Origin of the sequence: Thermosynechococcus sp. GLH187, assembly GCF_031583395.1 — a bacterium.
In the GTDB taxonomy this organism is placed as follows: domain Bacteria; phylum Cyanobacteriota; class Cyanobacteriia; order Thermosynechococcales; family Thermosynechococcaceae; genus Thermosynechococcus.
Genome location: NZ_CP134175.1, coordinates 2,288,442 through 2,344,814 on the forward strand (window position 1 = coordinate 2,288,442; position 56,373 = coordinate 2,344,814).

Sequence of the window (56,373 nt, forward strand, 5' to 3'; positions counted from 1 at the left end):
GTGTCCGCTGCGCTGAGGAGGCCGCCAGTGCTGCCACCATAGAGCGGGGGTTGCCCAGTGAGTGTTGTCATGCGTTCGATCCTCAATCTCTCACGTTTTCATTCTTAAGATCGGCCAGATACAACCCTTTTCTTGGATATGGGAACCATAAAGGGGATGCAATCCTCTCCCATAGGGGCTTTCGCAGTTTTGAGCGTTTGCCCTCCTTGCGAAAAGGGCTGTAGCCAGATTCAACGGCATCGTAGCATTGAAATCGCGGTGTTGATGCGAGTTGTGAGAAACTGTAACAGTTCCTTCAAAATAAGGAATTGTTGTTGAGCTGTTTGATCAGCATTCTGAATTATTTTCAATGATCACCCTTGAACAACCTATGGCTAAAGGGCTAATTTGTTAAGATTATTGACAAAGTGCGACAAAAATATGTCCGCTCCTCACAAGGGATTATTGAGCAATGCAATATCTCTACCTCCATGGATTTGCCTCGTCGCCGCGCTCAAGTAAAGCTCAGTATTTTCGCGATCGCTTTGCGGAACTCGGTCAACCGCTACTCATTCCTGATCTCAATCAGGGGGATTTTTTTCATTTGACCTTAAGTCGTCAAATTGACCAGGTAGAAGCGCTGCTCGCCCCAGAGGAACCCGTCACATTGATTGGCTCCAGTTTTGGTGGCCTGACGGCTGCTTGGCTAGCGCAAAAGCATTCCCAAGTGGTGCAACTGTTTCTGCTGGCACCTGCCTTTGAGTTTGCGATCCATTGGCTGCCGCGCTTGGGCGATCAATACCGCCGCTGGCAAGAAACGGGTGTGCTGGAGGTGTATCACTACACCAAAGAACGCCTGCTCCCCCTTAGCTATGGTTTTGCCAAGGATTTACTAGAGTACGACGATCGCCAGCTGCAGCGGCCTGTGCCTACCCTCATTTTCCATGGTCTTCAGGATGAGGTGATTCCCATCGAAGCCAGTCGTCGCTACTGTGAAGGCCGCCCTTGGGTGAGTCGGGTGGAATTGGACAGTGATCACGCTCTCAAGGATGTACAGCCGGCCATTTGGGGCATGATGTATCCAATCATCTATCAGCAGTTAACTTGAGAGGCTGGGTCAAGGGAGACCGCAGGAACTTCTGCTCGCACGGCGCGAAACATGCCAAAGCGGCACAGTCCCATGCCAAAGGCAAGCCGCATCAACAGAAAGGTGGGTACTTCCCGCAAAGATTTTACTAGCCCCGGTAGGCCAAAGCGAATCAGCCCCTCTGGTCGCACAATTCCCTGCCAAATTGAATCTAGCCACGAGGGGAGCGTTTCCTGTGTCCAGTCAGCAGTGATCACCTCTCCAGCCACTAAACCCGTTGCGGCAAGGGCTTCGGCAAAGCCTTCAATACTGGCAAAGGCGGGGTGTGCCCATTGATCCAATAGCTGCCGCATAATGAGCCGCTCCCAGAGGTTCAAGGGGTGCTGGCGATCGTCCCTTTGGTTCCAATCGGCAACCACAAGAATCCCCCCCGGCTTTAGGACACGGAGTAATTCCTTAGCAAACTGCTGTTTATCGGGCATGTGGGGGCCGGCCTCAATTGACCAAACCACGTCAAAGCTGGCATCTGGAAATGACAAGGCTAGAGCGTCATCCACCTGAAACTGCACATTGAGATCCGCAGGAGTGAGTTCCCGCGCCCGCCGTACCTGTTCAGGGCTGATTGTAATTCCCGTCACGTGAAAGCCATAGTCACGCGCTAGCATACGACTGCTCCCGCCAATGCCACAGCCCACATCCAAAACCGTTGTCCCCGGCGGCAGGCGATCGAGACCCGCCCAGCGCACCATTTCATGGACAAAATCTGCCTTTGCTTGGCGAAAGTCCTTACAACGGGGGGGCGAACCATAGTGGCCAAGGTGAATATGCTCACCCCAGTAAAATTCAAGAATGCCGTCATTGGTCCAGTCGTCATAGGACTCGGCGACAGAGCGGGCAGACTCGTACTTGCGAGGAAACAGGAGATAAAGCGCTAACCCTAGGAGGACTAACGCGCCAACAATGATAACCAGTATGAGCAATAGATGAGACATGCAGCAGATTGGCTGGTGAAACCTTTCACTATGATGACGAGGTTTTTAGCATTTCCACAAGGGAAAGAGCCACAGATGGGTTTTCGTGGGAGATCGTACGCTGTTCAATACTATCTTGAAAAGTTGGTGCAATCCTACCTGCTAGTGCTGCGGGCACCCAATCCTCGTGAAAAAGGCTGTAACTTAATAATAAGGAGCCTTAAAAATTCTGGAAGGAACTGCCTTGGCGGATGTGCCTGTGTTTGACTCGATTGAATCTGCGTTGGATGCCCTGCGGCGGGGTGAAGTTATCGTCGTGGTGGATGATGAAAATCGTGAGAATGAGGGGGATCTCATTGGTGCCGCTGAGCGTGTGACCCCAGCCATGATTAACTTTATGGCGGTTCATGCCCGAGGATTGATTTGCCTCGCCATGGAGGGCGATCGCCTCGATGAATTGGATTTGCCCTTAATGGTAACAACAAATACCGATAGCAACCAAACTGCCTTTACGGTGAGTGTTGATGCCGGTGCCCGTTGGGGCGTGACCACAGGCATTTCCGCCGAAGACCGTGCCCGCACCATTCAAGCCCTCATTGACCCGACGACCCAGCCTCAAGATTTACGTCGCCCCGGCCATGTCTTTCCCCTGCGATCGCGCCCTGGGGGGGTTCTCAAGCGAGCCGGCCATACCGAAGCCGCCGTCGATCTGACACGGTTGGCAGGTCTCTACCCAGCGGGGGTCATCTGTGAGATTCAAAATCCCGACGGCACCATGTCGCGGCTGCCCCAACTCATTGAATATGCTCGCACCCACCAACTGAAGATTATTAGCATTGCCGACTTAATTAGCTATCGTCTCCAGCATGAGCGTTTTGTCCGCCGCGAAGCTGTGGCCAAGCTACCGACGGAGTTCGGTGAATTTCAAATCTATGGCTATCGCAATTCCCTCGATCAATCGGAGCACGTCGCCATTGTCAAAGGAGATCCTGCCACGTTTAGCGAGCAACCCGTGCTGGTGCGCGTTCATTCTGAATGTTTGACGGGCGATGCCCTCGGTTCACTGCGCTGCGATTGTCGGATGCAACTGCAAGCGGCTCTGAAAATGATTAACGCGGCAGGACGCGGTGTGGTGGTTTATCTGCGCCAAGAGGGTCGTGGCATTGGCCTAGTCAACAAGCTACGTGCCTATTCCCTGCAAGATTTGGGAATGGACACCGTGGAAGCTAATGAGCACCTCGGCTTCCCAGCGGATTTGCGTAACTATGGCGTTGGCGCCCAAATGCTCAATGACTTGGGAGTGAAGCAGATTCGCCTGATTACCAATAACCCCCGTAAAATTGCTGGCCTCAAGGGCTATGGCCTCGAAGTGGTGGATCGGGTGCCCCTGCTGATTGAAGCGACGCCCTACAACACCCCCTACTTGACGACTAAGGCGGAGAAACTGGGGCATCTACTGCTACAAACTTACCTGATCACAGTGGCCTTTCGCTGGCAGGAGTCGCAATTAGATGCGGGCGATCGCTATGAGCGGTTGGAAAAAATACGTCATCTGGCCGCAGGCGTCCATTTGCTAGTGCGCGAAGAAGCTCGGCCCGTTGCGCAGGCCATCTTTGGACATCCTGACCTGATTGTTCACTTTGGCTTTGACCAACCCCATGTGGCCGATCGCCAGTGGTATCAGCAGCCAGAACATCCCTATGTCTTGGCGGTGCAAACCCTGCTGCGGCAATTTTGCCAATGGCCAACCCTGAAGGGATTTGAGTTTCTCGTGGCCACCGGCAGCGATCCAATGCTCAACCTACCGATGGATCTCGATCGCCAAGCCTACACCCAACAGCCCCCCAGTGAGTGGCAACCTCATCTCATCTATTCATGGTCAGCAGTAGCAGGTTAAAGCGTCGATGAATATCTTGGAGCATCTACGCCGTTTTCAAGTGTGAACATTCATTTATCCCACTACTTCTGGCCAAAAAAAGACACACTGGAGCGGCGTTGGCGTTAGCACAACAACACTGGCAATGGCGCGATCGCCCACGGGGAAACTGACTGCCCAATGTTCTAAAGGCTGAGCCGCCGTCCGCTGCCATACCCCGATCCCCTGAGCCTTGAGCCACGCTTCATAGTATGTCCAAGCCTGTAGAAACGAGCGATCGCTCCCCTCTAATATCCTTTGTTGCAGAGCCGCCCCAAAAAACCGCCGACTAATGGCTGAACGCTGAGGACAGGGGCGCAATATTTCTACATCTACCCCTACAGCCGCCCGGCCACTCACGGCCAACACCGCTAAGTTACCACTATGGCTCCAGTTAAATTCCAAAGCATCCAAATAGGGCTTACCCCCAGCGGTACGCGGTAGAGGCTTCTCGCCAAGATTCGGCTGATAGCGTCGTAAATAGGCGCGCAGGGTAACCTCACGGGGCACATCAGGGGGAAGCGTTAACCACCAAAGATGCAGCGCATGGGAATACAAGGTGAGATTGTCGTGTGGCGCCTGCCATTGAGGGGCAACAATCGGGGGTAGGGGCAAATCCCACACATTAAAGACTGAGGCGTTTTTTTAGTGACAATAGGTGAGTGCGGGGATTAATGGGGCTACGGGGCAGCGGTAACTCAAAATTCGGCCAATTGGGCAGACTGGCACAGGGACAGTGTACAGGGGGTAACCCATGACAGGGTAGAGGCACAGGCATTTGGCAGCGGGCACAGGGGGTAATGTCCCAACAGTCGCTCAAGAGTTGCGTAATCGTCTCCGCCGTGTCCTCAAGAAAGCAGTCTCCTGCCTGACCAGAGATCACATAGACCCAGCAGGCCTCAAAGGCTTGACTGTAGCGATCGCCCTGAAGGACAGGTTGCGGCAGCACCGTATGCGCTCCGCCCCAAATACACAGTCGTTTGCCCAGCTGAAACCAGTAGGCGAGATAGGACTTCACCTTTGCTTGGGCTGCCAAAAAGGCACAACCTTCCAGATCCGTCATTGACACAACCCTCGCTGCTGTACTTACTACCCTAGCGCAAGGAAACGAGGGCGATGCGTGCTAACGAATCAGTGCCGCCAAGGAAGCATCCAACTGTCCCCAACTGTGGCCATCAAGGGCTAACTGCTCAATGAGACTGGCCAAGCGCAACGCTTTGAGTGCCTGCTCCCCACCCACCGAGGGAGGTTGACCACCACGAACACAGTTGACGAAGTGCTCCAACTCGGCATGGAGGGGTTCAATATTGCTCGTATAGACCTTCTCAATGAGACCGTCTTGGCGGTAGAGAACTTGGCCATGATCGGCACTGCACGATGCCGTGGTTTTGCGGTGAATAAGAATCTCGTTTTTTAGGAAATCTGCCTCCGTGAGGGAATTTTTGCAGTGGGCAGCAATGCGTCGTTGTTTGCGGTGGGTGACTTTACTGGCCGTGAGAGTGGCAATAATGCCGTTGGCAAAGCCCAATGTGGCGGTCACGTAGTCCAGATACCCAGAGTTGGCAGAGCGACTGCCGGCGGCCGTTAGGCGCACCACAGGGGAATTGGTGAGTTCCAATAGCAAGTCAATATCGTGGATCATTAAGTCGAGAACCACTGAGACATCATTAGCGCGATCGGAGTAGGGACTCATGCGATCGGCTTCAAGGGCAAGGATTTCCTCAGTGCGCAGAACTTTGCTCAGTTCTTGAAATGCAGGGTTAAATCGCTCAATATGTCCGACTTGGAGGATGCACTGGCACTCCGCTGCTGCGTTGACGAGCGATTCTGCTTCGCTAATACTGGCGGCAATCGGTTTTTCCACCAAGACATGTACCCCGTGACGCAAGCAGGTAATGCCCACTTCATGGTGGAGACGGGTAGGCACGGCAATACACACCGCCTCAACGTGGGGCAGTAAATCCACATAGTTTTCAAAAAATTTCACCCGATATTTGCTAGCGGTATCAATGCCCCGCTCCAGATTCACGTCAGAGATGCCCACAAGTTCGACATCTTTGAGTAAACTCAAAACACGGGTATGGTGCTGACCCATGTTGCCAACACCGATAACGCCAATGCGCAGTGGTTCGGGCTGGGGACGGACGGCAGAACTCATGTCTAGTTATTTCACTCCTCTACGCAACCGGGGAAAGGCTTGGTGTTGGCGATCGCCCGCCGTAAGTAGCAACTCACAGAATGAACATTTTCAGAAAGATGCTACCACAGCATTGCCAAATGTAAAGGTTTTGATAGACAGCTATGATGACGACACCAAAGGCCGTCGTGTTGCTCTCAGGGGGGTTAGACTCCAGCACGGTGTTATTTCGTGCCAAGGCACTGGGTTATGCTTGCTATGCCCTTTCCTTTGACTATGGGCAGCGCCATCGGCGGGAATTAGAAGCCGCGATCGCCATTGCCACCGCCGCCGGCGTGATTCAGCATCAAATGGTCTCCTTGAATTTGCAGTTGTGGGGCGGCTCTGCCTTGACTGATTTAACGATTGACTTGCCTCGCGATCGCGATCTGGCTACCATGAGCCAAGAGATTCCCATTACCTATGTCCCCGCCCGCAATACGATTTTCTTGAGTGTTGCCCTTGCCTATGCCGAAGCCCTAGGGGCGCAAACGGTTCATATTGGCGTCAATGCCCTCGATTACTCTGGCTATCCCGACTGTCGGCCTGATTATATTGCTGCAATGCAGGAGGTCTATCGCTTGGGTACCAAGCAGGGACGTGAAGGTCAGCCCATTGAAATTGTCACCCCCCTCATTGAACTTCATAAAAAAGACATCATTCGTCTGGGGAATGAGTACGGCGTTCCTTGGGAAAAAACATGGTCCTGTTACAGCGATGGCCAACAGGCCTGTGGTCGCTGCGATGCCTGTCGATTGCGTTTAGCGGCCTTTGCCGAATTAGGGCTTGTGGATCCTTTGCCCTACGCGGCTGACCACCCTGTGTAGGTTCGGTAAATCCCCCTTTTGCAGAGAGCGGGAGCGATCGCACTATAGGAAGGAGAGAGGGTTAAGCCCAATATGGGTGCTGTGCCCCGCATCGAAGTTAGCCTGCAAAGGGAGTTTTCGTCGCTATGGCAAAAGTTGTCGGAATTGATCTGGGGACCACCAACTCCTGTGTGGCCGTCATGGAAGGGGGCAAGCCCACGGTTATTGCCAATGCTGAAGGGTTTCGGACAACGCCCTCCGTTGTTGCCTACACCAAAAATGGCGATCGCCTCGTGGGTCAAATTGCCAAACGGCAAGCAGTGATGAACCCCGAAAATACTTTCTATTCTGTGAAGCGCTTTATTGGCCGTCGCTTTGATGAGGTGACCCACGAAGCCACCGAGGTCTCCTACAAAGTTTTGAACGTCAATGGCAACGTCAAGCTGGATTGCCCCGCCCTTGGCAAACAGTTTGCCCCCGAAGAAATTTCTGCTCAAGTCCTGCGCAAACTAAAAGAGGATGCTAGCAAATACCTTGGCGAGGAAGTCACCCAAGCGGTGATTACTGTGCCCGCCTATTTCAACGACTCGCAGCGCCAAGCCACCAAAGACGCTGGCAAAATTGCCGGTCTTGAAGTGCTGCGGATCATCAACGAACCCACCGCCGCTTCCTTGGCCTATGGCCTAGATAAAAAAGCCAATGAAACCATCCTTGTCTTTGACCTTGGCGGTGGTACCTTTGACGTGTCCATCCTTGAAGTCGGTGATGGCGTTTTTGAAGTGCTCGCCACCTCCGGGGACACCCACCTTGGTGGTGACGACTTTGACAAGAAAATTGTGGACTACTTGGCTGAATCCTTCCGTGCCCAAGAAGGCATTGACCTGCGCAAAGACAAACAGGCGCTGCAACGGCTGACAGAAGCGGCAGAAAAAGCCAAGATTGAACTTTCCAGCGTCATGCAAACGGAAATTAACCTGCCCTTCATTACTGCAACGCAGGATGGGCCTAAGCACCTCGACATGACGCTCACCCGCGCCAAATTTGAGGAACTCTGCTCTGACCTCATTGACCGTTGTCGCGTACCCGTTGAGCAAGCCCTCAAGGACGCCAAACTCACTAAAGATCAAATTGACGAAGTGGTACTGGTGGGTGGCTCTACCCGCATTCCTGCCATCCAAGAGCTGGTCAAACGGCTATTGGGCAAAGACCCCAACCAGAGTGTGAACCCCGATGAAGTCGTGGCCGTGGGTGCTGCCATTCAAGCGGGGGTTCTCGCCGGTGAGGTCAAGGATATCCTGCTGCTGGATGTCACACCGCTGTCTTTGGGGGTGGAAACCCTTGGCGGCGTGATGACGAAAATTATTCCTCGCAACACCACGATCCCGACGAAAAAATCCGAGGTCTTCTCTACTGCGGTTGATGGTCAAACCAATGTGGAAATCCACGTCCTGCAAGGGGAGCGGGAAATGGCCGCCGATAACAAGAGCCTCGGTACCTTCCGTTTGGATGGCATTCCGCCGGCACCCCGCGGTGTGCCCCAAATCGAAGTCACGTTTGATATTGATGCCAACGGTATTCTCAACGTCACCGCTCGCGACAAAGGCACCGGCAAACAGCAGTCCATTAGCATCACCGGCGCCTCAACGCTGCCTAAGGATGAAGTGGAACGCATGGTGCGCGAAGCAGAAATGAATGCCGCTGCTGATAAAGCCAAACGCGAGAAAATCGAGACCAAAAACCAAGCGGAACAACTCTGCTACCAAGCGGAGAAACAACTATCCGAATTGGCTGACAAAGTCTCCACCAGCGATAAAGACCGCCTCACCGCCCTCATTGCTAACCTGCGCTCGGAAATCGGCACTGAAGCCGAGAAGAAACCCATTGAATCCATTAATTTTGAACGGGTGAAATCGCTGATGCAGGATCTGCAACAAACCCTCTACAGCGTCGGCTCCAGTGTTTATCAAAGTGCGCAGTCCAGTGATGGAACTGGCTCCAGCAGCAGCGGTAGCAGTGGTGGTGGTGACGAAGTGATTGACGCTGAGTTTTCGGAAACCAAGTAGTCCCTTAAATTCGCAACTTTCTGCCAGAACAAGACTCCTCCTCCCCCTAGGTGAAAGCTTAGGGGGTTTCTCATTTTTGTGAGGGGGTATAGTCACAGTTTTTTCGATCACAGGCTTCTTGTGCTAGGGGAAAAATTCCGATAGAATAAAGTTTCTGTCCTTAATTTTTGTTGAGTGCTGAGACCACCCCACCATTGAGGTAAGCATGGCCAAACGCCGCAATCCCAAGAAAGAAAAAGCTCTTCGTAACCAAGCCTATGCTCGCAAGTTTCGCAAGCGTTCTTCGGGTCGCTACAGCCGCCGCCTAAATACGGAGAATCGCCCAGAGACGAAAACCACCGAGACGGTTGAGGAAATGACGGACGCCTAGAGGGCAGTCGGTGATTAAGCGCGCGTTGCCATGGCGAGAGTTCGGGGTTGCGTTTTTAACCGTTTTTTTGGCTGAATTTGCCGATAAAACTCAAATTGCTGTATTTTTCATGGCTGCCCGCGCTGCCTCCCCTTGGTTGGTGTTTTTGGGAGCAGCTTTGGCCTTAGTAACCACTAGTTTGATTGGGGTATTGATTGGTCGCTGGCTATCACAGTACCTCTCGGAACAGCGATTACAAACGCTGACGGGTGGTAGTCTCTTGGCGATCGCCCTTTGGCTATTGTGGGATATGCTGCACCCAAGCCTTTGATGACCAAAATATCGCCACTTAATGGCGCGAGAAAGTTCCTTCAGTTGACGATCGCCCCCTGCTAAAGTGAGGGGGTTAGTTTAGGCACTGTCTAAGTTTGTGAACCCCTGAGGAGACTGTGGAGAATGCCATCCCAAGTCATTGAACTGTGGTCATCGTTCGTTAGTATTGCCGATGCACCGTTGTTTCGCCTTGGGCGGGAAACGATTTCCCTGCGTTGGCTGTTTCAAGTGGTGCTGTTGCTCATCCTCGTTGCCATTTTGGCGCGCTTTTTCAAGGGGGTGCTGAAAAATCAACTCCTACCCCGCCTTGGTTTGGATTTAGGCAACCGTGAGGCCATTTCCACTGTGATGAGTGGTGCCGGGGGAGCACTGGGCTACATTATTGTTTTGCAAGCAGTGGGGATTAATCTCGATTCCCTAGCGGTGATTATTGGTGGCTTGGGGGTGGGGATTGGTTTTGGTTTGCAGGATGTCACCCGCAATCTCATCAGTGGCCTGACGCTCCTGATTGAGCGCAAAGTGCGTGTCGGTGACTTTGTGGAAATTGAAAACATCAGCGGCTACGTTCAGGAAGTCTCGATGCGAGCCACGGTGATTCAAACCTTTAACGGTTCAAATGTGGTGGTGCCCAATACCTACCTTGCCGATAGTCCGGTGCTGAATTGGTACTACGAAACCCATCGCGGTCGTATTGATATTCCCATTGGGGTGGCCTATGGGACAGATCCAGTTTTGGTGACGGAAGTCTTGCTCAATATTGCGCATTCTGAACCAGATGTCCTCAGGGAGCCAGCCCCTCGGGTGATTTTCCGTGAATTTGGCGATTCTGCCCTTAAGTTTGAACTCTGGGTATGGACGGATGCCATTGAGCGGCGAGTGTTCATCAAGAGCAGTCTCAATTTCAAGATTGATTATTACTTTCGGCAGCATAATATCTCGATTCCTTTCCCGCAACGGGACATCTGGATCCGCAATGCGCCAGCGCTCTCTCCCCTCAGTGAGCCAGCCGAAACGGTAGGCATGCCCTTGGCACCGGCAACGCCCTCTTTAAAGTCGCTGCTTCAGCAGGTGAGCTATTTTCAGTGCATGAATGACTTGCAATTACGCTTTCTCATCGAATCGGGCTACCGCAAGCACTTGGCAGCGAAGGAAATTTTGTTCCGTGCTCAGGAGGCAATCAGTAACTTCTACATCGTATTGCAGGGGCAGATGGCGGCGGTCTATGAGGAGAATGGTGAACTCAAGCCGATGATGACGTTTAACCCGGGGGAGCACTTTGGCGAGCTACCACTGATGCTGGGGGTGGCCTGCCCAACAACGATGATGGCAATGACGGATACGGTCTTGTTTGTCCTACCACGGGAGGGATTTGAACAGTTGCTAAAAGAACATCCTTCCCTTGCCGATGATATTGCGGTAGCGATCGCCCGCCGTCAGGATGTGCTGGCGCAACATCAACAGGAGCTTCAGCAACTGAGTCGCCAAGAGGCGGATCAAAGTCGTCCGATTAACTGGATTCGCGATCGCCTGCAAAAACTGCTGAGTTGGTAAAGTGCTCAATCGGTGGCGTCCAGCGTAAATGCGTGCTCCAAGTATTGATGCAGCCGATAGGTACCTGCTTGGTATCGCACCAAGGCCACATCGAAGCGACAGGGATGATCCTGCCACTGGGGCTGACGTTCTAGGAAGGCTTGGGCGGCCAAAATGAGTTTGCGTTGCTTGCTAGGGGAAATCGCACCGAGGCCATCACAATCCCAGTTGCGGGAACGGCGGGTTTTCACTTCGACAAAGCGCACCACCCCCCGCGGATCACAGGCAACAATATCCAGCTCACCCCAAGGGCAAGACCAGTTCTGAGCCAAAATTTGACACTGCTGGGTTTGTAGCCACGCGACAACTACCGCTTCCCCGCGATCGCCCACGTGGCGCATAGGCCCTAGGCTTCAATGGGTTCGAGATTAAACAAGTCTTGGAGGGTCTGCATAGCGCGTTGACGACTTTCTAAATCCCGCTGTGATTGCAGTTGCACCGTTGGATCATGGAGAATCTTGTTAATAATTGTGCGCGTCATTGCTTCAATGACCCCTTGATGTTTCTCACCAAACTCACTGCCTAAGCGGGAGAGGGCTTTTTCCAGCTCTTGGGTACGGATCGCTTCCATTTTTTGGCGCAGACTGCGGATGGTGGGAATCGTTTCTAGGGCGTGCCACCAAGCCAAAAAGGTCTCTAATTCTTCCTCAAGGATACCCTCGGCCTCTTGAGCCAATTGGCGTCGCGCCTCTTGGTTTTGGGCGACGACTGCTTCGAGATCATCCACATTAAACAGTTGTACGGAGGCCAATTCCGTCACGTTGGCATGGACATTGCGGGGCACGGAAATATCAATGATTGATAGGGGGCGATCGCCCGTGAGCACCGACCCTAAATTCTCGCGATCCAAGAGGGGTTGTGTCGCTGCTGTACCCGTAAAGACCAAATCCATTGCTGCCACAATCGGCAGTAGATCTGTCATCGTAAAGAGTTCAAAGCGTACTTCGGGAAACTGCTGCGCCAGTTCCTGTGCCCGTTCCAAGGAGCGGTTGATAATGCTCATTTCTTTCACCCCTCGGGCAATCAGGTGTTGCACCACCAAGCGGGACATTTTGCCCGCACCGACAATGGCAATGCGGCAGTTCTGGAGATTTTGCAACCGCAGGTCGGCGAGTTCCACCGCCGCTGAGCTAATGGAGACCGCCCCCGTCCCAATGCTGGTTTCTGTGCGTACCCGTTTACCGGCCGCGATCGCCCCCGTAAAGAGGCGATTGAGAATAGACCCAATGGACTTGTACTGCTGCCCTAACTGATGACAGCGCTTCACTTGGGAGAGAATTTGCCCCTCGCCAATCACCAAGCTATCCAGACCCGAAGCCACCCGCATGAGGTGCATCACCGCATCCTGATGCAGCAGGATAAAGAGGTAGGGACGCAGTTGGGGCAGGGGAATATGACTCCACTCACTGAGAAACTGATGCACTTCCCGCACGCCCACCTCAGTGTCACTAGTAACAATGTAAATTTCTAAGCGGTTACAGGTGCTAAGGATGGTCGCTTCCTGAATATGGGCGTAGCCGCATAGATGTTGCAGTGCCCGCTCCCGCACATCCTCTGGCACACTCAATTTTTCGCGCACATCCACAGGGGCGGTTTTGTGACTCAAGCCAATGACAGCAATATTCATAGGAATCGGTTGACGTTCGGCTGCAACTCCATCAATTGTTGTATCAGGATTCTTGAGCCTCCTTCACGCTTGTTTGCAAGTCTTTACTAAAGGAGGATTCTCCCTAACCGAGATTCCTGAGCCAGTCCCTCAGGTCTTCCAGGGTCGCAAAGTCAAGGAGTGCCTCTGCCAAAGTCTCAATCTGGGTGGATGGGAGTTGGCGAATTGCTGCTTCAAGGTCAGCCGGTAAATCCCCAAACCGTCGCCTGAGGAAGCGCAAAACAACCAGTGCTTCTCCCTGCTGTAATCCCTGTTGCAATCCCTGTTGCAATCCCTGTTGCAGTCCTTGCTGTAATCCTTGCTCCAATCCCTGCCGTAAGCCCCGTTGTAACCCTTCCTCTTGTGCCTCGGCATAGACCTCTTGGTAAAACCGTGTCCGCTTCAGCTCCTCCGTCGTAAACCCCAGCATGCGCAGCACCTCCTCCCGACTCAGCTTGGTGAACTTGTACAGCACAATGGTAGTGATTAACTCTATTATGGCTTCCAAGTTTGGCGCTCTTTCGGTCTGGCTGCGCTGGGCAAGTAATCGAGCGACTCTGGGCATCTCTGCCTCTGGTACCACCATCAACTGCATCAGGGCAAGGCTCAAGGGCAATTCCGCTGGTGACCCCAGTTCATTCAAATACACCCGCCGCAGGCGATCGCTCTTGACCAACACGTCATAGGGTTCAAAGGAAACTTGTTCGGCTTGGCGATGGGGATAAATGACCACCGCTTGCCAATCAGAGAAAGTTTGGCGGTACAGGCGCAGATAGAGAAAAATCTCAGCAAAGAGACGTTCGTAGAGGGTGTTATCGCGCTGAAACTGAACTTCACAGAAATAGACGGTTCCTGAGGGGTCAGGAGGCAGAAAGACGCCATCAATGCGAAAGGCCGTTTGCTTCAGCTCCACGGAGTCAAAGCGGTAGCCCTGGGGGGGATTGATTCCCAAAAGGTCAAACAGTGTCTGGGGCAGCTGGGCAAACAGTTGGTAAAAGAGGGAGTCACGGCGCATTGAGAAATGAGGAAGTACTCACCCATGAAGGAGGGCTTAAGCGAGGACATCAGAGTAGGAGCGGCTAGGGAACTCTTGATACACCTGTGTAATGGTGGCGGCTAGTCGTTGCATGCCAAGGGCAATTTCCTCATCACTGGCAGTGAGACTAATACGCAGGCACTCCTGTTTGTGGCGCCACGGCTCGGTCAAGCCGGGGAAAAAGGAGCTGCCGGGAACCACAATCACCCCTGCTCGCTTCAGGTGTTGATATAATTCCCAATCTGTCATGGGTAAATCCCGTAGCCATAGCCACGCGAAAATCGCCCCCTCACCGCGATGCAAAAACCAAGGAAGGTCGTTGGGCAAAGCAGTTCGTAGGGTTTCTTCGAGAACTGTCAACTTGCGCTGATAAAAGGGACGAATGACATTGACGGATACTTCGGCTAGGGCACCATTGGCAATGGCTAAGGCCGCGATCGCCTGACCGTAGCGCGAGGCATGAATACAGGCATTGGTTTGAAAGGCTTCGAGAACACTCAAAATCTCGCGATCGCCAATGGCAATCCCCACCCGCTCCCCCGGCAGTCCTGCTTTTGAGAGGCTGAGGCAGTGGACAATATTGCCGCCAAAAACGGGTGCTAGTTCCGTAAAGTTCAAGCTGGGATAGGGGGGGCCATAGGCAGCATCAATCAACACTGGAACGCCATAGGGGACAGCGAGATCAGCAATTTGCCGCACCTCGACATCCGTGAGCACATTTCCCGTCGGATTGCAGGGACGAGAGAAGATGACGCATCCAGTCGTCTCATCAATGTGGAGTTGTTGAAAGTCGGGACGATACTTAAAGGTGTGATCCGCTTCAAAAATCTCAAGGCGCGGACGATAGGCAACAACGGTATCAGGGGTAAAGCTGACGCCACCATAACCCGTATATTCTGGACTCAAGGGGAGAACGACTTTCTTTAATTCACCGTTGGCGCTAAAGCCCCCAAAAGCATTGGCAGCAAAGAAGTAGATGGCCTGACTGCCGGGGGTGACAAGGACATTGCGCTCCGTCAGGTTCAAACCATAGCGGCGATTAAAATCATCGACAACGGCAGCAATTAGCGGTTCATACCCTTGGCTTGTGCCGTAGCGGCAGACCACTTGGCCAAATTCTGGGCTGGCCATTAGCTCGTGGGTACAGTCGCGCCATAGTTGCTCCACCTCAGGGACAATGAGGGGATTACCTGCACTCAGGTTAATCAGGTCTTGACCGCGATTCAGGCGCAACGTCTCAATAATATCCTTCATGATTGCCCGAACTCCCGTCAGTTGGGACATTTGCTGGCCAATCTGGGAGAGTGCAGGATTCATAGGCAAAGGACATAGACAGTATTGGTTAGGATAGCATCTGCGCTTCTATTGAGGGACAGATGGAACCAATAGATACGGTCAATGCTGCTATTCGGTGGGTCACTGTAACATAACGTTAGAATAGGCCAAGAACTGTAAGGCATTCATGGCAGCGTTTATCCCCTTTGTTGGTAAACCTTCTTCCCCTTGGCGATCGCTCGTGATTGGGGTGATTGCTGCTGGTTTGATTGGCAGTGGTGGCCTACTGCTGTGGCGATCGCGCCAAACGCCCCTTGATCTCGATCGCTACACCGTACCCGTTCAAGACAGTCGCGATTTAGTCGCTCGCATTGCTGCCACGGGCAAAGTGGTGCCTGTGCAAACCGTCAATATCAGTCCAAAACGGGCAGGTCTTCTCGCCGAACTCTACGTCGAGCAGGGCGATCGGGTCAAGGCGGGTCAAATCATTGCCCGTATGGATAACCGCGATGAACAGGCGCAACTGGCTCAAGCCCAAGCCAACCTCGCCGATGCCATTGCCCGTCGCGATCGCGTGGTTGCCGGTAACCGTGCCGAGGAAATTGCCCAAGCCGAAGCCCAAGTGCGAGCAGCCGCCACCCGTGCTCAATTGGCAGAAGAACGCCTGAAACGCAATGAATTGCTCGCGGCTGAGGGTGCGATTCCCCGCGATACCCTTGATGAACTAAAGGCAAACCGGGATAGCGCGATCGCCAACCTGAATGAAGCTCAAAAGCGCCTGCAACTGTTACAGCGGGGTTCCCGCACTGAAGAGATCCGTCAAGCGGAAGCGGCCGTGGCTGCTGCCCAAGCCCAAGTCCAAGCCGCGCGTGCTGCCCTCGAAGATACAGTGATTCGCGCTCCTTTTACGGGGATTATTACCCAGAAGTACGCCAATCCGGGAGCCTTTGTGACACCCACCACCACCGCCTCTGCCACGACCTCTGCCACTTCCACCTCAATTGTGGCCATTGCCCAAGGCCTAGAAATTCTTGCCGAAGTCCCAGAAGTGGACATTGGCCAAGTGCTTGTGGGGCAACCTGTTGAAATCCGTGCCGATGCCTATCCGGGGGAAACCTTTGAAGGACGAGTACGCTTAGTGGCACCCGAAGCCGTGGTGGAGCAAAATGTCACCTTCTTTCAAGTGCGGGTCTCCCTTGTTACTGGGTTGCAGAAGCTGCGTTCTGGGATGAATGTGGACTTAGATTTTCTGGGACAAAAAATTAACAACGCTCTGCTGGTGCCGACGGTGGCCATTGCCGTTGAGCGCGGTCAAACGGGTGTTTATGTTGTGGGTGAAGACAATCAGCCAAAATTCCGCCCCGTCACCATTGGCAGTAGCTGGCAAGATCAAACGCAAATTATCAGCGGCCTGAGGGCGGGTGAGCGGGTCTTTATTGATTTTCCGGAACGGCTGCGGCCAAAACAGGAGTAGTCTATGGGCTTGCACCACGTTTCCATCCGCACCGCCAATATTCAGCGGGCGATCGCCTTCTATGAATGCCTAGGCTTCACGATGGATGTCCGCTTTACCACGGGCTATACCCTTGCCTGTTGGCTCAAGGGCTGGCACACCCGCCTTGAACTTCTGCAAGTCCCTGAACCCCACCCTGCTGCTGACCCTTTTCACGATGAGCACTATGTTGGCTACTACCATCTTTCCTTTGATCTCAGTGACCATCCTGACCCCCTTGAAACATGGCTCAATCAGGTGGCGCAAACGTTGAAGGCACAGAATTTACCCTTTGAGCTACTGCTGAAGCCCACTCAGCAAGTGATTGGGTCGCACCTCTATCACGTCGCCTTTATGCGTGACTGCGATGGCTTGCCCCTTGAATTTTTGCAGTGTCTGGGTTCCTGCTGAGGCCTAAACCCCGATAAAATAAGGGGGTTGAGAGATTTTTGGGTCGTAGATAGGCATGCAACTGCAAACAATTACTACAGTCATTCCCGACTGGTCGGGGGACTTACTGGCGATCGCCGTCTTTCAAACGGAAGGCACCCTCACCCTCACCGACCCCTACACGACCCTTGATCAACGCCTCAACGGTCTATTGCAGGAACTGATCAACGAAGGGGAATTTCAAGGCAAGTTCGGTACCTCCCTTCTGATGCGCCTATTGCCCAACTTCCCCATTAAAAAGCTTCTCCTTGTGGGCTTGGGGAATCGCGATGACTTTAACCTAGAGACCCTGCGCCGCACTGCTGCGACCATTGCCCGTACGGCTCGCCGTGAACGTGCAAAAACATTAGGCATGGCACTGCCCCATGAGACTTTAGAGGCGGCGGATGCTGCCCAAGCCATTGCCGAAGGAGTTCTCCTTGCCCTCCACAGTGATGTGCGTTTTAAGTCGGATCCCGAAGCTCGTAAACTCCTGCCCTATCCAGAATCCGTCAGCCTGTTGGGTGGGGAGCAAGCAGCGGCCTTGACCCGTGCCCAGCAGATTTGTGATGGGGTGATTTTGGCGCGCGAACTCGTGAATGCCCCGGCCAACGAAGTGACGCCTGTCACCCTTGCGGAAACGGCTCAGCAATTGGCGGCTACCTACGGCCTCACGGCAAAAATTTTGGAGCGCGATGAGTGTGCCGCCTTGGGTATGGGTGCCTTTTTGGGAGTGGCCCAGGCATCTGATCTACCGCCGAAATTTATTCACCTCACCTACACTCCCGCCGGAAATGTCCAGAAGAAAATTGCCCTCATTGGCAAGGGGTTAACCTTTGATTCCGGTGGCCTCAACCTCAAGACCCAAGGGGGCATTGAAACCATGAAAATGGACATGGGGGGAGCCGCAGCCGTTTTGGGAACCGCCAAGGTCATCGGTCAACTCAAACCCGCTGGCATTGAAGTTCACTTTATTATTGCTGCCACTGAAAACATGATTAGTGGCCGTGCCCTGCATCCGGGGGATATTCTCACCGCCTCCAACGGTAAGACCATCGAGGTCAACAACACCGATGCTGAAGGCCGCCTCACCCTTGCCGATGCCCTGGTCTATGCCGAAAAACTAGGCGTAGATGCCATTGTTGATTTGGCAACGCTGACCGGTGCCTGTATTGTTGCCTTAGGGGATAATATTGCCGGTCTTTGGAGCAACAATTCAGAATTGGCGCAAGCTCTGCAAAAGGCCAGCGATCGCTCCGGTGAAAAATTCTGGCAAATGCCCCTTGAAAATAAATACTTTGAGGGTATGAAGTCCCAAGTGGCCGATATGAAAAACACCGGTCCGCGATCGGCCGGATCAATTACCGCCGCCCTATTCCTTCAGCAATTTGTCGATCACACCCCTTGGGCACACCTTGACATTGCCGGTCCTGTCTGGACAGAAAAAGAGGATGGCTACAATAATCCCTGTGGGACAGGCTACCCTGTGCGCACATTGGTGGAGTGGCTATGCAGTCTCAGTCCCTAAAACTAGTTAATGTTGGTTGTGGTCAAACTTTCCATCCAGAGTGGCTTAACTTTGATGTGGCACCAGCGGTGGCGGGCGTAAAACGCTGGGATATTCGCCGAGGTTTACCTTTTAAGGAAGAAGAAGTCGATGCTGTTTACTCTTCCCACGTTCGCGAGCACCTGAGTTGCCAAGAAGCAGAAAACTTTCTACGCGATGCCTATAGAATATTGAAGCCGAATGGTGTTCTGCGGATAGTAGTTCCCGACTTAGAGCAAACCACTCGTGCCTACTTAGCTGAACTCGATGCGTTACGAGATGGCAGGCAAACAGAACCTGCCAACTATGAATGGCTTAAATTAGAGCTTTTAGATCAACTCGTTCGCCATCACAGGGGTGGCGCAATGGCGGCCTATCTCCTAAATCCAAATATTCCCAATCCTGACTTTGTCCGATCTCGCATTGGCCAAGAAGCTGAAGATTTCTTCAAGGTAGTTCAACAACCGCAAACAGCTAAGAGCTTTCTCAAAAAAATACTGAGACCACTGCGTCATCCCCGTGAGTTACTCGCGAAAATTTTAGTTTGGCCAATTCTTGGAAAACGAGGAGTGGATGCCCTTAGTGTGGGGCTGTTTCGCTTAAGTGGTGAAGCGCATCTGTGGATGTACGATGGCTACTCTCTCAAACTCTTGGTTGAAGCTTGTGGTTTTCACGACTGTCGTGTAGTCTCTGCTTTTGAGAGTTGCATTCCAGACTTTTCCCGTTACAACTTAGATGTGGTTGATGGCCAAGTGCGCAAACCCGACTCTCTGTTTATGGAAGCTACTAAGCCTGTCAGTGCTTAAAGAGTTTGACGAGACTCTCATTACATGCGATCGCCCCAGCGGTTAGTCGTCTCACCCTCACAAATCCAAGACCGACAGGTGTGGCTCACTCCTGAGCAAGTCCACTATCTCCGCCATGTCCTGCGCTTAAAAGATAACGATGTCATCTCGATTTTGGATGGCCAAGGACAGCGATGGCGGGGCACGCTTGGTGTGAATGGGCAGACTGTCGAATTATTGGAAGCTGAAAAGCAAGAGACGGAGCTCAGTGTAGAAATTATTCTCTGTCTAGCTCTACTGAAGGTGGCAAACTTTGAGCAAGTGCTGCAACAGGCAACGGAATTGGGGGTCAAGCGTATTATTCCGATTCAAACAGCGCGATCGCTCCTGCAACCCAGTGCCAATAAATACCAGCGTTGGCAGCGCATTCTCCAAGAAGCCGCCGAGCAAAGTGAGCGTCTTTATGTGCCTACCCTCAGTGATCCCCTCTCCGTTGCCGAAATGGTCAGCCTCACCCCCAAGGGCTACATTGCCAGTTTGAATGCCTCACAGCTCCTGTGGGACTGCTTGCCCCAGATGGATCTTTCCCAGCCTATTTATCTGGCGATCGGACCCGAGGGGGGATGGACAGCTTCAGAAGTGGAGCAAGTTTTGGCCGCTGGTTGGCAAGCATTTTCCTTGGGGCGACGTACCCTGAGAGCCGTCACCGCCGCGATCGCCAGCCTGACCTTAGTGAGCCATTACACTGAGAGGCACTGCGCAACGGCACAACAGCATTGACAACGCCACGGCTACCTCGATACACTAGAAGTTCGGTGAAATTAACGTAAGCAGCAATGCCCACCATCCAGCAACTGATCCGCCAAGAGCGGGAACTGTTGAAAAAGAAAACAAAATCTCCTGCCCTCAAAAGCTGCCCCCAACGGCGTGGGGTATGCACACGGGTTTATACCACAACCCCCAAAAAGCCCAATTCTGCCCTGCGCAAAGTGGCACGGGTACGTCTCACCTCTGGCTTTGAGGTCACCGCCTATATTCCGGGAATTGGCCACAACTTGCAGGAGCACTCTGTGGTCATGATTCGCGGCGGTCGGGTTAAAGATTTGCCCGGTGTGCGCTACCACATTATCCGTGGCACGTTGGATACCGCTGGCGTCAAAGACCGTAAACAAGGTCGCTCCAAGTATGGTGCCAAGCGTCCCAAACCCGGTGAGGCTGCTGCTACCGGCAAGAAGAAGTAATTTCCGTTCTCCTATCTCCTTGAGTCCACCCTTGAAATCTTAAACTTCACTAGAGCAAACAGCAAACACCTATGTCTCGTCGCACTCGCGCTCAAAAACGGCCTACTGCCCCTGATCCCGTCTATAACAACGTGCTGGTGAATATGTTAATCCAGCGGATTATGCTCAATGGCAAAAAATCCCTTGCCAGCCGCATTGTCTATGACGCGATGAAAACCGTACAGGAGCGCACCGGCGAGGATGCTCTGCAAATTTTTGAACGTGCAGTAAAAAATGCAACGCCCCTAGTGGAAGTGAAAGCCCGCCGTGTGGGGGGTGCCACCTACCAAGTGCCGATGGAAGTTCGTCCCGATCGCGGCGTCGCCTTGGCTTTGCGCTGGTTAGTGCAATTTTCCCGCAAACGAGCCGGTCGTTCGATGTCCGCCAAGCTGGCCAATGAATTGATGGATGCCGCCAACGAAACCGGCAGCACCATTCGTAAACGGGAAGAAACCCACAAAATGGCAGAAGCCAACAAGGCCTTTGCCCACTATCGCTACTAAACCGTCACACGGTTCAAGAGTTGGATACAATTATTTAAGAATTCTAACGTAATGCAACAAACAAGGAGGTAGCTGTGGCACGGACGACCCCGCTAGAGCGAGTGCGAAACATCGGGATTGCCGCTCACATTGATGCGGGTAAAACAACCACAACTGAACGTATTCTTTTCTATTCCGGTGTGGTGCACAAAATTGGCGAAGTGCACGAGGGTACCACGGTTACCGACTGGATGGAACAGGAGCGGGAGCGGGGCATCACCATTACAGCCGCCGCCATCAGCACCTCTTGGAAAGACCACCAGATCAATATTATTGACACTCCCGGCCACGTGGACTTCACGATTGAGGTGGAGCGCTCCATGCGGGTTCTCGATGGGGTGATTGCGGTATTCTGCTCCGTCGGTGGTGTGCAACCCCAGTCAGAAACCGTGTGGCGGCAAGCCGATCGCTACAGCGTCCCGCGCATCGTCTTTGTCAACAAGATGGATCGCACTGGGGCAAACTTCTACAAAGTCTATGACCAGATTCGCGATCGCCTGCGGGCAAATGCTGTGCCGATTCAGTTGCCCATTGGTGCTGAAGATCAGTTCAAAGGCATCGTTGATCTGGTGCGGATGCGCGCCAAAATCTACAAAGACGACCTTGGCAAGGAAATCGAAGACACTGAAATTCCTGCCGAGATGACTGAACTGGCGGAAGAGTATCGCACCAAGCTCATCGAGGCAGTTGCCGAAACCGATGATGCCCTCATGGAAAAATACTTTGAGGGGGAAGAACTCACAGAAGAGGAAATCCGCGCCGCCCTACGCAAAGGGACGATCGCTGGCACCATTGTGCCGATGCTCTGTGGCTCCGCCTTCAAAAATAAAGGCGTGCAATTGCTCCTTGATGCCGTGGTGGACTATCTGCCAGCGCCCATTGACATTCCAGCGATTAAAGGTCATCTGCCCGATGGCACAGAGGTAGAGCGGGCTGCCGACGATGATCAACCTCTAGCGGCATTAGCCTTCAAAATCATGTCGGATCCCTATGGCCGCCTCACCTTCGTGCGCGTTTATTCCGGTGTTCTCAAAAAAGGCAGCTATGTCCTCAATGCCACTAAGGGCAAGAAAGAGCGCATTTCTCGTTTGATTGTGCTCAAAGCCGATGAGCGGATTGAAGTAGATGAACTGCGAGCCGGCGATTTAGGAGCTGCCTTGGGTCTGAAGGAAACCTTTACGGGGGATACCCTCTGCGATGAAAGCTCGCCCGTGATTCTTGAATCGCTGTACATTCCAGAGCCAGTGATTTCCGTGGCTGTGGAACCCAAAACCAAGCAGGACATGGAAAAACTCTCCAAAGCCCTGCAAGCCCTCTCTGAGGAAGACCCCACCTTCCGCGTCAGCGTTGATCCTGAAACCAACCAAACCGTGATTGCGGGCATGGGGGAACTGCACCTCGAGATCCTTGTGGATCGGATGCAGCGGGAGTTCAAAGTGGAAGCCAATATTGGCCAACCCCAAGTGGCCTACCGCGAAACGATTCGCAAACCTGTCCGTGCCGAAGGCAAGTTTATCCGTCAAAGTGGCGGTAAAGGCCAGTATGGTCACGTTGTGATTGAAGTAGAGCCTGCCGAACCCGGTACTGGGTTTGAATTTGTCTCCAAAATTGTTGGTGGTGTCGTCCCCAAAGAGTACATTCCACCCGCTGAGCAGGGGATGAAGGAAGCCTGTGAATCGGGGATTTTGGCAGGGTACCCAGTGATTGACCTCAAGGTCACATTAGTGGATGGCTCCTACCACGAGGTTGACTCCTCAGAGATGGCCTTCAAAATTGCTGGCTCCATGGCCATTAAAGAGGCAGTAATGAAAGCCAATCCGGTGCTGCTGGAGCCAATGATGAAGGTCGAGGTCGAGGTTCCAGAAGAATTCCTTGGGACAGTGATGGGAGACCTCATTTCCCGTCGCGGTCAAATTGAGGGACAAACCGTGGAAAATGGCATTGCCAAAGTGACGGCAAAAGTCCCTCTCGAACGGATGTTTGGTTATGCCACTGACATTCGCTCGAATACCCAAGGTCGGGGAATTTTCTCGATGGAATTTAGCCATTACGAGGAAGTCCCCCGTAATGTGGCTGAGGCGATCATTGCCAAAAATAAAGGGAACGCATAGTCTATACGAGGAACAACATGGCACGCGCTAAATTTGAACGAACCAAACCCCACGTTAACATCGGTACGATTGGTCACGTTGACCACGGTAAAACCACACTGACCGCAGCCATCACCATGACATTGGCTGCCCAAGGGAAAGCCCAGGCTCGCAAATACGATGAAATTGATGCTGCCCCTGAGGAAAAAGCCCGTGGGATTACCATCAACACGGCTCACGTGGAGTATGAGACTGAAAAACGTCACTATGCCCACGTGGATTGCCCCGGCCACGCTGACTATGTGAAAAACATGATCACGGGTGCCGCCCAAATGGACGGTGCTATTCTCGTGGTGGCCGCTACTGATGGTGCGATGCCCCAAACCAAAGAGCACATTCTCTTGGCTCGTCAGGTGGGGGTGCCCAGCATTGTTGTCTTCCTGAACAAAGTGGACATGGTGGACGACGAAGAACTGCTGGAGCTGGTGGAACTGGAACTGCGGGAACTCCTCAGCGAATATGAATTCCCCGGTGACGAAGTGCCCATCATCCGTGGTTCGGGTCTAAAAGCCCTTGAAGCCATGACCGCCAACCCGAAAACCCAACGCGGTGAAAATGAGTGGGTCGATAAAATCTACGAGCTAATGGATGCCGTGGATAACTACATTCCTACCCCTGAGCGGGATGTGGATAAGCCCTTCTTGATGGCTGTAGAAGACGTGTTCTCTATCACCGGCCGGGGTACCGTGGCCACGGGTCGGATTGAGCGGGGTCGCATTAAACTCAACGAAACGGTTGAACTCGTGGGTCTGCGGGAAACTCGCACAACGACGGTCACCGGTATTGAAATGTTCAAGAAGAGCCTCGAAGAGGGGATTGCCGGTGACAACGCTGGTTTGCTCCTGCGCGGTCTGAAAAAAGAGGATGTGGAACGGGGAATGGTGATTGCCAAACCCGGCTCCATTACGCCCCACACCCAATTTGAGGGTGAAGTGTACGTGCTTACTGAAAAAGAGGGTGGCCGTAAAACCCCCTTCTTTGCTGGTTACCGTCCGCAGTTCTATGTGCGTACCACCGATGTGACCGGTACGATTACCTCCTTCACCGCTGATGATGGTAGCGCCGCTGAAATGGTGATGCCTGGTGACCGCATCAAAATGACCGTGGAACTGATCCAGCCCATTGCTATTGAGCAGGGGATGCGCTTTGCCATCCGTGAAGGTGGCCGGACGATTGGTGCGGGTGTTGTCTCCAAAATCCTGAAGTAGTTGATCTTATGGCCGCTAGCCTTTCTGTGGTGTTGGCGGCCTTTTTTGTCTGAATTTTGTCGGATTGTCTCTGAACCTTGACAAGTAAGGAAGATTCCTATGGCTGCTCTACAACAGAAAATTCGTATTCGCCTTAAGGCCTTTGATCATCGCTTGCTCGATACTTCCTGCGATCGCATTGTCGATACTGCAAAAAGAACCGGCGCTTCCCCCGTTGGCCCAATTCCCCTACCCACTCGCCGTCGAATTTACTGCGTTCTGCGATCGCCCCACGTGGACAAGGACTCACGGGAGCATTTTGAAACCCGTACCCACCGTCGCATACTCGACATTTACCAACCTTCACCGAAAACGATTGATGCCCTGATGAAGTTGGACTTGCCGGCGGGCGTAGATATTGAAGTGAAATTGTAAGCGTCGCCAAAGTTCACTACACTGAGGGGTATGACGCATACGATCATTCATCCTTCCCCCTCTGAGTCTTCTCTTCAGCCCCCTGCCATGGCCTACAGAATCAACTGCCAGCAGGGGCATACGCATCTTTTATGGGTAACGCTGCGGCTAACGGCACCGCAAACCGATGTTCTTGATCTGCACTTACCGGTGTGGACGCCCGGTTCTTACCTCGTGCGCGAATATGCGCGGCATCTTCAGGACTTTACGGTAACGGCCGCTGACGGCACTCCTCTTGATTGGTGGAAGTGTTCTAAAAATCAGTGGCAGGTGGCTTGCACCCCCGGTCAAGAACTGGAAGTGCGCTATGCCATCTATGCCCATGAACTCTCGGTACGCACAAACCACTTTGATAGCAGCCATGCCTACTTCAATCCGGCAGCGGTCTGCCTCTATGTGCCAGAATATCGCGATCAGCCCCTAACAGTAACAATTGTGGCACCGCCGGACTGGCGGGTGACGACTCCGCTTGAACCCTTTGGCGAGGATGGCTTCACCTTTTGGGCAGCAAATTACGATCTGCTGGTGGATAGCCCCTTTGAGGTGGGTACCCACCCTGTTTATGCCTTTGAGGTGGACGGTAAACCCCATGAATTGGCGGTGTGGGGCAAGGGCAATTTTGAGCCGCAGCGGGCGATCGCCGATATGCAGCGGATCATTGCCACCGAGGCAAGTCTCTTTGGCGGCCTGCCCTACGATCGCTATGTCTTTATTTTGCACCTTACCCACAAGGGCTACGGCGGTCTGGAGCATCTCAATAGCTGCTCGTTGATCTTCCATCGCTTTGGCTTTCAGCAAGCGGAGCAGTATCGCCGCTTCCTCTGTTTAGTGGCCCATGAGTTTTTCCACCTCTGGAATGTCAAGCGGATTCGACCCCAAGCCTTCGAGGTCTTTGACTACGACAGTGAGAATTACACCACCAGCCTTTGGTTTGCAGAGGGAGTGACCAGTTATTTCGATCAACTGATTCCCCTATGGGCAGAATGCTTTGATGCAGAGGCCTATCTTAAACTACTGAGCGAAAGCCTCAATCGCTACCTACATACCCCCGGTCGTTGGGTGCAATCCCTGAGTGCTGCTAGTTTTGATGCTTGGATTAAGCTCTATCGCCCCGACGAAAATGGCATCAATTCGCAGATGTCCTACTACCTCAAAGGGGAGTTGGTGGCACTGTTGCTGGATTTGCGGATTCGCCTTAATTTTAATCACCAGCGATCGCTCCTCGATGTCCTGCGGCGGTTGTGGCAGCAGTATTGCGAGACAGGTCAGGGCTATACCCCCGATGAGCTGTGGGAAACGATTGAAACCGTTGCCGATGAAAACTTGGCGGCATGGCGCGAGCAGTTCATTGAGGGAACCGTAGAACTCCCCCTTCAGGAGTGGTTGGGCAAAGTCGGGCTGGAACTAGTTCCCCAAGACGCGCTTCCCTATACGGGACTTCAGTTCAAGCAGGAACACGGCGCTCTGCAAATCAAGGCAGTGCTGCGGAACTCCCCGGCTGAACAGGCAGGCTTGGTGGCTGGGGATGAAATCATTGCCCTCAATGGGTGGCGCGTCAAGGCGGAGGACTGGTCAGAGCGATTGCGGGAATACCCAGTGGGAGAGACGATTCACTTGACATGGTTCCATGATCAGCAATTGTACTCAGGAACATTGATGTTGGGAGACCCTCAGCCCCGCTATCAGGTGCAGTGCCGTGCCGATGCCACGCCGAGTCAGCGGGCACATTTGGAGGCTTGGTTAGGAGCCACAGCGGCAAAGCTCTAGGGGAGGTGGCAGCATGCTTCAGCCCTTGATTCAGGATCGCGATCGCTTGGAACAGATCTTGCGGCAACTGCCCTTGACTCCCGGCGTTTATTTTTTCAAGGACAAGACGGATCAAATTCTCTACATTGGCAAGTCCAAACGCCTGCGATCGCGGGTGCGCTCCTATTTTCGTGAGCCAGCCCAACTGGGGCCGCGCCTTGAATTAATGGTCTATCAGGTGGCGGACATTGAATTCATCGTCACCGATACGGAAGCCGAGGCCCTTGCCCTCGAAGCCAATTTAATCAAGCAGCATCAGCCCCACTTCAACGTTCTCCTCAAGGATGACAAGAAATATCCCTACGTCTGTATTACGTGGTCAGAACCCTACCCCCGCATTTTCATTACCCGCAAACGCCAATTGGGTAATGTCGGCGATACTCGCAGTGATTCCCCCAAGGATCGCTACTATGGCCCCTATGTCGATAGCTTTCGCCTGCGCCAAACCCTTGCCCTTGTGAAGCGGCTTTTTCCGCTGCGGCAACGTCCCCGCCCCCTCTTTAAGGATCGCCCCTGTCTGAACTATGACATTGGCCGCTGTCCGGGGGTCTGCCAAGGGCTGATTTCACCGCAGGAGTATCGGCAAACGCTGCACAAGGTGGCCATGATCTTTCAGGGACGCACAGGGGAACTCGTGGCACAGCTCCAAGCACAAATGGCGCAAGCGGCGGCGGATCTGAATTTTGAACTGGCGGCACGACTACGGGATCAAATTCGTGGCCTTGAGCATTTAGGAGTGGATCAAAAGGTGTCCTTGCCGGACGATACGGTGTCACGGGATGCCATTGCCCTTGCCCTCGGCGATCGCCATGCTGCCATTCAACTCTTTCAAATTCGTGCGGGTCGCTTGGTGGGACGCTTGGCCTTCGTTGCCGATGCTCAAAGTGGCAGTGTGGGCACGATTTTGCAGCGGGTGCTTGAAGAACACTATGCCCAAGTTGAAGATGTAGAAATTCCCAGTGAAATTTTGCTGCAATATCCCCTACCTGAGGCGGATCTGCTGCGTACCTACTTGAGCGAAAAGAAAGGCCGCGCCGTCACCCTCACCGTCCCCCAGCGGCAGGCAAAAGCAGAACTCATTGCCATGGTGCAACGCAATGCAGAATTAGAATTGGCACGCATTCAACAGGCCAGCGATCGCACCCAAATGGCTCTTGAAGATTTAGCCCAACTCCTTGGCCTTGACACCCTGCCCCACCGCATTGAGGGCTACGACATTTCCCACATTCAAGGGTCTGACGCCGTGGCCTCACGGGTCGTTTTTATTGATGGCTTGCCCGCCAAGCAGCACTATCGCCACTACAACATCCGCAACCCTGAAGTAAAACTTGGCCACTCCGACGACTTTGCCAGTCTTGCCGAGATTCTCCGCCGCCGCTTTGCCCCCTATCTTGAGGGCAAGGGTGACCCTCCAGAGGCTGATGACTGGCCAGATATTGTCCTCATTGATGGCGGTAAGGGGCAACTCTCCGCCGTGGTTCAGGTGTTGGAGCCGCTCCTAGGGGATCTCACCCTCCTCAGCTTGGCCAAACAGCGGGAGGAGATTTTCCTACCCCACCACCGCCAGCCTCTGCCGACCGATCCAGAGCAACCGGGGGTGCAATTGCTACGCCGCGTCCGCGATGAGGCTCACCGCTTTGCCCTGAACTTCCACCGTCAAAAACGCGCCCAACGCCAACGGCGATCGCACCTCGACCAAATTCCCGGCTTGGGCTATCAACGCCAAAAGGAACTCTTCGCCACCTTTCGTTCCATTGACTACATCCGCATAGCCACGCCCGAACAGTTGGCGCAGGTACATGGGGTCGGCCCCCGTCTAGCGGAAAAAATTTACCGCTATTTTCATGCTGATACCGATTAGCAAAGAGCTAAGTGCTTTTCAAAAGAAGAGGGCGATCGCTTGCTATTTCAAAAGCGGGTAACGCGATTCGAACGCGCGACATCAACCTTGGCAAGGTTGCGCTCTACCACTGAGCTATACCCGCAACAGATTCTTAGCTTAAAAAATTAGGGGGCGTCTTGTCAAGCCCCAGAAATTTCAGCAACCCTCAGGACCACAAAAGCTGTGGGCGTACAACACTTCGGCATCGTAGATGTAAGCAATGCCTGCATAGTCGTTGAAAAACTCGACTGCCACCCGATCCACAATTTTTTCGGCCATTTCCCGTGTCTGGGTGAGTACCTCGAACTTGATATTGGCTTGGGTATCGGAAACGCTGGGTTGATCAGAGGAGCGCACATTGCGACTCCCTTTGCCGCCGGTTTCCATCACGGTGTAGCCAGTCGCCCCGGCCTCATCAATGATTTGGGCAATTTTTTTCAAGAGAATCTTCTCGGTCACAATCACGAGCTGCTTTGCTGGCTTGGCCATTCTGAGTACCTCCTTGAGTGAAATTGGCGCGTTTGGGTCACTAGCTGCCGCCCATGATTGCTTGGGCAAGGCCAAGGTAAAGCGGAATTCCTAGGCCAATGGCAATGGGAGTCCCGATCGCGGTGGAAGCACCAATATAGGCGGAAGGGTTAGCGGAGGGAATCCCTGCCCGTAATGTTGACGGCCCAGAAATATCGGAACTAGAGCAGGCAATCACGGCTAGAATCACTACACCTCCAAGGCTAAAGCCAGTGACATAGTGGGCAATCATTCCCAAACCAAAGGCAATCAGGCCATGAACGAGGGGTGCCACCACGGCATAGACCACATACCATTGAGCAACTTTACGCAACTCACCCAAGCGTGACCAAGCCTCCATCCCCATAACGAGCATCAACACCGAGAGTAAACCGCGAAACAGAGGGTTGTAAAAACTCTCATAGACACTGTCGGGACGGGTAAAGATGCCCAAGGCAACGCCCAGCAGCAGTGCCGAAAGGGCTGCCCCTTGCAGACTTTCTTTGACAATCGGCCAGATTCTGGCTCGTTTGCTTTGTTGACTGCGGTACTCACTGGCAGTGGTGGGATACTCACTGGTGCTCCCGGCATAACCTGTGGCGCTCCTTGCACCCGCATCGGCACCAACGGCACTGAGGGAAGCCGGCGCCTTTTTCTCCTGTTTTTTCTTGAGGTAAATGCTGGCAACGACAATGGCTGTCACCAGAGCCGGAATATCCATGAACGGATACAGTGCGGCTGCCCAAGGTTCATAGCTAATTTTCTGCGCCTCCAGAGCCGTTAGTGCTGCTGCCATGGTCGAACCACTCACATCGAACCACTTACAGCCCCAAATAAACCTGCGGTAGCGATCGCGTCCACGGTTTTGACCTTCGGAAGCTTTGCTAAGGTATAACGGCCAATAAATACAATGAGAATCCCCATCGCCACAACAAAGAGTGCTGGCAAGAGCATCTCCTGTAGGTTGGAACTGCGAATCGCAATCCCATCGCTGAGGCCGACTTTCATTAGCAACATAAAAATAATGAACTTATAGATGGCATCGGGAATCTGAAGTTGACTGCCCAGCGCTGCAATGACCATGCCCCCCAGCAAGAAGCCAAGGGTAGGCGACTGTAATTGCTTGACAAAATCTTGCAAAAACTGACCGAGAAAATCCACAGTACTATTCCTCCTTAATTATCAGGGGCTATCCATGGGGCTGTAGATGTTGAAGTTGATAGAAGACTATTTGGGCGATCGCCCTCCCTGCATCCGTTGGTCAACGGCGCAAACATAGTCTTTTATCTATTCAAGCTTTTTGATTTGCTTGCCTTACTCTATAGTAAATTCTTCAGCAACACACACATTTAATAAACATTACTTTCAAATAGATTAAATAAGCCCAGCTTATAGAGTGACCTTGGGGCGATCGCGACGCTGTCAATGGCTTCTTGGCGCGTACATGATAATCAGCGTTCCTAGGAGGGCAACCCCAGCACCGAGCAAATCAAACTTATCGGGGCGCACCTTATCAATTCCCCAACCCCAAAACAGAACCACCAGCAGGAAAATGCCACTATAGGCAGCCTGAACACGACCGAAATGCGCAGGTTGCAGCGTCGGTACCATGCCATACATAAAAAGGACGATCGCCCCCGCTAAGGCATACCCAATGCTTTTATGCTCCCGTAGCCACAGCCAGACAAGATAGGCTCCCCCCAGCTCTAGGAGGCCTGTGATCAGAAAGTAAAGTAGGGATTTTGCAACTTTCATCATCGCCGCAGTGCTTGCTATACACTGGAAACTACACTGGGCCGACGCCAGCATATGACAATTCAGTTGACGATTCGCCGCCAAGCACCCAACAAGAGCGCCTATTGGCAAACCTTTGAACTAGAGATTGATCCTTCCCTCACCATTCTTGATGCCCTCATTCAAATCAAGGGATACCACGACGGTAGCCTCAGCTTTCGCAAGAATTGTCGAAACACCATCTGCGGCAGTTGCGCGATGACCATTAATGGTCGTTCTGCCCTTGCCTGTCAACAAAGTATTCACGCCGAGTTGGCCAATAGTCCTGTGCCCAACCAAATTGCGATCGCTCCCTTGGGGAATTTGCCTGTCCTCAAAGACCTTGTCGTGGACATGAGCGATTTTTGGCAAAAACTTTCAGCCGTTAATCCTTACGTGAGTACAGCGGCACGGCAAGTGCCTGAGCGGGAGTTTCTGCAATCCCCCAGCGATCGCGCCAAACTCAATGCCTCTGGCAACTGTATTCTCTGTGGTGCCTGCTACGGTGCCTGTAATGCGGTGGAAGTGAATCCCGACTTTGTTGGCCCCCATGCCCTTGCCAAAGCAGCTCGCCTTGTGGCTGATACCCGCGATAGCGAAACTGACCAACGCCTAGACCAATACAACACTGCCACCAGTGGCGTGTGGGGCTGTACCCGTTGTTTTAATTGCAACACCGTGTGTCCCGTGGGCGTACAACCCCTCGATCGCATTAGTGAGATCAAGCAGGCCATTTTAGCCCGCTCAACAGGGGCAAGCCGCAATGAAGAGCGACCCCTCCGCCATCGGCAAGTGCTCTTGAAACTGGTGAAAGAAGGCGGCTGGGTGGATGAGCGACAATTTGGCCTCCAAGTAGTGGGCAATCGTTTTCGAGATCTCAAGGGTGTGGCAAGCCTTGCCCCCTTGGGCTGGCGGTTATTGCGACGGGGTAAGTTTCCGCTGCGATTTGCAAAGTCTGCTGGTCAAGCCCAAATTAAGGCAGTGATCACCGCCCTACAGCAGAAACAGCCGTCTTCTAAAATGTGAGTACAAAGTGAAGGCTCTATGCCAAGCTAAAGAAGTTGTTTTGCATACCTAAACACCATGAGTGAACCAACACCTGATGATTTGACCCCGCAATTTGGTTGGTCGCGCTATGCGGAGCTGATCAATGGCCGCTTTGCCATGGTTGGCTTTATTGCCCTGCTGGTGCTGGAGTGGGTCACTGGCCAAGATTTCTTTACGTGGGTGGGCTGGCGATAGGTTGTGGCGGCAACACTGCGCTTAGAGGGAGTCACGCGGCGATTTGCTCTAGGAGTGGGAATTGGTCCACTCTCTCTAACTGTGCCCGCAGGGGCGCTTTGGGTGATTGTCGGGCCTTCGGGTTGTGGTAAATCTACCCTGTTGCGGCTTATTGCTGGCCTGGAGCAGCCCACCAGTGGGGAGATCTACATTGGCGATACCTGTGTCAATGGCCTGAGTGGGCGCGATCGCGATGTGGCAATGGTCTTTCAGAACTATGCCCTCTATCCCCACATGACCGTGGCCGAAAACCTTGGCTTTGGTCTGAAAATGCGCGGTGTTGATCCGGCCACACGGCAGCAACGGATTCTTCAAGTGGCTAAGCTACTGGGGATTGAGTCCCTGCTGCAGCGCAAACCGCGTCAACTCTCCGGTGGTCAGCAACAGCGGGTGGCCTTGGGAAGGGCCTTGGCGCGATCGCCCCAAGTGTTTCTCCTCGATGAACCCCTCTCCAACCTTGATGCCCAATTGCGGGAACAAACCCGTGCTGAACTGAAACAATTACATCAACAACTGGGCATTACCACCCTCTATGTCACCCATGATCAAGTGGAGGCCATGACCCTTGGCGATCGCATTGTGGTACTGGATCGCGGTCAAATCCAGCAAATTGGCACCCCTGCTGATCTCTACGACAAACCCGCCAATACCATGGTGGCGCGATTTTTGGGCACCCCGCCGATGAATTTACTGCCCGCTCGCTGGGATGGCAGCCGCCTGTGGCTAGCGCAGCAGCCCTTGCCCTGTCCAGACACCCCCCATTGGCCGCTAAAAAGTGAACAACCCCTCACCGTGGGCATTCGCCCAGAGCATTTGTCCATCAGTGAGAAGGGCTTAAGGGCGATCGCCACCCTCGTTGAACCCCTAGGCCGCGAAGCCATTGTCCGCTGTCGCCTCATGGATAGTTCCCAAGAACTGCTGTGGTTAGCCCCTAATCACCAAATCCCTCAAATGGGTGACCCTCTCCAGTTGCAGGCTCGTCATCTTTATCTGTTTGACCCTACGAGCGGGGTGGCTCTCAATTTTGAGCCTAGCTGAAAATTCATCGGAACCCTTACCCAAGATTGGAGGGTTCGCTTAGAATACAACTAGGATTCTGTAAAATTTCGTAACTTCTGCGGCCAGCCCGTCCATGACTTCGGTAACCTCTCTTTTTTCACCTGTCGAAGCGGATCTCTGTGTACTAACGGAGAACCTGAAGGCACTGATTGGAGCACAACACGCCGTACTCTCTGCTGCCGCCGAACATCTTTTTGCTGCCAGTGGAAAGCGCATTCGACCCGCCATTGTCTTTTTGGTGTCGCGAGCCACGCTGCCCGATCAGGGGATTACTCCCCGGCACTGCCGCTTGGCAGAAATTACGGAAATGATTCATACCGCCAGTCTCTTTCACGATGATGTGGTGGATCAAGCGCAACTACGGCGCGGTGTGCCCACGGTCAACAGTGTTTTTGGCAATCGGGTGGCCATTCAAGCAGGAGACTTTCTCTTTGCCCAAGCCTCTTGGTACTTAGCGGATTTGGATAACCTGCAAGTGGTGAAGCTCCTCTCCCAAGTGATCAAAGACTTTGCTGAAGGGGAAATTCGCCAAGGCTTTAACCGCTTTGACACCAGCATTACCCTAGACGACTATCTACTGAAAACCTACTACAAGACGGCTTCCCTCATTGCCAACAGTGCCAAGGCGGCAGCGGTTCTCAGTGAAGCGCCGCCAGAAACCATCGAGGCCATGTACACCTACGGCAAAAATTTGGGTCTAGCCTTTCAAATCGTCGATGACATCCTTGACTTCACCCGCTCCACCGCAGAACTAGGGAAACCCGCTGGCTCAGATCTGCGGGATGGCAACCTAACTGCACCGGTTCTCTTTGCCCTACCCAAAGCGCCCTACTTGCATACCCTCATTGAGCGAGAGTTTAGTGAAGAAGGGGATTTGGAAACCGCCCTCAACCTAGTGCGCCAAAGTGGTGCCATTGAAGACGCCCGCAATTTAGCCAAGGAATATGCCCAAGCGGCTCTACCGGCGCTTGAAGTGCTGCCTCCGTCGGAACCGCGTCAGGCCCTCAGCCAGTTGACCGATTATGTCCTTGAGCGGCTCTATTAAGCTGCCAGCGGCAAAATTTCCAATGCCCAGCGCATAAATTTCAGGAACTGGGCGAAAAACAGAAACAAGACTTCCATGAGGGAGTCCAATAGGTATAAGTGCGGGATCAGTAATCAATCCCCTACACTAAAGACAGGGATTGCGTCCACCCGACTAGCCCACGATTGGTTTTTATTTCGGGAGTGAGTTTGTGGCAAGAGGCGTTCAACAGCGTAAATCGGTGAGTTCTACTGTGGGTGGTCGGGGAAGGCAAAAAGTATCTCAAAAAAGCAAGGGTCAGCGATCGCGCCCTTCGCCATGGCGTACCCTAGGCTGGATTGCTGCCTTTAGTGGTGTGTCCTTGGTTTCTGCCTTTGCGGGCATGACATTTGTTTTGATGTCACCCTTTCAGGGCACGAACCATCGTGGCCAACGGGATCCCTCTTGGCTGGAAATGATGACACGGGGGTTCCAGTATGGCATGAGTCGGCCAGTGAACCTCTTGGTACTGGGGGTGGATAATGTCTTGGATGCCCCTGAAGGTTCTCCGAAACGGTTCCGTGGTCGCACGGATACGATGCTGCTGGCGCGGTTTAACCCTGAAAATGGCACGATTACGGTCTTGAGTATTCCCCGTGATACCCGTGTGGAAATTCCCGGACATGGCATCGACAAAATTAATGCGGCCAATGTTTATGGAGAGGTCGATCTAACGGTGCGGGTGGTCAGCGAAATCCTCAACTATACCCCCATTGATCGCTACATTCGCATTGATACAGATGCATTTCGAGAATTGGTGGATCTGGTGGGCGGTGTCGAGGTCAACGTGCCCAAGCGGATGGTTTATACCGATCACACCCAAAAACTTTACATTGATCTTCAACCGGGGCTGCAAACCCTGAACGGGGAGCAAGCAGAGGGCTTTGTTCGCTTTCGTTACGATGAACTGGGGGATATTGGTCGTGCCCAGCGGCAGCAAATGCTGATCAAGGCGCTGCAAAAGAAACTGGCCAATCCCGTCATGCTGACCCAGGTGCCGAAAATCTACAGCGTCCTGCAAAAATATGTGGATACGGATTTAACCTTTGCCGAACTGATGGCGATCGCCCAATTTAGTTTGCGCATTGAGCCAGACAACCTGCGTTTGATTCTGCTGCCGGGACGCTTTAGTGGTGATAGCTATGAGGTCAGCTACTGGCTTCCTGACTATGACCGCATTGATCGGGTGGTTGCTGAGCACTTTAGCGATCGCCCCTCAAAGCTGGTTGACCATACGTGGCGTGAAACAGGGACGCTACGCATTGCGCTGCAAAATGCCTCCGGTAGCAGTGACGCTGCCCAAGACATGGCGGATTTCCTCGCCCACCACGGCTATACCAATGTGATCATCAGTGAAGAGTGGTATCAGCAAACCCCCGAAACAGAGATTGTGGCACAGCAAGGGGATATTGGGGCTGCGCAAATGATTCGTTCTGTCCTTGGCATGGGGCGAGTATCCGCCAACTCCACGGGGGTGCTGTCTTCGGATATTACGATTCGCATTGGCCGCGACTGGGCAGCCGTCTTGCACTAGGTGAGAGTGGCGGGCAGTTTCTTGGTCATCGCTTCGGGTTCGAGGATGCGGTCAATAATGCCGTATTCCTTGGCCATTTGCGGCGTCATATAAAGCAGCCGATCCATATCGCGGGTAATGCGTTCGGGGGGTTGACCAGTATTTTGCGCCAAAATTTCCACCATCATTGCCTTATTGGCCAGAACCTCCTTGGCACGAATTTGAATATCGGTGGCCTGTCCTTGGGCATAGCTCTTGGTTTGGTGCAGAACAATCGTGGCGTGGGGTAAACTGGCTCGATACCCCTTTGTCCCTGCTGAGAGCAACATGGCGGCCATCCCCATCGCTTGACCAATGCAGATCGTATGCACAGGGGGCTTAATGTAGCGCATGGTGTCGCAGATGGCAAAGGCTTCTGTTTCAAAGCCAATGGGTTCGCCATCGTAGCGGGAGGTTCCCGTCGAGTTAATGTAAATGCGGATGGGTTTTTCGGGATCGTCGTATTGCAGATAGAGCAGTTCCGCAATGATCAGTTCCGTAACCGCTGGCACCAAAGGCATGCCGAGATAGACGATCCGCTCCTTCAACAGCAGTGAAGGGAGATCGGGGGGTGGGGTGCGATAGTAGGCATCACCATAGTAGGCCGCTTGGGCAGCAGTAAGGGGCAACCGCATAGGACGCTCAGCAAATGACAGACTATCTGTACTCTAGCAAGGAATTGCCTTCCGGATCGGCGGGAAGCACCGCCTATAATCAAAGCAGAAATTCAATTCTTGGGTCATGAATCAACTCCTCAGTTCGCGGCTCACCTCCTCAGTGGTGGCGATCGCCATTGTCTTGCTGGTTGTCCTTTTGAATGCCGTGGTGATTATTAATCCTGGCCAAGCAGGGGTGCTGAGTATTTTGGGTAAAGCTCAGGATACTCCCCTCCTCGAGGGCATCCACTGGAAACCGCCGTTTATTGCCAGTGTGGATGTCTATGACGTAACTGTACAGAAGTTTGAAGTGCCAGCGGAAAGTGCCACCAAAGATTTGCAGGACATTACCGCCAGTTTTGCCATCAACTTTCGCCTAGACCCCATGGCCATCGTGGATGTGCGCCGCACCCAAGGGACCCTAGAAAATATCGTCGCCAAAATCATTGCTCCCCAGACCCAAGAGGCCTTCAAAATTGCTGCTGCCCGTCGCACGGCGGAGGAGGCTATTACCAAGCGGGATGAACTTAAGGAGGATTTTGATCATGCCCTTGGCGATCGCCTAGCCAAGTACCACATTCTCGTACTGGATACCAGTGTCGTTAACCTTGACTTTTCGGAGGAATTTTCCAAGGCCGTCGAGGATAAGCAAATTGCTGAGCAGCGGGCACAACGGGCGGTCTATATCGCCCAAGAGGCGGCTCAACAGGCGCAAGCGGAAATTAACCGTGCCCAAGGGAAAGCGGAAGCCCAACGCCTCCTTGCCGAAACCCTCAAAGCTCCGGGTGGCCAGTTAGTGCTGCAAAAGGAAGCGATCGAAGCATGGCGTGAAGGCGGTGCCCAAGTGCCCCAAGTGATTGTGATCAACGGCCAAGAAGGGCTACCCCCCTTTTTCCTCAATTGGACAGGGACAGCAGCAAAATAGCTGAGGGACGGTTCGATGAACTACAGGTTCAGCAGAGACTCAACAGATGAAGAGAGCGATCGCCCAAATCCCCCTAGAATTAAGAATAGCGATTTGTTCTTTATATTCCCCTAATTTCTGCCGATACTGACCCATGATCTCCACCCCGCTTGCTGCCAATCAACAAATTTTACCCCTGACTGCGCAAACCAATGCCCGAGGCCATCTCACCATTGGTGGGTGTGATGTGGTGGAGTTAGTGGCTCAGTTTGGCTCTCCCCTCTACATCCTTGATGAGTTCACCTTTCGCACCGCCTGCCGTCAATACCAAGACACCCTCCAGCAGACCTACGGTGGTGAATTTTTGGTGCTCTACGCTTCAAAGGCTTGGAACTGCTTGGCCACCTGTGCCCTTGCCCACAGTGAAGGCTTGGGGATTGATGTGGCCTCCGGGGGTGAACTCTACACTGCCTTGAGTGCCGGCGTCCCCGCCAGCCACATTTACTTCCACGGTAATAACAAGGCCCCCCAAGAACTCCTCTATGCCCTTGAGGTCAATTGCACGATTGTTGCCGATAACTGGCTAGAACTAGAGCGCCTTGCTGCCTACGTTGAGGAGCATGATCTCTCGACCCCACCGCGCGTCATGTTGCGGTTGACACCGGGGATTGAATGCCACACCCACGAATATATCCGCACTGGACATCTAGACAGCAAATTTGGCTTTGACCCGCAACAGTTTCCAGAGTTGCTTCAGTTTGCTAAGGCGCATCCCGAACTGGACTGGGTCGGACTCCACGCCCACATTGGCTCACAGATTTTTGAGGAACAACCCCATTTAGACCTCTGTGATGTCCTTGTGGATTGGCTGGCTCAAGCCCGTGAAGCGATGCTACCCATGCGCGAACTGAATGTGGGGGGTGGTCTTGGCATTCGCTACATCGAGTCCGATAACCCGCCGGCGATCGCCCACTGGACAAAGGCCATTAGTCATCAACTGAGCCAAGCCTGTCAGCAACGCCATCTTCCCTTACCCAAACTCATCTGTGAGCCGGGTCGCTCCATCGTTGGACCTGCGGCAGTGACGGCCTACACGGTGGGCAGCCGTAAGGTGATTCCTGAGCTACGCACCTATATCGCTGTCGATGGGGGGATGTCCGATAATCCACGACCGATTACCTATCAGGCGCAATATACAGCCCTGTGTGCCAATCGCATGACCACTGCCGCCACAGAAACCGTGCGTGTTGCCGGTAAGCACTGCGAATCGGGCGATATTCTGCTGCCCCAAGTCACCCTACCCCCCCTGCAAGCCAATGATATTTTAGTGGTGGCCAGTACGGGTGCCTACAACTACAGCATGGCCTCCAACTACAATCGTGTGCCCCGGCCGGCGGCGGTGGTGGTCTGTGAGGGGGAAGCCAACCTGATCCTGCAACGGGAAACCTACGCTGATTTGGTGGCCCATGATGTCTTGCCCCTGCGATTGAGCACCCCCGCCCCCTAGGAGGTGACGAGCACGATGGGATGATAAGCCTCCTAGGTAACTTGTCGTGGCTGCTGCTGTCCTCGCAGACACTGGCCAAGGTGCGAACAGTCGTGGATGTGGTTTTGGTCTTGACCCTAACCTACGCTATTTTGCGGGTTGTGGCCGAGCGGCGAACCCTCTGGATGATACGGGGCTTTATCTTCCTCCTTTTGGCAACCTCCCTCAGTCGTGCCATTGAGCTACAGTTTTTGAGCTTTGTGCTGCACAACTTAGTGATTGGCTCTGCGGTGGCCTTAGCCGTTATTCTGCAATCGGAAATTCGCATTTTTCTGGAACAGTTGGGACGAGGACAGTTTTTCGGCTTTATGCAGCCCGTGGCCGAGTCGAGCCTGACCAATGATGCCGTTGATTTGATTGTGACGGCCGTGAAGGGATTATCTCAAGATCGTACGGGGGCACTCATTCTGCTGGAAACCCATACAAAGCTCAGCCCCCAAGATTTTACCCATGCAGGGATCGCCCTCAATGCCCGCCTTTCACCGGAACTCATTACCTCAATTTTTCAGGTGAGTTCCCCCCTGCACGATGGCGCAATTTGGGTGCGGGGGGCTGAAGTGATTGCGGCAAAGTTGATCCTGCCCCTCTCGGATCGCACGGGGCCTTGGCAGTTGGGCACTCGCCATCGCGCCGCCCTAGGGATTACCGAACGCATTAGCCACTGTGTCTGTGTAGTGGTCTCTGAGGAAACGGGGTCAATTTCCCTTGCCTTTAAGGGGGAGCTTCAACGTCCCCTCACAAGCAGTAAACTAGGGGAATTGTTGCGGCAATATGTGCAGGATCAAGGGACGGCAACTTCACAACCCCGTCAACGTCGGCACAGCTTAAAATTTTGGAAGACTGTATGGCCACTGCGCTAATTTCCGCCAATAGGATGTGTCCATGATGCTACAGCCCCATTCACTCATTGAGTTACCCGAAGATCTAGATCGCGATCGCCTACCTCGCCATGTGGCGGTGATTATGGATGGTAATGGCCGCTGGGCAAAGCAGCGCAATTTACCGCGAATTATGGGACACCAACGCGGGGTGGACACCCTCAAGGATCTGCTGCGCTGTTGCAAAGATTGGGGCATTGAAGCCCTGACCGCCTACGCCTTCTCCACAGAAAACTGGGGGCGCCCCCTGCCGGAGGTGGATTTTCTGATGACCCTCTTTGAGCGAGTGTTGCGGCGGGAGCTGGCGGAAATGGTTGCCGAGGGCGTGCAAATTCACTTTGTGGGTGACTTGGCGTGTTTGCCGAACTCCCTACAAGCGGAAATTGAGCGAGCGATGACCGCTACGGCCAATAACCAAAAAATTAAATTTGTGGTGGCAACCAACTATGGTGGGCGACGGGAAATTATCCACGCTTGCCGTTCGATTGCAGCCCAAGTGAAAGCGGGACGCCTTGACCCCGCCGATATTGATGAGGTACTCTTTGAACGCCATTTGTACACGGGCGGCCTACCGGATCCCGATTTGTTGATTCGCACCAGTGGCGAGATGCGCGTCAGTAACTTTTTGCTGTGGCAGGTGGCCTATTCAGAAATTTACGTCACCAAGACCCTCTGGCCGGATTTTGACCGCGCTGCTTTCCATGAGGCGCTCCGGGATTACCAACAGCGACAGCGGCGATTTGGCCGTGTCTAAAGGGGACGATTTCAGTGGAGAATAGGAAAGCTCGCCGGGTACGTATTGGAGCGATACTGTGACCCCCCAATTGCGCATTTATGTCCCCCCTCATCCCCTCATTCAACATTGGCTAACGGTGGCTCGCGATCGCAACACGCCCACCCCTCTGTTTCGCGTAGCCATGACAGAACTAGGTCGCTGGTTGGCCTATGAGGCGGCGCGGGAATGGTTGCCAACGGTGGAAACAGTGGTTGAAACGCCCCTTGCCCCCTGTGCAGCGCTGGTGGTGAATCCGCAAGTACCCGTCGTGGTGGTACCCATTCTGCGGGCGGGTTTGGCCTTGCTCGACGGTGCCCAAGGGGTCTTACCGACAGCAAAGACGTACCACTTAGGGATTGTGCGGGATGAGGCCACCCTTGAACCCAGTTGCTATCTCAATAAGTTGCCCCCGCAGTTTGACCCGCAAACCCGTGTCCTGATTAGTGAGCCGATGCTGGCAACGGGAGGTTCAATCATGACAGCAATGCAGGAACTGGTGCAGCGGGGGATTGACCCAGCCTTGGTGCGAATCATTTCCGTGGTCACTGCGCCGCCAGCTTTGCAGAAACTCGGTGCCCATTTTCCCGCAGTGCAAGTCTATGCAGCCACGATTGATGAGACAGTGAATGAGCAGGGCTTTATTGTGCCTGGCTTAGGGGATGCGGGGGATCGCGCCTTTGGTACCGGGGAGGAAGTGTAACCGATGATGACAGTGGTGACTGTGCCAGCAACAACGGCTAATTTGGGTCCGGGGTTTGATTGCTTAGGAGCCGCTCTGACCCTCACCAATACGTTCACCTTTTCCTTGAGCGATCGCCCCCATGTCAATGTGCGGGGCACTGAGGCAGCCGGTGTCAGCAGTAGCTCCGACAATTTGGTCTATCGTGCCTACCACCGTCTCTATCAATATCTAGGGCGTGAAGCCCCACCTGTGTATTTAGAGATTGATCTGGGGGTTCCCCTCGCACGGGGCCTCGGCAGTTCAGCAACCGCAATTATTGGCGGCTTAGTAGGGGCCAATCGGCTGGCGGGCTTTCCCCTCAGTCATACCGAGGTTCTGGAATTGGCCATTGAAATGGAAGGCCACCCCGATAATGTGGTGCCGGCCTTGCTAGGGGGCTGTCGTCTTGCTGTCCAAGGGAGTGCAGGGGGATGGCATTGGCTAGAGATTCCTTGGGATCAGGATGTGGTGCCGATTGTGGCGATTCCAGACTTTGAGCTAGCCACGGAAACAGCGCGGCAAGTGCTGCCCCCCCACTGTACCTACGGTGATGCAGTTTTTAATATCAGTCACCTTGGTGCTCTGCTGCGGGGTTTGGAAACGGGTCAACGGGAGTGGCTGCAACTGGCCTTGGGCGATCGCCTGCATCAACCCTACCGCCAAAGTCTGATCAAAGGCTATACCGACCTCCACAGGGCGGCTCTTGAGGCGGGTGCCCACGGTTTGGTCATTAGTGGCGCAGGACCCACGCTTTTAGCCCTCGGGGATCCCGTTACCGCTTCCGCCATTGCCACTGCCCTCAAGGAGACTTGGGCAAAGTTTGATGTGCAGGCACGGGTGGAGGTGCTGGCCATTCAACGCCAAGGGACAACGGTGCGCGATCGCTAGGCAATCTTAGGCAATTGTATAGCATGCTTCCCTGTCAATAGGAGGTGATTAAATGAGTCAAGAACAGGATGCCCTGACAACGGAAGTGCTGCAACGCCTACGCCGCAAGGAGGGCACTTGGCAGGATTGGGGAGCCGGATGCCAGCAACTGCAAAAACAAGGGCTATCTCCCCAAGCGATTTTTGAGGCCACGGGCATTGAACCCATCCACCAAAATCAACTGATCATTGCCCTGCAAGTGAGTCAGAGCCTGCGCGAGGCGCCGGAAGCGGTGCGTGCCTATTTTCAAACGCGGGGCAGCGATCTGCTCTATGAACTGCGGGTGTTGTCAGGGAGCGATCGCCTTGCAGCAGCCACACTCATTGTTGAGAAACAACTGGATGTCACTGCGGTTCATGAGGTCTGCCGTGCCCTCAAGGCCGTGAGCTATCAAAAGGATGAGAGTGCAGGTTTTGGTGAGAGTGTGGGCGATCGCATTGGTCGCTACTATTGGCAACTGGCGCGGCAGCAACGCGATTTAGCCCAGCGATCGCGCCTCATTGCCCAAGGCTTTCGCTTTGTTGAATCCGCCACAGGTCGCCAAGCGCTTGAAAAACTGCTGACGGACTTTACCGTGGTTCCCGCTGCTAGCCAACCCCGACTCCCCCTTTACCGCTTGGATTCCGCTGAAGACCTGCCCTACCTCGTTCCGGTCGCAGGAACAGCCCCGCTCGCTGCTGCAGCCTTTAATCAAGTGCCCCAGTTAACTTCTACAGGCGCCTTGCAATTAGTCGCTGTTCCTCAACCCATGACCCTCGTGGCTCTCCCCAGTTGGCAGGTTCTCCTGAATGCTGTTGACCCAGTCGCGGTGCTTTGGCCAGTGGCAGACCTACCCGCAGAATTACCGCCTACGCCTGAGGGACTCCCCATTGAACAAGTGCTCCTGATAGTGGATCGTGGTCTTCCAGAATGGGATCGCGATCGCTATCTCCTGATTGCACCTGCGGCCAGCGATCCTGTCCAACTGGCTTGGTTTCCTGAACCCCCTACAGCGCCAATTCTTGGCCAACTCCTGCTCGTCTTACGCCCCCCCCAAGTACTGGATGAGAGTATCAACAAGGAACTTTGGTTCTTTGAGGAATAGCTTAACCTTAGGCGAGATTCACCACAACGCCCAGAGCGCTACCACGCCCCAAACTGTAATCTGCCAAGGCTAGTCGCACAGGCTGCTGGGGTGCCTTCAGATTCACTACCACAAGGGTCTGATCCACCAGTCCCGACCAGAGTTTGGCATCAGCAAAGTTGGCCAAGGGGGGTGTATCCACAATCACCAGATCAAAATAGTTTTTCAGGTGAGCCATGAACTGTTTGAGCGTGTCTTGGCTGAGGAGCCGCATCGGCTGTTGCCGCAACTCACCAGCGGTTAAAATTGCCAGACCGCGCCGCGCCTGAGCAACGCTATACCAGTGCCGCCGATGAATTAACCAATCCGCCAAGCCCTGTTCATTCGTCAGGCCGAGATAGCGGTGAATCTGGGGTCGCCGTAAATCCCCATCAATCAGCAGAACCCGCTGCCCCGTGCCTGCGGCAGCAAGGGCAAGATGCAGAGCAACGGTGGTGCGCCCATCAGTGGGTAGGGCTGAAATCACGGCTAACGAATGCCCCAAACCCACGGCCTGGAGGTTGGCAAACACATGGTGAAAGGTTTCCTGAAACTTCACCCATTCCCCGACAAAGGGTAGGACTTGAGTCACCTGCCACAGCCCTGAATTGCCCTTCACCGCGCGCTCTAAGCGGAGATTGGTTTGGGGGGTTGCCTTGGGAATTTTGCCAAGGAGGGGCAAGCCGAGGGCATCTTCCACTTGGGCTGGACTGACAAACGTATTGGCGGCTGCATCTGCAACATAAGTAGCCAGAACCCCCAACACAAGGCTGGCGATCGCCCCTAGCACCAACAGCAGTAAGCGCGGGAAGGTGGGTTGGACAGCGGGATTCTCTAAATCCGTCAACACCTGCCACGCAAAGTGATTCTGCGCCAGTTGTAGTTGCACTGCCTGTCGGGCTTGATTGAGCATCTCAAGGGAGAGGTTGGCCGTCCGAATCCGATGTTCAAGGCGATCAATGGCGGGGAGTTGGCTACTCAGTTGTTGTAATTGTTGGGCAACCGCCGCTTGGGGAGCCGCAAGCTCAGCATCATAGCGCCGCTGGTTTTCGTATTCAATCCACGCCGTAATGTAGTTGGTAATCAGCGTTTGTGACACTGTTCCCTGAAAGCCTAGGGCCGTGGGGTTGTCCACTTGATATTGCTCACCAATCACTTGGCGGGCGATCGCCTGCAATTGCTCCACCAAAACTCGCCGCTGTTCCTCAAGAGCTTGGATAACGGGTGTCCCTTCCCGAAAAATGGCTAGATTCTTGGCAATTTCTTGATCCAGTTCTTGAATGCGTGCCAGTTGTTGCTGATAAGCAGGGGAGGTACTTAAGTTCGCTGCTGCTAGGGCTTCTGCGGGCGTCATCTTGAGTTGTTCTTGAAACCCTTGAAAACGACCGTAGGCTTCCACGGCCTTCAGGCGAGCCGCTTGGCGCAGGCTATGGATTTGGCGATACTGTTCTGTTAAAAAGCGCAGTTGTTCTGAGGGTTGCAGGCTCGTGCCTTGGGGTTGGCTGGCTTGGAGTTGCTGCTGGAGTTGCTCTAATTCTGTAAGGTGCTGATTGATGTCTTTGTCCAGTTGCTCTAGGGTGCGATTGAGTTGTTCTTGGCGATCGCGCTGACTGTAGTCAACAAAGGCCTCTGCCACGGCCTTTAATACTGCGGTCACAATTTCTGGCTGGCGATCGCGATAGACCACTTCTAGTACTTTTGTTTGGGTCGGCAGTTGCTCTGTGGCGGAACTAACCACTGGTCGAATTTCCAGATGCTCAGCTAAGACCCGCGTGGTCAAATGAGGATACTGCTGTTGTAGTTTCTGGGCAATGGGAGCTAGTACTTTGTCACTTTCTAGAACGAGAATCTGTGACCCCACATCCACTGGAGGGGGTGTGGTTGGCGGCGGGGAGGGGAGGGTACTGGCAATGCCATCACGGGGGGTCAGGGTTGGCGCAGGCTGTGGTTCCTTCACTGGTTCCATCAGAAGGCGAAAATAGGCCTCGTACATTTCGGGTTGCCAGAAAACATACCCCCCCATGACCAAGAATGAGAGTAAAACCGTTCCTGACAGTAGTCGCCACCGTCGCCGACAGCGATCGCTAAAAGCTTGCAGCCCACCCTTTTGAGAACTCTTTCTGGTGCTGAACCGTGATGGATTTCGCGGGCGATCGCCCGCAGGACGCGCTTCGCGATCAACGACCCGTAAATTGGGTATCTTTTGTGGGAGCGACATCAGTAGTACGCCATTCCTAATCAAATATGTTAACTAAGTTGAGGAACACTCCTAAGGTTCCTAAGGCGCCGATAGGCCGCAGGGCATTCCCAATCGTATCCCCCACCTGCGTTAGCCCTGACCGTTCCACCACAATCACATCCCCCTGTTGCAACACAGGATTATTGTTGGCATTGGGTTGAGCCGCCAAGCTAAAGGGAATCCGTCGCCGACTGACCGTACCATCGCGATTCAGCCGCACCAGCGTCACCCTAGACATATTGGCACGTTGCACATTGAATCCGCCAGCCGCCCCAATTCCCTGAGTGAGCGTGGCATTGGCTGGCACTTCCACCAAGCCCGGTCGCAATACTTCGCCCACAACCTGCACCCGAATCACCTGTGGCGAAAACGTCGCAGAGGCCACCCGTACCGCTTCAGCCGCATTCACTTCCTTCGCCTTGGGCACCACAATCACATCATCACTGCGCAGCGTGATATCTTGGTTCGCATCCCCCGACTGAATCATCTCCCAAAGATTAATTCTGGTTACGGCTGTTTGGCCATTCCCCAGTTGGCGGCGTATCTCAATGTTGCGAATATCCGCCTCTTGGGTAATTCCACCGCTTTGAGCAAGGACTTGGCTCAGGCGAGGCCATGTTAAGCCACCGGAAAGGCCGATACCGGGGGCAGAAGCTGATACAGAAGTAAAAGGAACAACATAGGAGCCTGGACGGCTCACCTCACCTGCCACTAAAATCTTCATGGGGCGCGGCGTCTGCAATGTAACCGTTACTGCTGGAAAGCGCATGACTTTACTATAGGCGTTCAGAATCACCTGCTCCGCTTGGGGGAGAGTTAAGCCGCCCACCATGACGCGCCCTGCCAAAGGTAGGGTGACTGAGCCATCGAGATTAACAGTGAATTGTCGTTGATTAGTAACTGTTGGTGGCAGGTTGACCACTTCAATGAAAAGCACATCCCCTGCACCCAGGAGATAGTCCTGAAGGGGGTTAATGCTGGTAAAACTATAGGAGCTTGGGCTGACGGGCATGGGTTGAGCAGTGGCCGAGCGGGGTACCATCAGTGTTGCCCCAAGGGTGAATCCACTGGCGATCGCCAGGGTGATGACGGTGTTGTGTAGCCTTGGCAATGATTTGCACCCCATGGTTCATTCTCCTCACTCACTTGTTTGTTCTACCATACGCCATCTATTCGCCACCAAGGTTATGAAAAAAGGCTTTAGAATGAGTGCAAATGGCCTTGTCACCTCATTGTAATGCTGGATCCGCCGCTCATTTGCCTAGAACAGATTTCTAAAGTGTATGGCCAGGGGGAAACGGAAGTTCACGCCCTTAGGGAGGTGAATCTCAACATTCAGCGGGGAGAGTACTGTGCAATTATGGGGGCTTCGGGGTCAGGGAAGTCCACAATGATGAATATTATTGGCTGTTTAGATCGCCCGACCTCTGGCCGCTACTTTCTCGATGGCCAAGATGTGGCACATCTCAGTGATGATGAACTCGCCCATATTCGCAATGCCAAGATTGGTTTTGTCTTTCAACAGTTTTACTTGCTGGGGCAACTCACGGCACTGGAAAATGTGATGCTACCCATGGTCTATGCCCAAGTTCCCCCCAAGGAACGGCGCGATCGCGCGATCGCTGCATTGGAACAGGTGGGGTTGGGTCACCGCCTTGAGAATCGTCCCAATCAACTCTCGGGAGGACAGCAACAACGGGTGGCGATCGCCCGCGCCATTGTCAATCAGCCGCTACTCCTGCTCGCCGATGAACCTACCGGTGCCCTTGATAGCCACACCACGGCGGAAATTCTTGCTATCTTTGGGCAACTCAATGCGGCCGGCATGACGGTAATTATGGTGACCCATGAACCCGATGTGGCGGCTGTCACGCACCGCATTATTCAGTTTCGTGACGGTCAAATTCGTTCCGATCGCCCCAATGTGCCTAGCCCGCTGACGGCACCTGCTTTATCTTAAGAAGGGGAACGACTGAGAAAAAAAGCAATGGCAAAAGCAGTTTGGAAAGGCGCAACCTTGGCCGAGAGCGATCGCTATGAAGTGGTCGAAGGCAATGTTTATTTTCCGCCAGAGGCACTCAATCCGGCCTATTTTCAGCCCAGCGATACCCACACCGTTTGTGGTTGGAAAGGCACAGCCAGCTACTACCACGTTGTTGTCAATGGTCAGGTGAACCGTGATGCGGCATGGTACTACCCCGATCCCAAGCCGGCGGCTGCCAATATCAAGGGCTATGTGGCGTTTTGGCGCGGGGTGCAGGTGACGCGCTAAGGGGAGCAATTCCCGCTCGGTTGAGAATTTCGGGAATCAAATCCTCACGGCGCACCGCCATTAAGTGCACCCCCTGGCAGAGTTCCCGCGCCTGTTGTACCTGCTCGGCAGCAATAGTTATCCCTTCATCGAGGGGATCAGCGGCAGCGGCAAGGCGATCAATAAGGTGCTGGGGAATCAGTGCACCGGGCACAGCGCGATTGATAAACAGGGCATTTTTGGCCGACTTGAGGAGAAAAATTCCAGCAAGAATGGGTCGCCCACAGCCCGCCGCAATCTGATCCATAAACTTGGCTAGCCGATCAAAATCTGTAATCAACTGCGTTTGGAAAAATTGAGCACCCGCTGCCAATTTGCGTTCAAACCGTTGTTGCAGTCCTGACCAACTGGCAGACTGAGGATCAACCGCTGCCCCGGCAAAAAATTGCGTCGCTCCATCGGCTAGGGGGCGATCCTCGCTATCCACCCCTTGATTCAGTTGGCCAATGACGCGCAATAGCCGCACAGACTCCAAATCAAAGACGGGTTTGGCTTGGGGATGATCGCCTGCTTTGACGGGGTCGCCCGTGAGTGCCAAAATATTGCGTAAACCAAGGGCGGCAATGCCCATGAGATCCGCTTGCAGGGCAATGCGGTTGCGATCGCGACAGGCGATCTGGCAAATGGGTTCAAACCCCTGCTGTTGCAACAAATAGGCGGCTGCCCAAGAACTCATGCGCAACACAGCGCGACTGCCATCGGTGACATTGACCGCATGAACCCGCCCCTTGAGATGGGCTGCTTGGCGCAACATCGTACTGGCATCCCTACCCTTAGGGGGGCAAACCTCTGCAGTGATGAGAAACTCACCCTGCTCACAGGCAGCTTGAAAACGCGAGACTGACAAGGAAATGGCTAGAGCGCGACTAGGCAATTATCATACAAGCTAGTGACGCCTGTTCCTAGGCCGCTAAATAAGCAGTCACCGTCTGCACCAAGGTCTCTGTCCAATAATCAGCAACACTTTGCTGCTCGGCTTCCACCATGACGCGGATAACGGGTTCTGTCCCAGAGGCACGTACCAAGACTCGCCCGCGATCGCCCATATCCAGTTGCGCTTTGGTAATCATCTGTTGCAAAGGCTCACATTCTTGCCAGTGGAGTCGTCGCTGTCGATCGTCAACACGGACATTGCGAAGAATTTGCGGGTAGGCGGTAAAACTTTGGTCTCGCAGTTGTGCCAAGGATAAACGGGAATCCTGAACTAGGGTCGCTAAATGAACCGCTGTGAGCAAGCCATCCCCCCCCACACCATAGTGACGGCAGAGGATGTGTCCCGACTGTTCTCCCCCCAGCATGGCACCGTGGCGCAGCATCTCTGCATGGACGTATTGATCGCCCACAGCAGCCCGCACCAGTTGTCCACCCCGCGCTTGCCAAGCTCGCTCAAAGCCGAGATTCGACATCACAGTGGCGACAATCAAATCCTTGGGGAGTTGTGCCTGCGACTGAAGCCGTTGTCCCCAGAAGTAGAGAATGTGATCGCCATCAACCACTCGTCCTTGACTATCCACCGCCAGCACGCGATCGGCATCGCCATCAAAGGCAAACCCCATAGCGGCACGGGTTTCACGGACAGCCTGTTGTAATGGTTCTAAATGGGTGGAACCGCAGTTGACATTAATGCGATCGCCATCGGCGCGATCGTGGAGAGCAATCACCTCAGCCCCTAGGGCATGGAACACCGTCGGTGCCACCGCCACCGCAGATCCCCAAGCCAAATCCAACACCACCCGCAGTCTCCGCAGCGGTTGACGATCCTCAAGGGGCGCTTGCACCGCATGGCGATAGCGCTGAAGCAATTCGGGACGATGATGCAAATGCCCCCAGTGCTCCGTATGGGGCAAGGATAGGCCAGCATTTAGGTGGGCTTCAATTTCTTTTTGCAGATCAGGGCTGAGCTTGCTGCCATCGCTGCCAAAAATTTTAATGCCGTTATCGGCGGGGGGATTGTGACTGGCGGAAATCATGGCGCCACCGATGGCTTCTGTGGTGGCCGTTAGGTAGGCAATACAGGGGGTCGGGCACAGACCCACATTCCACACTTCAAAACCAGCGGCGGTTAAGCCGGCGGCCAAGGCTGTGGCCAACATATCACTGGAGTTGCGGGAATCTTGACCAATGATAAAGGGGCGCTGGGGTGCATCCGTCCTTTGTCGCAGCACTTCTCCCACCCAATATCCCAAGCTCAAGGCCAAGTTGGGGGTTAGCAACTCCCCCGCCCGTCCACGAATGCCATCGGTTCCGAACCGAATCGGCTGCTGCCCAGTCATGGTTGATTCCTCACGCCACACCAATACTCACTATTTTCTAGTCGATCCCCTTGGCTATGCAGGAGACGATTCTTAACATTTATTTACCCTTTTTGGACTATATCATCTCTGTGAACCTTGCCCTGCGCATGGGTGTCCCCCCACAGGAGTATTCTGGATCAGCGGGAATTGAGGCAAAGCCAAATGTTACCACCCGACCTGCGCCAGCAATTGCAATCGTCCCAAGGGCGACTCCTACACCTTTTGGAGTCCTTTTCCTCAGCACGGGTACTGGTGGTGGGGGATCTCACCCTCGATGAATTTCTCACGGGTCAGGTGGAACGCCTCTCGCGGGAAGCCCCCGTTCTGATTTTGCGCCATGAGTTTACCCGCCAAGTGCCCGGCGGCGGTGCCAATGCCATCTACAATTTGGCCAAGTTGGGTGCTCAGGTGCAGGCGGTTGGTCTGGTGGGTGTAGATCCGCAGGGGGAGGCGCTTTGTAGCATTTTTCAAGGGGCAGGGATTGATACGCGGGGCATCTTTAAGGATGGCGATCGCCCCACCGTGACGAAAACCCGTATTTCTGGCCATGCTCGCCAGTCGGTGACGCAGCAAATTGTGCGCGTGGATCGCAAGTCCGATGATCTGCCTGCCCCAGCCCTTCAGGAGGCGTTAGCGGCCTTTATTCGTCAGCAGGTGGGGACTGCCGATGCCGTGGTTTGCTCCGACTATGGCGATGGTGTCTTTACGCCCCCTGTGATTGCGGCTGCCCTAGAGCATGAGCGCACGATTGTTGATACCCAACGGGATTTAGCTCGCTATCGCGGTGCTTTCCTATTTACGCCGAACCTGCCAGAAGCAGAGGCAGCAGTGGGCTACCCGATTCGCACAGAGGCCGAGGTACTGCGAGCTGGGGAAGACCTGCTGGAGTTGACGGCGGCTAAATATATGCTGATTACGCGGGGGGATGCTGGTATGAGTCTCTTTAGTCGCGAGGCGGCGCCCTACCATTTACCCGCCTTTAACCGTACGGATGTCTTTGATGTCACTGGCGCAGGCGATACCGTTGTTGCTGCTTTAACCCTTGCCCTTGTGGCGGGTGCCAGTCTTTGGGAGGCGGCAGTTTTAGGCAATTTGGCCGCCAGTATTGTCGTACGTCAGTTTGGCACAGCCACCACATCCACTGCCGAGATGGCGGCAGCCCTTCACCATTTGCTGGAAGATTAATCCCGCGTCGCCTGCTGTAACCACTCCAGAATGCCTTGGGCAAGGGTGCGGGCAAGCTCAGCTTGGGCTTGGGGGTTAACAATCCACTCAAACTCCTCTGGGTGAATCATAAAGCCCAGTTCCAGCAGCACCGCAGGGGCAATTGTCGGACGAGTCAGGGCAAGGTTATTCCAAAACACACCGTACTGCTGCCGCCGCAGTCGCTGACTGAGATACCCCTCTAGGAAAACGGCAAGGTCATGGCTTTGGGGATGATACCAAAAGGCGCCAATCCCTTGGGTATTACGGGCATCGCCAGCATCGGGGAGAGCATTGTAGTGCAAGCTGAGGGCAAGGGTGGGTTGGGCTGATTCAATGGCGAGAAGGCGATCGGGCAAGTCCAGATCAATATCCTCTGTGCGCGTCAAAATGACTGTTGCCCCAAGGCGTTCTAGCTCGGGTGCCAGTTTTTGGGCCAGTGCCAATGTGACGACCTTCTCTGGCGTACCATCTGGGCCGCGTGCTCCCAAGTCCTCAGGCCCGCCATGGCCGGGATCAAGGAGAATTTTAATCCCCCGCAGGGGTTGTGTCCCCCGTTGGAGTTGGGGTGGATGACGCAGTTGCAGCACCAGCCGATTGCCTTCATAGGCCACACGATAGCCCCACTGTTGGCGATGATGCAGCGTCAAACGATACTCCACCCGCTCTTGATCAAGGGGGTACCAGTCAAGGCGCTGGATGACGGGATCGGCATCGAGGCGAATGATGTCGGTTTGGGGAATCGTGTTGTGGAGCGTTAGGGTGAACTGGCGATCGCCCTGCTGAATCGAAATCGGTACGGGCACATCCAAAGGAAAGCTGATTTCTGTCCAACCCGCAAGCTGACGGCTGGTTATACTGCGGATAGTGGCGGTGGTCGGCAGAGCACTGGAGAGGAACCGCACTTCATTGGCGCGGATCCAACCCCCATAGTCCAAATGCAGCCAATCCCCCGTTTGTCCGCGTACCCGTGCGCGTGTTCCCACTGGCAAGGGCGTCAGCCGGGAATAGTCAGTGCTAGGGCCAGTGCGGGCTACCCCCCCAAGGGAACGGGTGACTTCCACAACTGGTAATTGCGTTGGCTCAGCCACACGAATGCGGGCACCGGGTTGGCGCTGGCCTGCAAATTGCCATTGAATCGGGCCATAGTCGCCCACTTCGGTGAGCTGGAGGCAATTGCGATAGAGAGAAGGGCGAGCAGTGACCACCTCCGCTTGATGAATCAGCGCAGCCAGATTAGAGGGCAGTTGCACTTGGGGCGGTAGGGGTTCTAGGGGCAGAATGCGCTGACCCACTTGGACTTGCACGGCGCGATCGCTGGGGGCAGCAGCGGTAAAGCAAACAATTTCATTGGCTAGGCGCACTAAATCGGCTGTTGGCTCTAGGGGTTGTAGGGTGGTCGGTACTTGGGGCACCGTGCGAGTGATGGCAAAGTCAAGGCGTTGATCCCCTGCTTGCAGGGTGATGTGATTCAATCCGGGTTGCAGGGGAAGACTGGGGGCAAAGTGTCCCGCTGGCGAGCGATCGCCAACGACCTGCCCATTGAGGGTAACGACAACTTGCGGCGGTGCTGTACCAATAAAGAAAATCCGGGGTGCGCTTGTAGTGTGCTCTCGCGGCGGATAAACCACCTGCAGAGAACCCTGTGCTACTGCTGAGGTCATTGAGCCAACGAAACATCCACTTAATAGACCAAGGCTGAACCACTTCACTGGCTACCCCCATGCACTCAACTTCTTAATATTTTCTTCAGATTATTACTATTGAGTTGTCAATGATCAGAGTTACAGACCATTACATTAAGTAAACATCGCTGAATAGAAATGCAAGTAAGGTAGATGCCTTTCTTTTCCAAAGCAGGGAGGGCGTAAAGAGAATGTAATACTTTTCGAGGGCAGTTTTGCCTAGCTTGATCTTCTTCAATCTTTGTGAAAAGGGCTGTAATAAAGGTCAATCACCTCTCAGAAAAGCGAAGCAAGTTTCTCTAAGGCCATTTGTAGAATTCCTTGATCCCCGTCGAATTAGCATATTTTTTAACATTGGGATCATTGCCATCGCTAGAAAATCCATCCATAATAAAAAGTGTCCTCTCATAAACTCCCTTAATGTTGCGCAATACTATTTGTTGAGTTTTGTTGTTTTGAAACGCAGATTTGCGCAACGCCTTTTATCACAAGTTCCTACACGCCAAAAAGAACTTAAGGATTATTTAACTATGGTTACCATGCAAACGATTCACTGTCCTCACTGTGGTAAATTAGCCCTTCGCCAACGCTATGGCTCCGTGAGTCACACCCAGTGTCCCCACTGTGATTACGTCCTAACGATGTGCGATCGCACAGGACGGGTGCTAGAGGCCTACACACCTGAAATTACCCATGTGGGTCAGTATGGCGCCAACCTCACCTGCACCATAGAGCGAACACGGGCACTGTGCTAGCAAGAATTCATTAGAAGAATCTAAAGATTGATGAGGAAAATCCTGAGAGTTGTTAAGATAGTTTACATATGGCTATCTTACTTCTACTGGTACTGGCATTGGTGCTGTGGTCGGTGCGACTCCTCCACGGTGCCTACCGCCTCCGGGATTTTTCCTTACTGCTGGCCAGTGGCCTCGTGGCCATCTCAGCGGGAGGCGTGATTTTTGTCTATAGCCTGATGAATGGCTGTGTCGGCTATCTCAGTCAAGGGCAGCCCATTCCTGAATCCGATGCGCCTGTCATTCTGTCTGATGTGGCCTACTTTGAGAGTGCCTCTGGAGCAACGACCCCAACCTTTAGCCCCTAGGTCTGACTCACGATCCAAACGTAGGCGATCGCCAGCGTCAACACTGTGAGCGGTGCACCAAAGCGCAAGTGCTGCCAAAAGGAAAACCGCTGTCCTGAGCTAGCAGCGGCCTCAACTGTAATTAAATTAGCCACAGCACCAAAAAGCGTAAGATTGCCCGCGAGGGTACTTGTGGCTGCCAGTAGGTACCAGAGTTGATCGGCACCTTTGGGGATAAACTGTGCGAGCAGCAGCACCGTGGGCACGTTAGAAATTAAATTTGACAGCAGTGCTGTAATCACCACGAGGGGCAAGGGCTGATTCACCCAAGGGCGCAAAACGGCTAATAAATCAAAGTTTTGAATACAGCGGGTAAGAATAAACAGACCCGCAAACAGAACCAATAGTGACCAATCCACCTGAGCAAGGATGCGCTCTGGCTTCACCCGACGGGTGACCAGTAAAGCTGCTGCCGCCAAAAGAGAGGATTCTGCCAAGGGAAAGCCGAGCAGAAAGGCCAAAAACATCAGCCCAGAGACAATCAGTGTCTTGTGGAGTAACCCTTTTTGCACCTGCACCGGTTGGAGCGTAGCCAATGTACAGGGTTGGCGCGATCGCACCTCCGGATAGAGCCACCCCAACCAAGCCACTTGCAGCCCTAACCCCAGCACTGCGACGGGAACCATCACTTGGGCAAACGGCAGATATCCTAACTCGGAAAACGATCCCACGAGGATATTTTGGGGATTGCCGCTGAGGGTGGCCACAGAACCGATATTGGTTGCGGCGGCGATCGCCAGCAGATAGGGCACTGGATTTAAGCCCAAGACATGGGTAATGCGCAGGGTTAAAGGCGTCGTCACAAGGGCAAGGGTGTCGTTGAGAAAGACCGCCGACAACATTCCTGTAGCTACAGTGAGAAACACCAGTAGCCCCAAGGGACTGCCACTAAAGCGCACCACCGTCACCATCGCTATTTGAAAAAAGCCGCTCAAGCCCAGATAAGCATTGACAATCATCATGCTCAACAGAAACACAATGGTCTGGGGATCAATGGCTTGCCATGCAGTGGGTAGATCAATCGCCCCTAAGGCAATCAAAAGAGCCGCACTCACAAGGGCGATCGTTGCGCGATTCATACATAGCCCCGGCACCCCCCCAAGGGCTAAGGCACTGTAGCTGAGGGCAAGGATCAGAAGTTGCAGGAGAGACCGCAGCACCTACTGTTGGGTTTGAATTTTCTTGGCCTCTGGGGCATCGAGCAATTCCCCAAGCGCTGCCATGTCATCACCGTCATATTCCCGCTTCCACAACAGTTGGGAAATTTGGTTTTCAATGGCTGAGGTTAACACTTGGGTTTCGAGCACCCGTTGCACTAAGCGTTGGCTCATCATAGGGGTTCAGCAGCTTAGACAGTCGTTCTCTAGGGTAGCCCATTGGCTGTGGGGCAAATGGAAGGAACCACTTTCTCAAGTGGCACAATTTGCTATAGTGGGGTCACTGGGATCAGCAAAGCGTTGATCCTAAGCTGGGGATCGTTGTCCCGTCAATAAATCGTGTTTCGATAAATTAAGGAAAGTTGAAATTCTAGGATACACCAGATATACTAAAGGGCGACTTTTGTAAACTCAATAACAGTTCTTTGAAGGCAAAGGAGGTAAGGCAACTTGGCCAGAAGACGGAAGCGGAAGAGCCGGCGGCGTCTCGAAGGACGCAAAATCCTTGAGTGCGTACCTCAATATAGCATCGAAAGTGGCGAAGATAAACCTGTGACAGCGGCACGAAAATTTATTCAAGCCAAGGGGATCACCCCACCCGCTTTACTTCTTGTTAAGCGGAATGAGCACACCACCGATCGCTACTTCTGGGCAGAAAAGGGCTTGTTTGGTGCGCAGTACGTTGAAGAAAACCACTTTTTATTCCCTAGCCTAAGGGAACTGGCAGAAGAGAAAATGGCAGCCACGACTCGTTAGGCTGTTTTTTTTACAAACATCTGTTTTATTGAGGAGTCAGGATCT

Annotated in this window: 58 protein-coding genes and 1 tRNA gene (1 of these 59 cut by a window edge); 37 read left to right on the forward strand and 22 right to left on the reverse strand. The window is 53.6% G+C overall.

Annotated elements, in window-relative coordinates; all coding sequences use genetic code 11:
* Positions 1–71, reverse strand: partial view of a photosystem I reaction center subunit II PsaD gene (locus RHI63_RS11230; RefSeq protein ID WP_149819488.1) — the 5' portion only. The gene continues 349 nt to the left of window position 1, outside the view; the window shows 71 of its 420 coding nt (coding positions 1–71); its start codon is at positions 69–71; the stop codon falls past the left edge of the window.
* Between the two features lie 380 nt (positions 72–451).
* Between RHI63_RS11230 and RHI63_RS11235 the strand changes: the two genes are divergently transcribed.
* Complete coding sequence (locus RHI63_RS11235) at positions 452–1,087, forward strand: YqiA/YcfP family alpha/beta fold hydrolase (RefSeq protein ID WP_206200229.1); 636 nt, start codon at positions 452–454, stop codon at positions 1,085–1,087.
* Here RHI63_RS11235 and RHI63_RS11240 read toward each other — a convergent pair.
* On the reverse strand, positions 1,072–2,058 hold the full coding sequence (locus RHI63_RS11240) for a methyltransferase domain-containing protein (protein WP_310438502.1): 987 nt from the start codon (positions 2,056–2,058) through the stop codon (positions 1,072–1,074). The genes RHI63_RS11235 and RHI63_RS11240 overlap by 16 nt on opposite strands.
* Before the next feature lie 232 nt (positions 2,059–2,290).
* On the opposite strand from RHI63_RS11240, the gene ribBA reads away from it, so the two are divergent.
* A complete protein-coding gene (gene ribBA / locus RHI63_RS11245; RefSeq protein WP_225901720.1) occupies positions 2,291–3,934 on the forward strand; it encodes a bifunctional 3,4-dihydroxy-2-butanone-4-phosphate synthase/GTP cyclohydrolase II in 1,644 nt (547 codons plus the stop codon).
* Positions 3,935–3,988: 54 nt separating this feature from the next.
* Here ribBA and RHI63_RS11250 read toward each other — a convergent pair whose 3' ends face one another.
* The 3 genes from RHI63_RS11250 to RHI63_RS11260 are packed head-to-tail and all read right to left on the reverse strand — an operon-like array spanning position 3,989 to position 6,110.
* Positions 3,989–4,567, reverse strand: coding sequence for a 4'-phosphopantetheinyl transferase superfamily protein (locus tag RHI63_RS11250; protein ID WP_302678331.1), 579 nt, complete (start codon positions 4,565–4,567; stop codon positions 3,989–3,991).
* Positions 4,568–4,577: 10 nt separating this feature from the next.
* Positions 4,578–5,015, reverse strand: a complete 438-nt coding sequence (locus RHI63_RS11255) for a hypothetical protein (RefSeq protein WP_225901575.1) — start codon at positions 5,013–5,015, stop codon at positions 4,578–4,580.
* Positions 5,016–5,075: 60 nt separating this feature from the next.
* Positions 5,076–6,110 (reverse strand): Gfo/Idh/MocA family protein, encoded by a 1,035-nt coding sequence (locus RHI63_RS11260; RefSeq protein WP_149819497.1) that lies wholly within the window; start codon positions 6,108–6,110, stop codon positions 5,076–5,078.
* A gap of 143 nt (positions 6,111–6,253) precedes the next feature.
* Between RHI63_RS11260 and queC the strand changes: the two genes are divergently transcribed.
* From queC to RHI63_RS11285, 5 genes are all read left to right on the forward strand, one after another.
* The gene (gene queC / locus RHI63_RS11265; RefSeq protein WP_206200233.1) at positions 6,254–6,955 is read left to right on the forward strand and encodes a 7-cyano-7-deazaguanine synthase QueC; all 702 of its coding nucleotides are present in this window, start codon (positions 6,254–6,256) and stop codon (positions 6,953–6,955) included.
* Positions 6,956–7,080: 125 nt separating this feature from the next.
* Positions 7,081–8,997 carry a molecular chaperone DnaK gene (gene dnaK / locus RHI63_RS11270; protein WP_310821603.1) on the forward strand — a complete coding sequence of 639 codons (1,917 nt, stop codon included), beginning with the start codon at positions 7,081–7,083 and terminating at the stop codon, positions 8,995–8,997.
* A gap of 205 nt (positions 8,998–9,202) precedes the next feature.
* Positions 9,203–9,367, forward strand: a complete 165-nt coding sequence (locus RHI63_RS11275; protein ID WP_011057571.1) for a hypothetical protein — start codon at positions 9,203–9,205, stop codon at positions 9,365–9,367.
* 10 nt (positions 9,368–9,377) lie between these two features.
* Positions 9,378–9,677, forward strand: a complete 300-nt coding sequence (locus RHI63_RS11280) for a TMEM165/GDT1 family protein (RefSeq protein WP_206200235.1) — start codon at positions 9,378–9,380, stop codon at positions 9,675–9,677.
* A gap of 125 nt (positions 9,678–9,802) precedes the next feature.
* Entirely contained in the window at positions 9,803–11,230 is a 1,428-nt protein-coding gene (locus RHI63_RS11285) for a mechanosensitive ion channel domain-containing protein (protein ID WP_206200236.1), read from the forward strand.
* Positions 11,231–11,235: 5 nt separating this feature from the next.
* Here RHI63_RS11285 and RHI63_RS11290 read toward each other — a convergent pair whose 3' ends face one another.
* The 4 genes from RHI63_RS11290 to RHI63_RS11305 form a co-directional block, all read right to left on the reverse strand.
* Entirely contained in the window at positions 11,236–11,610 is a 375-nt protein-coding gene (locus RHI63_RS11290; protein ID WP_206200237.1) for a YraN family protein, read from the reverse strand.
* A 5-nt stretch (positions 11,611–11,615) separates the two neighbouring features.
* Positions 11,616–12,896 carry a glutamyl-tRNA reductase gene (locus RHI63_RS11295; RefSeq protein WP_206200238.1) on the reverse strand — a complete coding sequence of 427 codons (1,281 nt, stop codon included), beginning with the start codon at positions 12,894–12,896 and terminating at the stop codon, positions 11,616–11,618.
* Positions 12,897–12,999: 103 nt separating this feature from the next.
* Positions 13,000–13,929 carry an Rpn family recombination-promoting nuclease/putative transposase gene (locus tag RHI63_RS11300; RefSeq protein WP_310744564.1) on the reverse strand — a complete coding sequence of 310 codons (930 nt, stop codon included), beginning with the start codon at positions 13,927–13,929 and terminating at the stop codon, positions 13,000–13,002.
* A 36-nt stretch (positions 13,930–13,965) separates the two neighbouring features.
* Positions 13,966–15,267, reverse strand: a complete 1,302-nt coding sequence (locus RHI63_RS11305) for a valine--pyruvate transaminase (protein WP_206200242.1) — start codon at positions 15,265–15,267, stop codon at positions 13,966–13,968.
* Between the two features lie 145 nt (positions 15,268–15,412).
* Between RHI63_RS11305 and RHI63_RS11310 the strand changes: the two genes are divergently transcribed.
* The 12 genes from RHI63_RS11310 to uvrC all read left to right on the forward strand — a co-directional run bounded on the left by RHI63_RS11310 (position 15,413) and on the right by uvrC (position 28,777).
* Positions 15,413–16,699: an efflux RND transporter periplasmic adaptor subunit gene (locus RHI63_RS11310; protein ID WP_206200243.1), complete on the forward strand. Its 1,287-nt coding sequence runs from the start codon at positions 15,413–15,415 to the stop codon at positions 16,697–16,699.
* A 9-nt stretch (positions 16,700–16,708) separates the two neighbouring features.
* Positions 16,709–17,128: a VOC family protein gene (locus RHI63_RS11315; RefSeq protein ID WP_206201696.1), complete on the forward strand. Its 420-nt coding sequence runs from the start codon at positions 16,709–16,711 to the stop codon at positions 17,126–17,128.
* A gap of 55 nt (positions 17,129–17,183) precedes the next feature.
* Positions 17,184–18,674 (forward strand): leucyl aminopeptidase, encoded by a 1,491-nt coding sequence (locus tag RHI63_RS11320; protein ID WP_310821604.1) that lies wholly within the window; start codon positions 17,184–17,186, stop codon positions 18,672–18,674.
* Positions 18,656–19,498 carry a methyltransferase domain-containing protein gene (locus RHI63_RS11325; RefSeq protein ID WP_310821606.1) on the forward strand — a complete coding sequence of 281 codons (843 nt, stop codon included), beginning with the start codon at positions 18,656–18,658 and terminating at the stop codon, positions 19,496–19,498. The genes RHI63_RS11320 and RHI63_RS11325 overlap by 19 nt, the downstream gene beginning before the upstream one ends.
* A gap of 24 nt (positions 19,499–19,522) precedes the next feature.
* Positions 19,523–20,257 carry a 16S rRNA (uracil(1498)-N(3))-methyltransferase gene (locus RHI63_RS11330; protein WP_310821607.1) on the forward strand — a complete coding sequence of 245 codons (735 nt, stop codon included), beginning with the start codon at positions 19,523–19,525 and terminating at the stop codon, positions 20,255–20,257.
* A gap of 56 nt (positions 20,258–20,313) precedes the next feature.
* Positions 20,314–20,718, forward strand: a complete 405-nt coding sequence (gene rpsL / locus RHI63_RS11335; RefSeq protein ID WP_149819523.1) for a 30S ribosomal protein S12 — start codon at positions 20,314–20,316, stop codon at positions 20,716–20,718.
* A gap of 71 nt (positions 20,719–20,789) precedes the next feature.
* Positions 20,790–21,260 carry a 30S ribosomal protein S7 gene (gene rpsG, locus RHI63_RS11340; protein WP_149819525.1) on the forward strand — a complete coding sequence of 157 codons (471 nt, stop codon included), beginning with the start codon at positions 20,790–20,792 and terminating at the stop codon, positions 21,258–21,260.
* 74 nt (positions 21,261–21,334) lie between these two features.
* Positions 21,335–23,410 carry an elongation factor G gene (gene fusA, locus RHI63_RS11345; protein WP_149819527.1) on the forward strand — a complete coding sequence of 692 codons (2,076 nt, stop codon included), beginning with the start codon at positions 21,335–21,337 and terminating at the stop codon, positions 23,408–23,410.
* Between the two features lie 17 nt (positions 23,411–23,427).
* Complete coding sequence (gene tuf / locus RHI63_RS11350; RefSeq protein ID WP_149819529.1) at positions 23,428–24,657, forward strand: elongation factor Tu; 1,230 nt, start codon at positions 23,428–23,430, stop codon at positions 24,655–24,657.
* Positions 24,658–24,756: 99 nt separating this feature from the next.
* Entirely contained in the window at positions 24,757–25,071 is a 315-nt protein-coding gene (rpsJ, locus tag RHI63_RS11355; protein ID WP_149819531.1) for a 30S ribosomal protein S10, read from the forward strand.
* Positions 25,072–25,101: 30 nt separating this feature from the next.
* Positions 25,102–26,877, forward strand: coding sequence for a PDZ domain-containing protein (locus RHI63_RS11360; protein ID WP_310821608.1), 1,776 nt, complete (start codon positions 25,102–25,104; stop codon positions 26,875–26,877).
* A gap of 13 nt (positions 26,878–26,890) precedes the next feature.
* Positions 26,891–28,777, forward strand: a complete 1,887-nt coding sequence (gene uvrC / locus RHI63_RS11365) for an excinuclease ABC subunit UvrC (protein WP_310821609.1) — start codon at positions 26,891–26,893, stop codon at positions 28,775–28,777.
* Positions 28,778–28,829: 52 nt separating this feature from the next.
* Here uvrC and RHI63_RS11370 read toward each other — a convergent pair.
* The 5 genes from RHI63_RS11370 to RHI63_RS11385 form a co-directional block, all read right to left on the reverse strand.
* A tRNA-Gly gene (locus RHI63_RS11370) sits at positions 28,830–28,901 on the reverse strand.
* Between the two features lie 53 nt (positions 28,902–28,954).
* A complete protein-coding gene (locus RHI63_RS11375) occupies positions 28,955–29,287 on the reverse strand; it encodes a P-II family nitrogen regulator (RefSeq protein WP_206200250.1) in 333 nt (110 codons plus the stop codon).
* A gap of 40 nt (positions 29,288–29,327) precedes the next feature.
* Positions 29,328–30,101: a sodium-dependent bicarbonate transport family permease gene (locus tag RHI63_RS11380; protein ID WP_399378070.1), complete on the reverse strand. Its 774-nt coding sequence runs from the start codon at positions 30,099–30,101 to the stop codon at positions 29,328–29,330.
* Positions 30,102–30,112: 11 nt separating this feature from the next.
* Entirely contained in the window at positions 30,113–30,466 is a 354-nt protein-coding gene (locus tag RHI63_RS13190; protein WP_399364130.1) for a sodium-dependent bicarbonate transport family permease, read from the reverse strand.
* Positions 30,467–30,727: 261 nt separating this feature from the next.
* Positions 30,728–31,060 (reverse strand): YnfA family protein, encoded by a 333-nt coding sequence (locus RHI63_RS11385; RefSeq protein WP_206201697.1) that lies wholly within the window; start codon positions 31,058–31,060, stop codon positions 30,728–30,730.
* A 54-nt stretch (positions 31,061–31,114) separates the two neighbouring features.
* Between RHI63_RS11385 and RHI63_RS11390 the strand changes: the two genes are divergently transcribed.
* The 5 genes from RHI63_RS11390 to RHI63_RS11410 all read left to right on the forward strand — a co-directional run bounded on the left by RHI63_RS11390 (position 31,115) and on the right by RHI63_RS11410 (position 36,015).
* Complete coding sequence (locus tag RHI63_RS11390; protein ID WP_310821610.1) at positions 31,115–32,104, forward strand: succinate dehydrogenase/fumarate reductase iron-sulfur subunit; 990 nt, start codon at positions 31,115–31,117, stop codon at positions 32,102–32,104.
* A 57-nt stretch (positions 32,105–32,161) separates the two neighbouring features.
* Positions 32,162–32,320 (forward strand): chlorophyll a/b-binding protein, encoded by a 159-nt coding sequence (locus tag RHI63_RS11395; RefSeq protein WP_206200252.1) that lies wholly within the window; start codon positions 32,162–32,164, stop codon positions 32,318–32,320.
* A gap of 3 nt (positions 32,321–32,323) precedes the next feature.
* Positions 32,324–33,397, forward strand: coding sequence for an ATP-binding cassette domain-containing protein (locus RHI63_RS11400; RefSeq protein ID WP_310821611.1), 1,074 nt, complete (start codon positions 32,324–32,326; stop codon positions 33,395–33,397).
* Positions 33,398–33,491: 94 nt separating this feature from the next.
* On the forward strand, positions 33,492–34,463 hold the full coding sequence (gene sds, locus RHI63_RS11405) for a solanesyl diphosphate synthase (protein ID WP_011057594.1): 972 nt from the start codon (positions 33,492–33,494) through the stop codon (positions 34,461–34,463).
* 190 nt (positions 34,464–34,653) lie between these two features.
* Positions 34,654–36,015: an LCP family protein gene (locus tag RHI63_RS11410; RefSeq protein WP_206200255.1), complete on the forward strand. Its 1,362-nt coding sequence runs from the start codon at positions 34,654–34,656 to the stop codon at positions 36,013–36,015.
* On the opposite strand, the gene RHI63_RS11415 is transcribed toward RHI63_RS11410, so the two are convergent.
* The gene (locus RHI63_RS11415; protein WP_206200256.1) at positions 36,012–36,668 is read right to left on the reverse strand and encodes an ATP-dependent Clp protease proteolytic subunit; all 657 of its coding nucleotides are present in this window, start codon (positions 36,666–36,668) and stop codon (positions 36,012–36,014) included. The two genes, RHI63_RS11410 and RHI63_RS11415, sit on opposite strands and share 4 nt — an antisense overlap.
* 106 nt (positions 36,669–36,774) lie before the next feature.
* Between RHI63_RS11415 and RHI63_RS11420 the strand changes: the two genes are divergently transcribed.
* The 7 genes from RHI63_RS11420 (at position 36,775) to RHI63_RS11450 (ending at position 43,524) form a co-directional block, all read left to right on the forward strand.
* Positions 36,775–37,614, forward strand: coding sequence for a prohibitin family protein (locus RHI63_RS11420; protein ID WP_206200257.1), 840 nt, complete (start codon positions 36,775–36,777; stop codon positions 37,612–37,614).
* A gap of 133 nt (positions 37,615–37,747) precedes the next feature.
* On the forward strand, positions 37,748–39,100 hold the full coding sequence (gene lysA / locus RHI63_RS11425) for a diaminopimelate decarboxylase (protein WP_310821613.1): 1,353 nt from the start codon (positions 37,748–37,750) through the stop codon (positions 39,098–39,100).
* A gap of 20 nt (positions 39,101–39,120) precedes the next feature.
* Positions 39,121–39,999, forward strand: coding sequence for a diadenylate cyclase CdaA (cdaA, locus tag RHI63_RS11430; protein WP_206200259.1), 879 nt, complete (start codon positions 39,121–39,123; stop codon positions 39,997–39,999).
* A 22-nt stretch (positions 40,000–40,021) separates the two neighbouring features.
* Entirely contained in the window at positions 40,022–40,771 is a 750-nt protein-coding gene (uppS, locus tag RHI63_RS11435; protein WP_310453608.1) for a polyprenyl diphosphate synthase, read from the forward strand.
* Positions 40,772–40,829: 58 nt separating this feature from the next.
* Positions 40,830–41,492 (forward strand): uracil phosphoribosyltransferase, encoded by a 663-nt coding sequence (gene upp / locus RHI63_RS11440; protein WP_149819559.1) that lies wholly within the window; start codon positions 40,830–40,832, stop codon positions 41,490–41,492.
* Positions 41,493–41,495: 3 nt separating this feature from the next.
* Positions 41,496–42,401 (forward strand): homoserine kinase, encoded by a 906-nt coding sequence (gene thrB, locus RHI63_RS11445; protein WP_206200261.1) that lies wholly within the window; start codon positions 41,496–41,498, stop codon positions 42,399–42,401.
* Positions 42,402–42,453: 52 nt separating this feature from the next.
* Complete coding sequence (locus RHI63_RS11450) at positions 42,454–43,524, forward strand: RuBisCO accumulation factor 1 (RefSeq protein WP_310453609.1); 1,071 nt, start codon at positions 42,454–42,456, stop codon at positions 43,522–43,524.
* A gap of 7 nt (positions 43,525–43,531) precedes the next feature.
* Here the strand turns inward: RHI63_RS11450 and RHI63_RS11455 are convergent, their stop codons facing one another.
* Together RHI63_RS11455 and RHI63_RS11460 are read right to left on the reverse strand one after the other, a co-directional pair.
* On the reverse strand, positions 43,532–45,760 hold the full coding sequence (locus RHI63_RS11455) for an AAA family ATPase (protein ID WP_310821614.1): 2,229 nt from the start codon (positions 45,758–45,760) through the stop codon (positions 43,532–43,534).
* Between the two features lie 16 nt (positions 45,761–45,776).
* Entirely contained in the window at positions 45,777–46,907 is a 1,131-nt protein-coding gene (locus RHI63_RS11460; protein WP_310821615.1) for a polysaccharide biosynthesis/export family protein, read from the reverse strand.
* 111 nt (positions 46,908–47,018) lie between these two features.
* On the opposite strand from RHI63_RS11460, the gene RHI63_RS11465 reads away from it, so the two are divergent.
* Together RHI63_RS11465 and RHI63_RS11470 are read left to right on the forward strand one after the other, a co-directional pair.
* Positions 47,019–47,741 (forward strand): ABC transporter ATP-binding protein, encoded by a 723-nt coding sequence (locus RHI63_RS11465; protein ID WP_206200265.1) that lies wholly within the window; start codon positions 47,019–47,021, stop codon positions 47,739–47,741.
* A 27-nt stretch (positions 47,742–47,768) separates the two neighbouring features.
* On the forward strand, positions 47,769–48,053 hold the full coding sequence (locus RHI63_RS11470) for a DUF427 domain-containing protein (protein WP_206200266.1): 285 nt from the start codon (positions 47,769–47,771) through the stop codon (positions 48,051–48,053).
* On the opposite strand, the gene RHI63_RS11475 is transcribed toward RHI63_RS11470, so the two are convergent.
* Both RHI63_RS11475 and glmM read right to left on the reverse strand, forming a co-directional pair.
* Positions 48,007–48,945, reverse strand: a complete 939-nt coding sequence (locus RHI63_RS11475; protein WP_310822025.1) for a methylenetetrahydrofolate reductase — start codon at positions 48,943–48,945, stop codon at positions 48,007–48,009. The two genes, RHI63_RS11470 and RHI63_RS11475, sit on opposite strands and share 47 nt — an antisense overlap.
* Before the next feature lie 49 nt (positions 48,946–48,994).
* Positions 48,995–50,365 (reverse strand): phosphoglucosamine mutase, encoded by a 1,371-nt coding sequence (glmM, locus tag RHI63_RS11480; protein WP_206200268.1) that lies wholly within the window; start codon positions 50,363–50,365, stop codon positions 48,995–48,997.
* Positions 50,366–50,548: 183 nt separating this feature from the next.
* Between glmM and rfaE1 the strand changes: the two genes are divergently transcribed.
* The gene (rfaE1, locus tag RHI63_RS11485; protein ID WP_302677510.1) at positions 50,549–51,571 is read left to right on the forward strand and encodes a D-glycero-beta-D-manno-heptose-7-phosphate kinase; all 1,023 of its coding nucleotides are present in this window, start codon (positions 50,549–50,551) and stop codon (positions 51,569–51,571) included.
* On the opposite strand, the gene RHI63_RS11490 is transcribed toward rfaE1, so the two are convergent.
* Complete coding sequence (locus tag RHI63_RS11490) at positions 51,568–53,253, reverse strand: N-acetylmuramoyl-L-alanine amidase (RefSeq protein WP_206200270.1); 1,686 nt, start codon at positions 53,251–53,253, stop codon at positions 51,568–51,570. The genes rfaE1 and RHI63_RS11490 overlap by 4 nt on opposite strands.
* 551 nt (positions 53,254–53,804) lie before the next feature.
* Between RHI63_RS11490 and RHI63_RS11495 the strand changes: the two genes are divergently transcribed.
* The gene (locus RHI63_RS11495; RefSeq protein ID WP_149819579.1) at positions 53,805–54,029 is read left to right on the forward strand and encodes a replication restart DNA helicase PriA; all 225 of its coding nucleotides are present in this window, start codon (positions 53,805–53,807) and stop codon (positions 54,027–54,029) included.
* Positions 54,030–54,097: 68 nt separating this feature from the next.
* Complete coding sequence (locus tag RHI63_RS11500; RefSeq protein ID WP_206200271.1) at positions 54,098–54,376, forward strand: hypothetical protein; 279 nt, start codon at positions 54,098–54,100, stop codon at positions 54,374–54,376.
* On the opposite strand, the gene RHI63_RS11505 is transcribed toward RHI63_RS11500, so the two are convergent.
* Together RHI63_RS11505 and RHI63_RS11510 are read right to left on the reverse strand one after the other, a co-directional pair.
* Positions 54,373–55,575 (reverse strand): anion transporter, encoded by a 1,203-nt coding sequence (locus RHI63_RS11505; protein ID WP_206200272.1) that lies wholly within the window; start codon positions 55,573–55,575, stop codon positions 54,373–54,375. The two genes, RHI63_RS11500 and RHI63_RS11505, sit on opposite strands and share 4 nt — an antisense overlap.
* A complete protein-coding gene (locus RHI63_RS11510; RefSeq protein WP_310744576.1) occupies positions 55,576–55,749 on the reverse strand; it encodes a hypothetical protein in 174 nt (57 codons plus the stop codon).
* A gap of 273 nt (positions 55,750–56,022) precedes the next feature.
* Here RHI63_RS11510 and RHI63_RS11515 point away from each other — a divergent pair, with 273 nt between their 5' ends.
* Positions 56,023–56,328 (forward strand): DUF3155 domain-containing protein, encoded by a 306-nt coding sequence (locus RHI63_RS11515; RefSeq protein WP_149819587.1) that lies wholly within the window; start codon positions 56,023–56,025, stop codon positions 56,326–56,328.
* Positions 56,329–56,373: the final 45 nt, after the last annotated feature.

Excerpts from the sequence above, each read along its gene's own strand:
- RHI63_RS11235 (WP_206200229.1), top strand. The coding sequence starts at position 452 with ATGCAATATCTCTACCTCCATGGATTTGCCTCGTCGCCGCGCTCAAGT.
- RHI63_RS11240 (WP_310438502.1), bottom strand. The coding sequence starts at position 2,058 with ATGTCTCATCTATTGCTCATACTGGTTATCATTGTTGGCGCGTTAGTC.
- RHI63_RS11255 (WP_225901575.1), bottom strand. The coding sequence starts at position 5,015 with ATGACGGATCTGGAAGGTTGTGCCTTTTTGGCAGCCCAAGCAAAGGTG.
- RHI63_RS11260 (WP_149819497.1), bottom strand. The coding sequence starts at position 6,110 with ATGAGTTCTGCCGTCCGTCCCCAGCCCGAACCACTGCGCATTGGCGTT.
- queC (WP_206200233.1), top strand. The coding sequence starts at position 6,254 with ATGATGACGACACCAAAGGCCGTCGTGTTGCTCTCAGGGGGGTTAGAC.
- dnaK (WP_310821603.1), top strand. The coding sequence starts at position 7,081 with ATGGCAAAAGTTGTCGGAATTGATCTGGGGACCACCAACTCCTGTGTG.
- RHI63_RS11275 (WP_011057571.1), top strand. The coding sequence starts at position 9,203 with ATGGCCAAACGCCGCAATCCCAAGAAAGAAAAAGCTCTTCGTAACCAA.
- RHI63_RS11285 (WP_206200236.1), top strand. The coding sequence starts at position 9,803 with ATGCCATCCCAAGTCATTGAACTGTGGTCATCGTTCGTTAGTATTGCC.
- RHI63_RS11290 (WP_206200237.1), bottom strand. The coding sequence starts at position 11,610 with ATGCGCCACGTGGGCGATCGCGGGGAAGCGGTAGTTGTCGCGTGGCTA.
- RHI63_RS11295 (WP_206200238.1), bottom strand. The coding sequence starts at position 12,896 with ATGAATATTGCTGTCATTGGCTTGAGTCACAAAACCGCCCCTGTGGAT.
- RHI63_RS11300 (WP_310744564.1), bottom strand. The coding sequence starts at position 13,929 with ATGCGCCGTGACTCCCTCTTTTACCAACTGTTTGCCCAGCTGCCCCAG.
- RHI63_RS11305 (WP_206200242.1), bottom strand. The coding sequence starts at position 15,267 with ATGAATCCTGCACTCTCCCAGATTGGCCAGCAAATGTCCCAACTGACG.
- RHI63_RS11310 (WP_206200243.1), top strand. The coding sequence starts at position 15,413 with ATGGCAGCGTTTATCCCCTTTGTTGGTAAACCTTCTTCCCCTTGGCGA.
- RHI63_RS11320 (WP_310821604.1), top strand. The coding sequence starts at position 17,184 with ATGCAACTGCAAACAATTACTACAGTCATTCCCGACTGGTCGGGGGAC.
- RHI63_RS11325 (WP_310821606.1), top strand. The coding sequence starts at position 18,656 with ATGCAGTCTCAGTCCCTAAAACTAGTTAATGTTGGTTGTGGTCAAACT.
- RHI63_RS11330 (WP_310821607.1), top strand. The coding sequence starts at position 19,523 with ATGCGATCGCCCCAGCGGTTAGTCGTCTCACCCTCACAAATCCAAGAC.
- rpsL (WP_149819523.1), top strand. The coding sequence starts at position 20,314 with ATGCCCACCATCCAGCAACTGATCCGCCAAGAGCGGGAACTGTTGAAA.
- rpsG (WP_149819525.1), top strand. The coding sequence starts at position 20,790 with ATGTCTCGTCGCACTCGCGCTCAAAAACGGCCTACTGCCCCTGATCCC.
- tuf (WP_149819529.1), top strand. The coding sequence starts at position 23,428 with ATGGCACGCGCTAAATTTGAACGAACCAAACCCCACGTTAACATCGGT.
- rpsJ (WP_149819531.1), top strand. The coding sequence starts at position 24,757 with ATGGCTGCTCTACAACAGAAAATTCGTATTCGCCTTAAGGCCTTTGAT.
- RHI63_RS11360 (WP_310821608.1), top strand. The coding sequence starts at position 25,102 with ATGACGCATACGATCATTCATCCTTCCCCCTCTGAGTCTTCTCTTCAG.
- uvrC (WP_310821609.1), top strand. The coding sequence starts at position 26,891 with ATGCTTCAGCCCTTGATTCAGGATCGCGATCGCTTGGAACAGATCTTG.
- RHI63_RS11375 (WP_206200250.1), bottom strand. The coding sequence starts at position 29,287 with ATGGCCAAGCCAGCAAAGCAGCTCGTGATTGTGACCGAGAAGATTCTC.
- RHI63_RS11380 (WP_399378070.1), bottom strand. The coding sequence starts at position 30,101 with ATGGCAGCAGCACTAACGGCTCTGGAGGCGCAGAAAATTAGCTATGAA.
- RHI63_RS11385 (WP_206201697.1), bottom strand. The coding sequence starts at position 31,060 with ATGAAAGTTGCAAAATCCCTACTTTACTTTCTGATCACAGGCCTCCTA.
- RHI63_RS11390 (WP_310821610.1), top strand. The coding sequence starts at position 31,115 with ATGACAATTCAGTTGACGATTCGCCGCCAAGCACCCAACAAGAGCGCC.
- RHI63_RS11395 (WP_206200252.1), top strand. The coding sequence starts at position 32,162 with ATGAGTGAACCAACACCTGATGATTTGACCCCGCAATTTGGTTGGTCG.
- sds (WP_011057594.1), top strand. The coding sequence starts at position 33,492 with ATGACTTCGGTAACCTCTCTTTTTTCACCTGTCGAAGCGGATCTCTGT.
- RHI63_RS11415 (WP_206200256.1), bottom strand. The coding sequence starts at position 36,668 with ATGCGGTTGCCCCTTACTGCTGCCCAAGCGGCCTACTATGGTGATGCC.
- RHI63_RS11420 (WP_206200257.1), top strand. The coding sequence starts at position 36,775 with ATGAATCAACTCCTCAGTTCGCGGCTCACCTCCTCAGTGGTGGCGATC.
- lysA (WP_310821613.1), top strand. The coding sequence starts at position 37,748 with ATGATCTCCACCCCGCTTGCTGCCAATCAACAAATTTTACCCCTGACT.
- cdaA (WP_206200259.1), top strand. The coding sequence starts at position 39,121 with ATGATAAGCCTCCTAGGTAACTTGTCGTGGCTGCTGCTGTCCTCGCAG.
- uppS (WP_310453608.1), top strand. The coding sequence starts at position 40,022 with ATGATGCTACAGCCCCATTCACTCATTGAGTTACCCGAAGATCTAGAT.
- thrB (WP_206200261.1), top strand. The coding sequence starts at position 41,496 with ATGATGACAGTGGTGACTGTGCCAGCAACAACGGCTAATTTGGGTCCG.
- RHI63_RS11450 (WP_310453609.1), top strand. The coding sequence starts at position 42,454 with ATGAGTCAAGAACAGGATGCCCTGACAACGGAAGTGCTGCAACGCCTA.
- RHI63_RS11455 (WP_310821614.1), bottom strand. The coding sequence starts at position 45,760 with ATGTCGCTCCCACAAAAGATACCCAATTTACGGGTCGTTGATCGCGAA.
- RHI63_RS11460 (WP_310821615.1), bottom strand. The coding sequence starts at position 46,907 with ATGGGGTGCAAATCATTGCCAAGGCTACACAACACCGTCATCACCCTG.
- RHI63_RS11465 (WP_206200265.1), top strand. The coding sequence starts at position 47,019 with ATGCTGGATCCGCCGCTCATTTGCCTAGAACAGATTTCTAAAGTGTAT.
- RHI63_RS11470 (WP_206200266.1), top strand. The coding sequence starts at position 47,769 with ATGGCAAAAGCAGTTTGGAAAGGCGCAACCTTGGCCGAGAGCGATCGC.
- glmM (WP_206200268.1), bottom strand. The coding sequence starts at position 50,365 with ATGACTGGGCAGCAGCCGATTCGGTTCGGAACCGATGGCATTCGTGGA.
- rfaE1 (WP_302677510.1), top strand. The coding sequence starts at position 50,549 with ATGTTACCACCCGACCTGCGCCAGCAATTGCAATCGTCCCAAGGGCGA.
- RHI63_RS11490 (WP_206200270.1), bottom strand. The coding sequence starts at position 53,253 with ATGACCTCAGCAGTAGCACAGGGTTCTCTGCAGGTGGTTTATCCGCCG.
- RHI63_RS11495 (WP_149819579.1), top strand. The coding sequence starts at position 53,805 with ATGGTTACCATGCAAACGATTCACTGTCCTCACTGTGGTAAATTAGCC.
- RHI63_RS11500 (WP_206200271.1), top strand. The coding sequence starts at position 54,098 with ATGGCTATCTTACTTCTACTGGTACTGGCATTGGTGCTGTGGTCGGTG.
- RHI63_RS11510 (WP_310744576.1), bottom strand. The coding sequence starts at position 55,749 with ATGATGAGCCAACGCTTAGTGCAACGGGTGCTCGAAACCCAAGTGTTA.